Genomic DNA, 57671 nt, shown 5'->3' with positions numbered 1-57671 from the left:
GGTGTAATAGTAGGTGTTGCCATTGGTTATTTATTAGATAAATATTTTGGCACATCGCCTTATCTAACTATAATTTTCTTTTTTCTTGGTCTTATAGCCGGATTTAAAAATATGTACACTGATGCAAAGAAGTATATTGAAAGTGAAAAGAAGGAATACAAAGAATAAGAAGTTAAAATTGTTGTAAATTAAAGCGCGTTCTAATTTATCATTCTGCCGCTGGCAAAGAATTTATCTTTTTTAATATCGTTTGTTCATTGTGGCGGATAGCTTATGAATTACCTACCTTTATCCATTTCTTGTATCGGCTATTGTTTAATTAAATATTCGACATCTTCAACAATTTTATCAACCGGTAAATAAATTCCTAAATATTCCTCAACCATATTTCCATTTTTATCTATGATGATTGTCTTAACCGGTGTATGAGTTATCATCTTCATTTTACCTTGTCCACCATGCATGTGCATATGTTCATGCATCGCATGTTCATCAGTAGGTTTTTCAACTTCTTTTACTTCTATTCCGTAAGCGTCCCAAGCTTTCTTTAGGTCTTCAGGTTTACCGGTCAAGAAAGTAAATTCATCCAATGCCCTTGTCTTTTTATATTCTTTTAATGTTTTAGGGTCGTCTCTTTTTGGGTCTACTGTAATAAATACAATTTGATACTTATCTCTCAAACCTTTTTCATTTAACTTTTCTGCAACCTGTTTTAATGCTGCGTTTACTGTTGGGCAAACATATTTACAGTTAGAAAAGCCAAAGTATAAAATAACAACCTTTCCTTTAAAATCAGATAGTTTTGTAGGTTTACCTTCTTCGTTAACAAGATTTTCAACTTCAATCAACTTCTTTGGATAGTTTTTTGTACTGCCTTGTAGTGTATAAGCAAAAGAAGAAGCGCTAAACATGATAGCCAAGATGAATAATAAAATCTTTTTCATAAAAACACCTCCAAAATTTTATTGATTTAAATCATAAAAAATTATATGTAATTTTTGTGTTAATTTCAAGCCTAATTTTAACATGCATAAAGGTTCAGCAATATCAATAAGTGCTATAAAATTTTAATCAAGTCTAGAGACTATTTGAGTTCCCTTTTGCATAGACAAATATTAAATATTCACGATAGCTACACTCTTGGTTTACATAAACTTGGTTAATCTCTTTTCTTTGTGAGAGTGTAAATTTATTATAAGTTTACCTTTCCTTGTTATCCTGAGGCTGTAAAGCAAAAGGATCTCCTTTTTGATTTTTTGACCTGAAAAGAGAAATATGAAATTCTTTGCCGGCTTCGAAATGACAGTGCGGGTTTTTTGGAACAGTTTCATTCTTAGCTTGGCTTTTGGACAAGGGAGGTTTATAAAAATCTTTGTCCATAACTCTTTATAACTCACTTTTAAACCCCACAGCCTTGGAGTAAGCCGGATTCTGTTTTAGTGGTCATTTATCTAAGCTCCCAACCCGAAGGCATCGGCCGGGCAAGCCTAATAGCGCCTTCCTACTTGGGATTGCTCCGGGAGAGGGTTGCCAACCTGCAATGTCACCACTGCAGGTAGTGGGCTCTTACCCCACTTTTTCACCCTTGCCTCCATGACCACACCTAAAAAGGTGTGCGGATCGGCGGTTTGTTTTCTGTGGCCCTATCTGTAAGGTTACCCCTACCTGCCTTTCGGCAGCTCCCTGCCCTGCGGAGTCCGGACTTTCCTCAGTAGCTTAAAAGCTACCGCGAACCACCTCAAGGCTGTGGGATAGATAATATATTTCGCTTACTAAAATTTGACAAGGTAAAAATCTCTGTCTAAATTTATGCTATAATTACATTCATATTGGAGGAAAGCTATGGAATTTTTAAAAAGAAATGAAGCACCTTTATCAGAAAGCGATTGGGAAAGGATTGATAAAGTAGTGGTTGAAACAGCAAGAAGAATCTTAGTAGGAAGAAGATTTATAGAAATATCAGGACCATATTATCCGTCTGTTCAATTTGTTCCATATGACTATATAGAAGATGGAAATACCGGAGCTTGTGGTCTTTTTGGTGAAGTAGATTGTGGTGTTGTAAAAGTCAAAGAAAGAAAAATACTTCCTCTGCCAATTATTTACAAAGATTTTAAAATTCATTGGAGAGACATAGAATCATCTAAAAAGTTTAACATTCCTATTGATTTTAGCGTTGCTGCTGCAGCTGCATCTCAGGTAGCTATTGCAGAAGATAGATTAATCTTCCATGGAGATATTGAAACAGGTTTTCCGGGATTATTAAATGTTGAAGGTAAAAATTCAATATCAATCTCTGACTGGAATCAAACAGGAGAAGCTTTTAAAGATATACTAAACGGTATCGTTAAATTAAATGAAAATGGATTTTATAATAACTTTGCTTTGGTTCTAAATCCTCAAGATTATGCAATGCTACATAGATTATATGGAAATAGCGGCATTCTTGAAATAGACCAGATTAAAAAACTGTTTGACGTTGGAGTGTTTACAACGCCAGTTATACCACAATTTACAGCCGTTGTTGTATCAACCGGAATTGAAAATTTAGACCTGTTTATATCTCAGGACATGATAACATCATATTTAAACTATGATAATATGGATCATTATTTCCGTGTTTTTGAAATTTTAGCACTTAGAATTAAAAGACCGCAGTGTATATGTACGATCGAATAATTTTTAATATAGGAGGAATTTATGAAGAAGCTTTTATCATTGGCTGTAGCAGGGTTTTTAATGCTAACTTTTACGTTAGCAAAAGCAGCGGACATTGTGTTTATTGACACACCAACAATCGTTAATGATTCAAAAGCCGGTAAAGATGCACAGAAGCTTTTAGAAGAAGCCGGAAAGAAAGCACAGGCTGAAATTGAAGCCAAACAAAAAACATTAAAACAAGACCAAAAGTCTCAAGAAGAGTTCCAGGCTTTTGCTATACAAAAGCAACAAGAGGTTTTAAAAAGAAGAGATGAGCTTTTAGGTCAATTTATGAACCTTGTTCAAAAGAATTTAGATGCTTTTGCAAAGGCTAAAAATTATTCATTAATCTTAGACAAACAAGCTGTACTCTATGGAAAGCCAGAGTTAGATAAAACAGATGAATTTTTGAAATTCTTTGATTCAAACTATGAAAAATCTCCAGAAAAAATAAAATAATTTAACACAACCCTGCAAGAATCCCCGCTTCTATATGAAGGTGGGGATAAATTGCAGAGTACTAAGATCACTTTAAAACTTTAACTAAGTCTATAAATTAAATGATATTTTGATCACCATTTTAAAGCCGGGCAAAGAATCCCTGCCTTTGTCCCTCTACGGTGTCATTCTAAGTGAAGCGTGTACAAGCTAAAAGAAACATGGGAAAATATTATATAAGAATTTAAAATCATGAAAATCGGAGGATAAAGATGAGAAAGAAAGTAGGAACATCTACCTACATTCAGAGAATTAATACACTTGAAAGAAAGCTTTTAAAACAAGTAAAAGAATTAGATGATGTTATGCAAAAACATCCAGAAATAATCTTTAGATTACAAGTTGTAGAATTTGCTTTAAAACACTGTAGTAAAACTTGCAGTTGAAGCTTTTGGTGTATCAAAATCTACCATATATAAATAACAATTCTGTTCTTTAAAAAATCGTTATGTATCAAAAAAAAGATGCTGTAATATATGTTATGGTATAACACAGAAAGACCTCATCATAGTTTAAACAAAAAATCACCTTTACAATACTTTTGTGATATTATGAATTCGAACGAATCGGATTTTTCCCAAACTGGTATGATTTATACAGAAATGACGATATGATGTTTATAAGCAGCTTCAGAATACAACTCCTTCTGATATGTATCATAACAATAAAAAATATTATGTAATATTTTAGATAGAGAAAAATTTATTTAGGAGGAATCGAATATGTCAGTACAAACAGTAAATTTTATTGTAACAGAAGCGGCTGCTAGAGAAATAAAAAGAATAGCAGACGAAAATCAAATTGAAAACCCAATTTTAAGGGTTAGGGTAGTTCCTGGCGGATGTTCTGGATTCCAGTACGCTATGGGATTTGATGATGAAATTGCAGAAAATGACAAAGTAGTTGAAACTGAAAATGGCGTAAAAATCGCTATCGATGAATTCTCAGCTCCTTATATTAACGGAGCAGTTTTAGATTACGTTATGGACTTTATGGGTGGTGGATTTACAATTAAAAATCCAAATGCAGTAGGCTCTTGTGGTTGCGGAAACTCATTCTCTTGCGGTTAATTTTTAACTGATATATCCTGCACCGCTTTAGGCGGTGCTTTATTTCGTAACCTCTTGTAATAACTCAAAGGTTGGGCAAAAAATTCAAAAAATCTAGGATTCTACGTGCAGATTTAGAACAATAACATCAGATTATTTTATGTCAACTTGGCTAAGTCAAAGTTTTTCAACTTGCTGCATCGTTAATATAGCATAGGTTCCTGTTGCATATGCTACAAGGTCATCGTTTGAATACAGCTGCACCGTTGCAAAGGCTACACTTTTACCTAATTTTAAGACTCTTCCTATCGCTTTTAATTTTCCTTCCTTTGCCGGTTTTAGATAGTTAATTTTTATCTCAATTGTTACAGAAGTTTTATTCTCCGGTAAATTTGAAATTACTGCATACCATCCTGTGTTATCTGCTAAACTGGATATAACTCCACCATGAACGTATCCAAGATGTTGTAAGTGATAATCTTTAATATCTATGCTTAATACTGCTTTTTCTTGGTCTAAATCTTCAATAACAGCCCCTATATGTTCTAAAAAAGGAAGTTTAACTTCTTTCATTAGACAACCCTACTTATTTATTTTTTAACTTTAAAAAAATCAGTGCTGTCATGATGGCATCATTTAAAGCATCATGTTTTCCAAAGGTAGGTATGTCTAAATCTTTGAGGATAGAATCAAATCTTAAATCAACAAATCCCTGTGGAATTAATCCGATTTTGTAATCATAATAAAGTGCCGATACTTCTATCTGTTTGTTTGGCAATGTTGTTCCGGAGAGTTTTTTAAAATATTTGTTTATCATTGCAACGTCAAACTCTAAGTAATAACCTACAAGTGGTCTGCTTACTATAAAATGTACAAATCTATCAACTGCTTCTTCTATTGGTATACCGGATTCAAGGTCTTTTTTTCTAAGTCCGTGAATTTTTATAGCGTCTTCGTTAATTTCTCTATCTGGTTTAACAATTACGTTAAACCTTTCATTTAAAAGTATTTTATTATCCTTTATCTTTACTGCTGCGATTGACAAAATATCATCAACTTTTGGATTTAAACCTGTAGTTTCTGTATCAAAAGCTACATACTCATTTTCCGGTGGTTCTTCAAACAGAAAGCTGTATTTTGGATTTTTTAATCGTTTTTTCTTATAATAAAAGCTTAATCTTTCTAATATGCTATTCACGATATATAGTTTAGTTTAAAATGATTGATGATTAAATCTTTAAATTTATTTACGATTTTAAAGGCGTCTTTTAGAAGGTCTTTCTCAAAGTTTGAAAGTAAGTTAATGTTGATATAATCATCTGGTTGTTTGCCCATCTCCATCTTTCTCAGTCTCTCTCTAAGTCTTAAAGTAAGGAAAAATTCTAATGCTTCTATAAGCTCTGATGCAAACTCTCTGTTAAAAATACCTACTTCTGACAGTCTTTTTATTCTTTCAAATGTATTAGTCTCTCTTATTTTGTTTTCAACTGCTAACGACCTTATGCCATGAACGATTGGGAAGATACCACCTTTTTTTATGTCTAATTCTCCTTTATGTTCACCCTTTTCTGTTTCAAAAGTGCCAAAAAATGTCAGTGGTGTTTTAAACTGAATGGTAGGAAGTGCAAAATATGATAAAAACGTTTTATTGTCTGAAATTTTTGAAAACATAAAGTCTATAAGCTCATTGCAAAGGTCTTCTCTTCCGATGATATATTTAGCATCTATAAGAATGGCCAAGTTTAGCATATTTTCCGGTGTGATATGATTTGCATAATCAATAACAGAGTTTTTAAACTCACTTATAGATTTTCTCCAATATGGATTTGTAATCATTACATTTCCTTTACACTCTGGATAGCCAAGCTCTTTTAGTGCTTCTATAAAGTTTTGTGAAATAGCTTCTAAATTTGGATTTTGATAGCCATCTTCAAGGATTAAACCGTTGTCTTGGTCTGTCTTTAAAATCTGCTCTTTTCTTCCTTCGCTTCCCATAACAATGAGGCTTGAATGGTTTAAAAGCTCTGCCGGTGCTGTAAGTAAAAATGCCTTTTTAAATATCCTTGTGTTTATCTCCGAAACGATTTTCATAATGTGTCTTGTTCTTATTCCTTCTTTGTGAAGAATCTTTACAGTTCTTGCAATGGAATCTGAAAGGATTTTCAAATCTTTGATTGATTTTGCTCTTTCAACTCTCAAAGCTAAAAACTGTGGCTGGTTAGAGTATAAAGACAGTAAGTCAATTTCGTTTAAAATGCCTATGATCTTGCCGTTTTCTTCGACAACAACTCTTTTAATATTATGCTTAATCATCAAAAATATTGCATCAAATAAAAATGAATCTGCATTTATTGTAATGAGTCCTTTTGTAGCTATTTTTTCAACGTTTTCAAAAGTGCTTATATTTTGAAGTATAACTTTTTTTCTTATATCTGAGTCTGTAATGATTCCATACTCACCATTTCCAAAATCAACTATGACCGAATAGGCTCCTTTTTCTGTCATTTCTTTGACTGCGTCATAGATGGTTGTATCTTTTGATACTATAACCGGCTGTTGGAGTTCTACCTCTTTTACTTTCAAAAAGAAGTACGGATTTTCTGAAGCTATTGAAGAAAGCTTTTCTTTTGTAGATTTTTTAAAGTACTCTCCAAATCTTTCATTTTCATTAATAAGTTTTAGGATTATCTTTTTATCTATTTTGTATAAAATACTCTCTTCAAAGGCTTCGAAAATGTTTTCAGACCCGTTAATCACTCTGCTGATATCAAAAAAACTTCCTTGACCAAAGTAACCTACCTCATTGCCAAGACTATCTTTTTCAACGACTACGCCTTTTAAAACAACATAAAGATAATTATCAACATCTTCTATTTTTTGACCTTTATTGTAATATTCAATGACTAAGTTATTTACAATCTCTGACAGTTCTTGATTGGTTAAAAGCTCAAATGGATAGATTTGTTTTAGATAAAGCTCTATATCAACGATGCTCATTATTTTACTCCTTTATGTAAGAGGTGGGCAGATAAGCCCACCATAAAAATTAATTAATGATGTATAGCACCTTCTGCACCTATACCTGTTTGGGTTCTAATATATTGCGGCTCAAATCCTTCTCTGTCTTCTTTTGCTCTTTGGCTGTTATCAAGTTTAGAGATAAGTATTGTTAATACAAAAGTAGTTAGCATTGAGAAGATAGCCGGGTTTTTGAGTTTTATGATTGGCTCTGGATTTTTAAGTACGTCAACCCAAACTGTTGGAGAGATAACGATTAAGACAAGAGCTACAACTAAGCCTGCAAGTCCGCCCCAGAATGCACCTGTTGTTGTTAAATTTCTCCAATAAATAGATAAGATAAGAATTGGGAAGTTAACAGATGCGGCAATTGCAAAAGCTAAACCAACCATAAACGCAACGTTTTGTTTTTCAAAAACAATTCCAAGGATGATTGCAAAGATACCAATGATAATTGTAGCTATTTTGGAAACTTTAACTTCTTTTTGTTCATCTTTTTCTTTTGCAAAAACGTTAGCATAAAGGTCGTGGGATACAGTAGAAGCTCCTGCAAGTGTTAAACCGGATACTACTGCAAGGATTGTAGCAAAAGCAACCGCAGAGATAAATCCCATAAACGCAGGTCCACCAACAGCTTCGGCTAAGTGAATAGCTGTCATATTTTCTCCGCCAACAAGAGCCTTTTTATCACCGATTAAGTTTTTAGCAGGATCGTTAGCATCAACTATTTTAGTAATTCCATCAATAACGATTTGTTTAGCATTTTGGAAGTATTCTGGATGTTGAACGAATAAAGCAATAGCACCAAATCCAATGATGAACGTTAAGATGTAGAAGTATCCAATAAAGCCTGTTGCAAAGAATACTGATTTTCTTGCCTCTTTCGCGTTAGGAACTGTAAAGAATCTCATTAAGATGTGTGGCAATCCAGCTGTTCCAAACATTAAAGCAAGTCCAAGAGAGATAGCGTTTAATGGGTCAGAAACAAGACCACCCGGAGCCATTATCTTTTCACCTTTTGAGTGAACCGACACTGCTGTTTGGAAGAGATTTTCAAAACTAAATCCAAAATGGACCAACACCATAAACGCCATAAATGAAGCGCCACCAAGGAGTAAAATAGCTTTTATAATCTGAATCCAAGTTGTTGCAAGCATTCCACCAAACGCAACGTAGATTATCATCAATGAACCAACAACTATAACAGCCGTTGAGTAAGGTAAACCAAATAACAACTGTATAAGCTTACCAGCACCAACCATTTGAGCAATAAGATAGAATGTTACAACAGACAGAGAACCAATTGCAGCAAGAATTCTTATTCTTCTTTGTTCAAGTCTAAAAGATGTTACGTCTGCAAAGGTATACTTTCCAAGATTTCTAAGCGGCTCAGAAAGCAAAAACATAACGATAGGCCAACCAACTAAGAAACCAATAGAGTAAAGCAATCCATCATATCCGGATGTATAAACAAGTCCGGCAATTCCAAGGAAAGATGCAGCAGACATGTAATCACCGGCTATTGCAAGACCATTTTGAAATCCTGTAATTCCACCGCCTGCTGTGTAGAAATCCTTAGCTGTTTTTGTTCTTTTTGCAGCCCAGTATGTAATTCCAAGGGTTGCAGCAACAAAGATTATAAACATCGTTATTGCAAGTGGGTTTACAGCTTGCTTTTGAACCGGTCCTTCTAATCCGCCGGCTGCAAAGGCAAATCCTACAACAGCCACACTTAATAGATAAAACATCAAACTCCTTTTAGTCATAGCTTACACCTCCCTTGCATACTTTTGCTTTATTTTTTCTGTTAATTCATCAAAATCTTTGTTAGCTATATAAACATAGATTCCTGTTAAAAGAAATGAGATTACGATTACACCAATTCCTATTGGAATGCCGATAGTTGTTGCACCTTCTCCAAGTTTTTGAGCTAAAAACTCTTTGTTAAATGCAACCAACAATATAAAACCAAAGTAAACTACAAGCTCAACCAATGTTAGGATAATCATTATCCTTGTTCTTTCCTTTACAAGCTTTTGAAAATCTGGGTCATTTTTGATTTTTTCAATCAATCCTTTGTTCATAGCCTTACCTCCCTTTTTTAAATTATTAGAAATTATAGTTTGCAATAAGTCTGTATTCTGTAAAGTTTTGACCCGGTACAAAGTTCCATGTGTAAATTCCTCTTGCCTTTAACTCAAGGTTTTTAATTAATCTACATTTCCATGTTAAGTCCCAGTTTGTTTCTGAAGCATCGTGGGTTCTGTTGGAATACACAGCTTTACTTCCTACATTAAAATATGAGTATGCAAGGTGTAAGTTTAATCCTTTGATTATGTCAAAAGATGTTCCAACTTTCCATGCAGATGTATCAGCTACATAACTAAGTCTTGTAACAGTACCTTGTACAAATCCCGGTGTTCCGCCCCATGGAGTGATTAATCCACCGTTTAAAAGCTTTCCTTCATCTTTTCCGGTTTGAGAGTATGCAGCATAAAGATTAAAGTTTTCAACTACAGGCATTGGAATATTAAAGTTTACCTTAGCACCGAATAAATTTGCCCCTACTTCTTTTCCAAATACATTTTTAATGTTGTTTCCAACGTTTGTTTCGTTAATATACTGAGCTGACAATGTAGTTTTTACATCAGATAGTTTTAACGTATAATCACCTTGTAAGTATAAAATGTTAAGCATATCCCATGCGTAGTAATCCCAAGCTTGAAGCTTTAAGTTTGGTAGTCCTTCATAGATTGCAGCAATCACAGAAACACCAGCGTTTGCTTTTCCAATAGCTTGTTTACCCATGTTTAAGAAATTTCCTGTGTCATATTTAGCTAAGCCCTGATTTAATGCAGTATATCCACCACAACCATAACCTGATTGTAAACCCAAATAAGAGCAAGCAGAGTAAGCGTTTGCAAATGTTCCGTATGCCATATTCCAAAAGTGTCCTGCTATAATGGTTGTTTTTGGTATATCTTTATTTGTGATTAATGCACCTTCAAAAAGGTTTGGAAGCATTCTTGCATCGTCCATGCCAGCCATTGGAGTGTTAATCTCTTGTCTTCCAATCTTAACAGCCGTGTTTTGATATTTGTAATCTAAATACAACTGACCGATATAAGTGACGCTTTTTCTATCTTTCCCAAATAAAGAAGGGTCCATATGAGGGTTTCCGTTATACGGTGGATTATTTCGCCAACTTTCACGATTTGCGTTGATTCCGTTTGTAGTGTAAGCCATGATTCCAAATTTTAAGCCATTTACTGCTGCAGTCTCAAAGCCAAACTTTCCACCAATTGCAAAGGCTGACCTATCACCTTTACTGTTTGCAACATCATAATCTCTGTCAATGTAGAAAGCTCTAAACTGCCCCATGACCTTTGATTCTTTGAATGCAGATTCAAGGTCATTAGCTGCCATAGATTGGCTTACTGTAGCTGATAACAACGCTGCTACTAAAAGTGTTTTTTTCATGTTAACCTCCTTTTATAAATTTTATTTAAAACATTGTTTTAATACATCGGATGAGAAATTTAATAAAAACATGAGATTCTTCGCTTCGCTCAGAATGACAATTTTACTTTCGGAAGGGTAATTCATGAATCGCCCCTACTCTTACCTTGTCATCCTGAGGACGTAAGTCCGAAGGATCTCATTTTTAAATTCTATAAAAACCGCTAATTTCTCACTCAAAGGTATAAAATTTATTTAAAACATTGTTTTATTATCATCTTTATAACATTGTTATATTTTGCTTTAAAAATCAATAAAAAACCCTCCTTTCAAAAGAAGGAGGGCGTATGAAAAATCTTATTCTTCTAATGTTGAAGTATCGCCAATTTCTAAGCCAAGTTCTCTTGCTTTTAACAATCTTCTCATTATTTTTCCGCTTCTTGTTTTTGGCAATTTATCAACAAACTCAATCTCGTCCGGAACAGCTATTGGTCCAAGAACATCTCTTACAGTATCCTTGATTCTTTCTTTTAACTCTTCTGAAGGCTCATATCCTTCTTTTAAGATTACAAACGCTTTAATAGATTCACCTTTGATTTCGTTAGGCTTTCCAATTACTGCTGCTTCTGCTACTGCATTGTTTTCTACAATAGCTGATTCAACTTCTGCAGTACCGATTCTGTGTCCTGCTACGCTTAAAACATCATCAGCTCTACCAACAACCATCACATAACCTTCCTCGTCTATTGCGGCTAAGTCTCCGGCTGAATAGTAGCCAGGGATTTCATTCCAGTATTTTTCATATCTTTCTGGCTCTCCCCAGCAAGTTCTAAGCATAGAAGGCCATGGGTTTTTGATTACCAAATGACCAACTTGGTTTGGTGGCATTGGATTTCCTTGTTTATCTACTACTGCAACTTCAATTCCAAACATTGGTTTACCAGCTTTACCCGGTTTTGCAGGATAGCTTGGGACTGTTGTAATCATATGAGCTCCTGTTTCAGTTTGCCACCATGTATCAACGATTACTGCTTTTCCTCTTCCTATATTTTTGTAGTACCATAGCCATGCCTCTGGGTTGATTGGCTCACCAACAGAACCTAAAACCTTTAATGTTGATAAATCATACTTAGCCGGTATTTCATCTCCAAATCTCATTAACATTCTTATGGCAGTTGGTGCTGTGTAGAACACGTTAACGCCGTACTTTTCTACATACTCCCACCAAATACCCGGATGTGGATATACTGGCACACCTTCCATCATGATTGAAGTAACACCGTTAGCCAAAGGTCCATAAACAATATAACTATGACCAGTAATCCAACCTACGTCTGCTGTACACCAATAAATATCATTCTCTTTTAAGTCAAAAACATATTTTGAAGTCATGTACGTATTAACCATGTATCCGCCGGTAGTATGAAGAACGCCTTTTGGCTTTCCTGTTGTTCCTGATGTATAAAGTATGAATAATGGGTCTTCTGCGTCTTGAATCTCCGGCGGACAATCTTTAGATGAATTTTTGATAAGCTTGTAAAAATCTACTACGTTATACTCTTCGTACTCGTCAGAAAGCTCGTTATCTCTATCCCAAAGTATTATTTTTTCTACAAAATCTAAATCTCTAATTGCTTCTTTTACTGTTGGGAATAATGGTATTTTTTTACCTCTTCTTTTTGTATAAGTTGCAGTAATTACAGCCTTAGCCTTAGCATCATCTATTCTGATTTTTAAAGCTCCTTCGCTAAATCCTGCAAAAACTACGCTATGTATAGCCCCGATTCTTGCACAAGCAAGCATTGCTATTGCAGCTTCAACAGTGTTAGGCATGTAGATAGAAACCCTATCACCCTTTTTAATTCCAAGAGATTTTAAACCATTTGCAAGCCTGCTAACTAAATCTAAAAGCTCACCGTAAGTCACCTTTCTCTCATTTCCTTCCTCATCTACCGAGATAAAAGCCACCTTATTTCTTTTGCCATTTTTTACATGTCTGTCTATACAGTTATAAGTGATGTTTGTTTTAGCATTTATAAACCATTTTGCATAAGGATAGTTCCATTCTAAAACTTTGTCCCACTTTTGAAACCATTCTAATTCGTTAGCAATCTCTTCATAGAAAGCCTCTCTATTCTCAATAGACTTCTTGTAAAGAGATTCATAATCTTTAACCCAGGCATTTTCTACTATCTCCTTTGGAGGATAGTATTTTTCATCAACCTTCAAAAGTAAATCTGCCTTTTCCATTTTTTAAACCTCCTATAACAGAGTTATATTTATTAAAATCAAACAGTATTTTACTGAAAATAAATTGTATGTCAAATTTTTCCTTAATTTTCAAACACTGTTTTATTAAATGCAATAAGATAATTTATTTCAGATTAAAAAGATATTGAATTTAAAATATTTTTTAATATAACAATGTTTGATTGCATATTTTTTATGCAACAATTTGTCATGAAATAAATGTTAAGAAATTTTAAAAAATAACGTAAGATTTTGATAAATAAATATTTTTTAAAAGTTATATACTTGGGGGTGAGAAATTAGTAGTGATTTTTACAGAATTAAAAAGAAGATCCTTCGGACTACGTCATCAGGATGACACGGAACGAGTCAATGTTATCATTCTGAGCGAAGCGAATAATCTCTTACTTTTCTTTTCAAATCAAAAAATCAAAAAATGAGATCCTTCACTGCGCTGCTGGATGACAAAAAAATTTGATTGATAAACATTAAAGGAAAGATAACATTATTTGTCATTCTGCTTCCGGCGAAGAATTTTCTCCATTTTACTTCTAACTTATTCACTCATTTTCTCTCCTTTTAAGAGGAAACATTTTAGCCTTCGGCTTTAGGATAACTCAACAAAGACAAGCTAAATTTATATTATATACATCATACAACTAACAGAAATTTTTAAAATACTCTCTATACAAGCACTTAACGAAAGTGTTCCAAAAATTCACATCGTCATTCTGAGCGAAGCGAAGAATCTCCTGTTTTTTTCTTTTCAAAAAATATTAAAAAAATATTAAAAAATAAGATCCTTCGGACTTACATCCTCAGGATGACAAAAAGGTAAATTTACAAAAATTTTAGAACACCCTATATAAGCACTTAACATCAAATATAAAAATCCCCCAAGGCTTAAACCTTGGAGGTAAGGTGTTGGAGGTTTAACCTGAAAACTTGTTAGAACAAAAATCCTAACTCAGCAGCAGATACTTTTGTATCTTTTGAATTTCCAGAGCTATCTTTAAATATTTTCTCATCTGAGTTTACATAAGAAACTTCAGCTCTAATGTATGTGTTTTTTGTTGGTCTAAATGTTGGAGTTGCTGCAATAGTCCAGGCTTTAGATACACTATTATAAATACCACTTTCTTTTCCCTTAGAACCATCATTCACATATTCAATTCTAACAGGTAAAGATAAATTACCAAATTTTGGAACAACATAGCCAGCTACACCGTAGCCTTTACTATCATTTCCAGAAACTTTTGCTGTACTATCTAACCATTGATAGTCAAAGTTAATTCCTACGTCTAAATTATCATTAATAGATTTTGAAAGGACAATATCTACCAAGTTTTTGTATGCTGTGTAATCATAATAAGATATTGCATAATTAACACCATAAAGCGTACCGAGAGAACCTACCGCATAAGCTCCAGAAGTTGGAAGTGAAGTGTTTCCATCTGAATATCCTTTATCTTTGCTTGCTTCTGCGTAGAATTTAATATCTCCTACTGCATAAGTGATTCTTGCACCAGGATAAATAAATGGCTGTGCAGACCATACAGCTCCGTATGTGATGTTTGGATTTGTAAATGACGTTGCAAGTTCGTATCCAATGTTTGTTGTAAGTAGTCCTGCATCAAGTGTTAGACTGCTAATTGGTTTATAGCTTAATACTGCATAGATAGGTCCAAAGCTTTTGTTTATGATAGCTTTATTATCAACCAATCCACCGTCATAAACTGTTGGAAGTAATACTGTTCCAAATCCTACATTAAAGCCAATTCCTCCATCCTTTGCATCAGAGCTAAGCCCAAGAATAAAGTTAGACACTTTAAAGCTGTCATGATTGCTATTGCTTGGACCAGTGTTGTTTGATGTAAAATAGCCTGTTGTCAATGCTCCATCAATTTTAATATCACTGTTTGCTACAGTGATCTGTCCAGCATTTGCAACTGCAACGCTGAAGATTGCTCCTGATAGTACTGCTAATTTTTTCATGACAAATACCTCCTTTAAATTAAAATTTTTATTAGATTTCAAAGCCTCTTTCTCCATGAACTGATTCATCAAGTCCAACAACTTCTATTTCTTCGTCAACCCTTGCTCCACCGGTTAAAATAGATGTGATGAAGTATAAAATAGCTGTCATGATAGCTGTATAGACTATGGTAGCTAAAACTGCTTCAAATTGGACTATTACCTGTCCCGGATTACCATACAGTAGACCTTTTCCGACAGAGTTTACGTTTGGATTTGCAAAAATACCCGTTGCAATCGCACCCCATATACCATTTAATCCATGCACTCCAAAAGCATCTAAGGAATCATCGTATTTTAACTTAGATTTTAACCAGTAAACGCCAATAAAACCGATTACACCAGATACTAAACCTATTACTATGCTGCCTATTATATCTACAAAACCTGCTGCAGGTGTAATTGCTACAAGACCTGATACTACTCCAGAAGCTGCACCAAGTAAAGTTGGTTTTTTAGTTACCATCCACTCAACTAACATCCATGTAATTGCTCCAAGAGCTGCTGCTGTGTTTGTTACTAAAAGAGCTGAAGCTGCAATTCCATCTGCTCCAAGTTCACTACCTGCATTAAAACCAAACCATCCAAACCATAATAAAGCTGCACCGGCAACTGTTAGCACGATTGAAGATGGCAAGATAGCTTTTTTGCCATAATCATTTCTTTTACCCAGTAGTATTGCAAGAACAAGCCCAGCAACCCCTGCGTTTATATGAACAACAGTTCCACCGGCAAAGTCTAAAGCTCCTAATTTTGATAAAAATCCTCCACCCCATACCCAGTGAGCTATAGGAGAGTATACAAAAGTTGCCCATAAAATAGCAAATATTAACCAAGCTTGAAACTTCATTCTTTCAATAACAGCACCGCTTATTAATGCCACAGTAATTGCAGCAAACGTTAACTGAAATGCAACAAACAACAACGTTGGAATATTTCCGGTTGCCCAAATATCATTTACAGATATTCCGGAGAGAAATATATTCTCTAAACTTCCAATTACTCCTCCAACATCAGTTCCAAAAGCCAACGAGTATCCCCATACTATCCAAACCACAGAAACAACACAGTAAGCTAAAAAGCTCATTCCAATCGTATTTAAGATATTTTTAGACCTTGTCATGCCACCATAAAATAAAGCAAGTCCTGCCGGTGTCATCAACATAACCAATGCAGTTGCAACCAAAACCCAAGCAGTATTTCCTACATCTAATTTCTTAGCCTCTTCCGCATAAGATAACAACGGAACCAAACTTGCCGTTAAAAACAACAGCTTTTTCATAACTATACCTCCTTTAAATTTTTTATAAAGCTTCTGTTCCTCTTTCACCAGTTCTAATTCTTACCGCGTCTTCAACAGGGGAGATAAAAATCTTTCCATCCCCAACCCTCCCCGTTCTTGCAGAAGTAATTATTGCTTCTATTACTTTTTCAACGATTGCATCATCTACGACCACTTCAATCTTAATCTTAGGCACGAAATCAATAACATACTCAGCACCACGATAAACTTCTGTATGACCTTTTTGTCTTCCAAAGCCTTTAACTTCTGTGATTGTAATACCAAAGTTTCCATGCGTTGACAAAGCATCTTTCACTTCATCAAGCTTAAACGGCTTAATGATGGCTTCAACTTTTTTCATAACCATTTCCTCCTTTCAAATGTTGTTAAAATCATTTAAAGCAAGTGTTATGCCAATTTAAAAAATATTAGTAATTCAATTACTTAAAAATTTTTGAATATTTAAATTGAGAATTTTTAAACAAAAAATAGACAGAGCAGAATTGTTGATTGCATATTTTTTATGCAAGATAAAAATTAATTCTTTCCAAAATTAACAAATGTCAAATACTTAATAAAATGGCACGAGTATTGCTAAATATTTAATAGAAACTTTCCATTAAAGGAGAAAACAAAGGAGAAAACAATGGTTAGAAAAACCAAGTATTTATTAGAATCAAACAGACACAGGTTATGTACAGCTTTAAAAACCTACATTGATAAAATTCCTGCAGATAATTTCGACGAAGATTTATTTTATAAAGTATTTTCTGAAGAATTTTTCATAGAGTTTCCATATATTGAGCTTGTTTACGTTTTAGATAAAGATGGAGTTCAGATTTCTGACAATGTTGTTAACCCTATCTTTTCTTCAAAAATCCCAAAAAAAGTTAAAGGATATGACAGGTCTAACAGACCATACTATAAAAAAGTGATAGCAAAAAAGATTACACAATTACACAGCCATATACATCTATCGTAACCTCAGACCTAACTGCAACCATATCAATTCCTGTATTGAATGAAAGCAATGAAATAATCTATATTTACTGTTTTGATATAGATTTAAAAGGCTTTATGTTTAATCAAGATATTGATGCTAATAAAGAAAGGTTTGATTTTTTAGTGAAAATATTCTATTCAATATTTAGCATTATCTTGGCTCTACTAAGCTTAAAATTAATCATATGGGCTGTCAGTTCTTTAACAGAGTTAAGTCTTGATATAAAACATATTTTTGAAGGCGTAATTTTAATAACTCTTTCCATTGCAATATTTGACCTTGCAAGAACTATTTTTGAAGAAGAAGTATTGATTTATAAAGACCCAAGAAAGCACTCTGAAACAAGAAAAACGATGACAAGATTTTTAGTATCTATCATAATAGCCGTCTCTATTGAAGCATTGATACTTGTGTTTAAATTCGCAATGACAGAGCCAAATAAACTTTTATACTCCTTAGGCTTGTTCATAAGCGTTGGAGTTTTAATAATATCCTTAGGTATTTATGTATTCTTAGGCTCAAAAGCTGAAATTAACATAAAAAGATTTGAAAGAGAACAAAAATGAATAATAAAAATATAGGATTTATGAATTTCAAACTGAGGGTGTTCTAAAATTCCTGCAAGTTTTATAATGTATGTGTAAAACGAGTTTATTTTTGTTCGTCATTTTGAGGACTTTAGCCCGAAAGATCTCCTCTTTTAAGGTCTTTTTACAGTGAAGAAGACATAAAGGTGGAGATTCTTCGCTTATGCTCAGAATGATACTTTAGAGGTATAGAGTATACGTCAAGTGAGAAATTCAATAAAAGTAGAAGATTCTTCGTCGACTGCAGAATGACAATGTTGATTTTTCTAAGCAGTCTCTTAAGTGATTAGGCTTTGCTTATGGATGTTAACTTGGAAACTCAGTGTAAAGCTCAATTTCTCACAAATGGAACTCTGTATCTCATATCCAGAATGTTTATAATTATAAATATGTTTTTATATCTTTTTTGAGTTGTAATATTATAATCTTCCCAGTAGCTAAAAGATAAACTCCAGCATCCCCTATTCCAATCAAAAGCTAAGCTTTTATTTTGTATGTATCCATACTTTAAGTTATTTAAAATACTTGCTCTAAAAGAATAATTTTTATAATTAACAAAAATACTGTTAGAAATCTGCTTTTGCGAGTCTTCTGTGCTTGTTCCTCTGTCATAAGTGTATGCAACGGAATAGATTATGTTGTCTCTAATCGGGGTAGAAAAGCTTGAAATAGTTCTTATAAGATTTTTCTTTTCTGTATCATAGTAAAGAACACTATCGGCAGAGTATTTGCCAATGTTTAAATAAATACTGTTTTTAAGTGGTTTAATATGAGAGTTATACATATTTTCACCAATATAATAATGATTTAAAAAAGTATATCCTTGAGATATCTCCCATCTTAGGAAGTTATTGTTCTTAAAATTAAGTATGTTAAATATGGAGAAATCTACATCCTCTTTTTCATTGATTCTATCAGACCTATCGTAGTATGGCAAGGAAGACTGATTTATTTTTGATATATATTCAAAAGAGATTTTTGGAATGATTATATGATTAAAATCTTTATAAGGTCTGAAAAATGTTGTTTGAGTAGTATTTTTAAACGGTAAAAGAAATCTTGAGTCAAAAGTATTATTTCCTTTTGTGTTTAAGTATAAAGTTAATCTTGGAGTTGCCTCAAAAGTGTTAAGAATTTTTCCAAAGTAGTTATAGTTAATAACTCTAAGAATGTTATCACTTCTAAGCCCGGTAGTTCCTTCTTCTCTAAAAAAGTAGTTATTATCTGATAGATAATCAAAATAAAATGGAAGGTCAAAAAATTTAGATTCTTTCCAGTAAAATCTTAACTGAGGAAGCCTTTGCAAAGTAGCTTTGTTATTCGGCGTTGTTAAGTCGTAAAGATAGTTGAAATTTAACTCTAATAGATACTTATCTGTATTAGTCCTTCCAAAAATATAAGACCTTGTGAAAGCTGTATACTTTAATCTCGAATAGTTATAAAAATCCTCAAAAAAGTATCTATCACTTGGAATATCTACTTTTGTGAAAAATTGCCAATTATAAAACGGAGAATAGTTAGTTTCAAGAGAAAATCTGTATCTAAAAGTTTTTGGGCTTTCAGGTCTGTTTTGCCACCAATCTTTTTTTCCAGACTCTCTAAATAAATCTATATTTGTTTTAAAATTAATACCTTTTTCAAAAACTCTTCTATATTCTAAACTTGTTCCAAAGCCTTGTTTATTTCTATAATCTGTTGTAAAAGTAATGTCTGAAGAGTCATTTATAACATAAAAGAAAGGTTGTCTGTAAACAAATGGGTTATAAGTATCCTGACCAATCATAGGATCTAAAAACCCGGTTTTTCTATCTGTTGTTGGGTATGAAAAATATGGAGTGTAAAAAATAGGAAGCCTGCAAAATCTAAAAGACATATTGTATGCTTTAAGTTGGTCGTTTTCTTTCAAACTTCCGGATTTGGCTTTAAAATTCCAATCGTATTGGTCAAAAGGACAGCCAGAAAATTCACCATCTTTAAAATAGTAAACATCTTTTTCTTTTTTTAGATAATAGCCTCTTACATAATATTGATTATCAACTTTTCCCTGATAGTCAAAAACCTCTCCTGAATCGTTTTCAAAATCATACCAACCATGAGACCCGATTCCTTCAAAGGTGTTTGTTTTTATGTAAAATTTTACCGGAACAGTTGCAATCTTTTTCTCAGAGTCATAGATTACCTTTTCTGATTTTAATACTTTATCGCCAGAAGTAATAACAACATTCCCTTCAGCTATTAAAATATTATCTTTTTCTCTTTCAAGTTTATCGGATTCTATGATAACTTTTTCTTGACCAAAGGATAGTGTTATTAAAAGTAATATAGTAATAATTAGGACTCTTTCCAACAATAACCTCAGAAAATTGTAAAATATTAACTATATTATACAAGAGGTAAAAGATGACAAACAAACCAAGAGAATGGCTTAGAGAAAAAAGTATAGCTAAAAAGGTTCTTACAGAATCTAATTTGATTTTAGAAGTGGTTGATGCAAGAATTCCTTTTGAAACAAGAAATAGTGTAATTGAGAGTTTAGCAAAAGAAAGAAATAAAAGTTTGATTGTGGTTTTAAACAAATCAGACCTTGTTCCAAAGGAGTTTATTAAAGAAGCTAAGGAAAAAATTGAAAAAGAGTTTCCTATAGTAATTTTTTCCGCACATAAAAATATTGGTGTTAAAGAACTGTTTGATAAAATTAAAGAGTTTGCCAACGAGAAAAAAATTGTAAAAATTGGTGTTTTGGGTTATCCAAATGTTGGAAAATCTTCTGTAATCAATACATTAAAAAGAAAAAAGGTAGCAACAACTTCACCAAAGCCAGGGATGACCGTTGGAGAAAAGCTTGTAAAACTTGACGAGAATATATTTTTGATAGATACTCCCGGCATAATAACCTTAGAGTTTCCTGAAGATTTAGCATTAAAAGGTTCATGGATTCCGGATAAATTAGAACAACCGGCAGATGTTGCTTTAAAATTGATAGAAAAAATATTGGCTAACAAAAAAGATGCACTTGAAGAGGCATATAAATTAAAATTACCAGATGAACCGATGGCAGCTTTTGAAGAAATAGGCAGAAAGTTAAATTACAAAATTTCCGGTGGCGAGATTGATTACGATAGAGTTGCTAAAAAGATTTTATGGGATTGGCTGAAAGGAAATATAAAAGCTTATTGGATGTAAAATGACAGGTAAAAATTTTTACTGAGGCTGCTTGCAAAAACCTAAATCGTCATTCTGGGCGAAGCGAAGAATCTTCTTCTCCTCCTTTATGTGTTCCCTATTTGTCATTCTAAAACTAAGTGAAGAATATCCTTTTTTAAAACATAGAATTGCAGGCAAAGTTCATCTCATTTTTAGCTCTAATAAAATTTTTGAAACGCACTTAGATTTACTCATTTCCAACTTCTACATCTTTAAGCCAATCCCTATTTTCTAAATACCAATCAACAGTCTTTTTAATACCCTCTTCAAAGCTTACCTTTGGCTCCCAGCCAAGAAGATTTTTAGCCTTTGTAATATCAGCCCAAGTTTCTTTTAAATCTGCTTTATGAAAAGGTCTATAATCAATAACAGCCTTTTTACCAAGGTATGCTTCAATGGTTTCAATAACCCTTTTTAAACTTATAGGATTTTTACCACCACCAAGATTTATAATCTCATAACCAAGCTCTTTAGTTGCTAAAATAGTGCCACTGGCAATATCATCAACGTATGTAAAATCTCTTGATTGAGAACCATCACCATATAAAATGATTGGTTTTCCTTCATCAATCCATTTTATAAATCTAAAAATACTCATATCAGGTCTACCGGCTGGACCATAAACTGTAAAATACCTTACAACTGATACATCAATTCCATAAAGATAGTGATAAGTGTAAGCCATCACTTCTGCAGCTTTTTTTGATGCAGCATACGGAGATATCGGTGTATTTACAGGCAGGTCTTCTTTGAATGGCATTGGCTGTCCGGCATACAATGAAGATGTAGAAGCAAGGACAAACTTTTTAACACCGTATTTTTTCATCAAATCAAGTAAATTCAATGTGCCATTTGCGTTTGTTGTCATATAAACATAAGGATTTATCATGCTGTATCTTACGCCAGCCCTTGCTGCTAAGTTAATCACTACATCAAATTTATAATCATTAAAAAGAATCTCTAAAGCTTGAAGATTTTCAATATCAACTGGATAAAATTTAAAATTCTCAAACTTTTCAAGGTCTTTTTTTCTGTATTCTTTTAATCTTACATCGTAGTAGTTGTTTAAATTGTCTACACCAATAACTTTATGCCCTTCTTTTAATAAAAATTCAGCAGTTTTCCAACCAATAAAACCTGCTGCACCTGTAAGCAATACTGTCTTCATTTGCTACTCCATATTTTTTAGTGTAAGATATTATTTTACCATCTAACTGAGGTTGGCTTATGGACAAATTAAAACATACACTTTTTGGCTTAGAATTTAAAAATCCTGTATGGACAGCTTCAGGAACTTTTAGCTATGGTCTTGAAGTCGCAAAAATATATGATTTATCATTACTTGGTGCTATAGTTGTTAAAGGATTATCATTAAAGCCAAGAAAAGGAAATATGCCAGAAAGAATTGTAGAAACGCCAGCCGGAATGTTAAACTCAATTGGTCTTCAAAATCCTGGAGTTGATTATTTTATAAATGAAACACTTCCTAAATTAAAAGAATACGATACTAAAATATTTGCTAATGTTTTTGGAGAAGATGAAGATGAATATCTTGCAGTAGCAGAAAGGCTTGATAGAGCAGATGGAGTTCATGGACTTGAGTTAAACGTATCATGTCCGAACGTAAAAAAAGGTGGAATCGCATTTGGAACAGACCCGGAGGTTTTATACAATCTTGTTTATAAAATGAAGAAAATTACAAAAAAGCCACTTCTTGTTAAATTAAGCCCAAACGTTAGCAACATTCTTGATACTGCCGATGCTTGCGTATCTGCAGGAGCTGATGGTTTGGTGCTTATAAATACACTTCTTGGTGTTGCTATAGATGTAGAAAGAGAAAAACCAATTTTGTCAACCATTACAGGAGGACTTTCTGGTCCTGCTATCCTTCCAATAGCTGTTAGGATGATATGGCAGGTTTATCAAAAATACGGTAGTAGAATACCTATTATCGGTGTAGGTGGAATATCAAACTACAAAGATGCACTGCAACATATATTGGCTGGAGCGTCTGCTATACAAGTAGGAACAGCAAATTTCTATGACCCTCTCTCGCCGTTAAAAATAATTGAAGATTTAAAAAATCATTTAGACAAAAAAGGTTATACACATTATACTCAATTAATAGGAAAAGCTCATCAAATGATAATAAAGGAGGTGTAAAAAGATGGTAGTTGTTTTAACAAAGTTTCCAATCAAAAAAGAGTTTAAAGAAGATTTTGAAAAAAGGTCTAAGGAAAGATTTGGAGAGCATGGAATTTCTCAAATGGAAGGATTCTTTGGTATGAAAATTTTATCCGGTAAAAGCTTTCCTTCAATGCCGGAAAACAACAATGTGTTAATTATTACATACTGGAAAGATATGGAGAGTTTTTTAAATTATACAAACAGTGAAGCTTTTAAGAAAGCTCATGAAAATCCGCCACCAAAAGAATGGTTTGCCGGACCACCCACCGTTGAGATTTATGAAGTAATAAAAGAAATATAAAAAGAATACGTTAATTTTATTTTATTTTAACTTTAAATTAAATGCTTGAAATTGCTTGATAAATATTTTATTATTGATTTAAATCATATTTTAGTAGGAGGTTAACAATGGGAGAAAACACAACTATCAGATGGTTGCTCTTCTTCTTCTTCCCAGCCCTGTTTGTCTATGGTTTATTGCATGTTTATTCATCTAAGCCAGCACAAGCTAAAAAGACAGCTGAGCTAACAGAAATGGAAGAAGCAGGAAGAAAGGTTTACAACAAGTTCTGTGTAGGATGTCACGGTGAGAACGGTGATGGAAACAGTATGGCAGCGCCTTTCTTTAAGGACAAGCCACCAAACTTCCACACTGGTGTATTTAGATGGAAATCTACTCCAGAAGGAACACTCCCAACAGATGAAGACTTGTTACACGTATTAGATTGGGGTATTCCTCAAACACCTATGCCTTCTTTCCATTTGGTACCAGAAGTTCAAAAAAGAGCAGTTATTGCTTACATCAAAACTTTCTCTGACAGATGGAAAAAAGAACAACCTGGAGAATCTGTTTACAGTCAAATCAAAAAAATTCCTGAATTCTTCGGAACAAAGGAATCTATTGAAAAAGGTAAAGAGTTATATGCTGCAAACTGTACACCTTGCCATGGTGAGAGCGGAAGAGGAGATGGTCCGTTAGCTTCAACTTTACCGGTTCCACCAACTAACTTAACTTATCCGGTTAGAGCAGCAGGTCCATCACCAAAAGACACGTTCAGGGTTTTAACTGTCGGTCTTGAAGGTTCTCCAATGCCAAAATTCGATCATTTATCAGAAGAAGACAGATGGCATCTTGTTTCTTACATTGCATATTTAATGAACCAAGGAAAATAATACAAGGAGGTGTAAACAATGGCTACCGCAACAGCAACAAACGAAGTACAATTAACCAACCTTGTTAACTATACCCTTGTTAAACTTCACGTTGCAATGGGTCTAATTTTCTTCATTATCGTTGGATTAATGGGATTTCTCTATTCTCTACAACTCGACGGTATCTATCCATTCCCAGGAATAGAGTTTTTGTCTCCTGGTAGAATAAGAATGATTCACACAGCAGGTGCTGCTTATGGATTCTTAGTAAACATGTTTACCGGTCTTCTTTACTGGGCGGTTCCAAGATTTACAGGTTATAAAGTTTTTGACGAGAAATATTTAGGTACATTTATGTTTGTTGGTCTTCAGGCGGCTGTATTAATTACAGTTGTTGCTATTCTTTTCTTAGGTCAAGCTGACAACGTTGAATGGGGTGAGACACCTTGGTGGATTGACCCTATAATTGTTGCTTGGTTATTGTTACATGCAATCCAATTTGGTACTCCAATTTTAAAAGCATCTCAAAAGGCTCCTCTCTACGTTACAGGATGGTACATTTCAGCAATGTTAGTTTGGACACCTCTTGTAGTATTCATGGGTAACTTTATACCAAGATTCTGGTCTGCAGGGTCTGGAGCTGGAGCAGTTCAATCAACATTTATTCACGACTTGGTTGGATTGTACGTTACACCTGTAGCGTGGGGATTAATGTATTACTTTGTGCCAGTTATTATGAAAAAACCAATGTGGTCTCATGGATTGTCATTACTTGGCTTCTGGGGGTTAGCATTCTTCTATCCATTGAACGGTGTTCATCACTTTATGTGGTCTCCAATTCCAATGTTTGCTCAGTATTCAGCAGTGTTTGCAACAGTTGCTATTGAGTTTGCAGTTACAACGGTTTTAATCAACTTCATGATGACATTAAGAGGTTCTGCTGAGGTATTAAAGTACAATGTGCCTTTAAGATACATGTATACTGGAGCAATTTTCTACTGGATTACATGCTTCCAATGTGCATTCCATGTTACATTAACATTCCAAAAAGTTATTCACTTTACAGACTGGGTAACAGGACACGCACATCTAATAATGTTTGGTACATTTGGAATGTGGGTTCTTGGAATGGCTGAGTATGTATGGCCAAGACTCTTTGGAAAAGAAACTATGTATTCTAAGGGAATGTCAGAAGGAGCATACTGGTTATTAACAATTGGTGTAATTGCAATGTTTGTTGACTTAACAGCTGCAGGATTAGTAGAAGGATTCGACTGGATTGGATTAAACCCATGGATTGACTCTGTTAACTTTGCAAAACCATTCTGGTACTTCAGATCTGTTGCTGGAATTATGATGTTAACAGGATTATTAATGTATGCTATGAACTTCTATAAAACTGCTACAGCTGGTAAAGGTCTTGAAGCTCAGCTAAAGCAAGCAGTATAAGGAGGGAATGAAAAATGGGTAAAATGGAACGTTTTCCTTTTGTGGTATTGGTAGCGGGATTAGGATTCTTTCTTTTTGCAGACTTTGTATCTTGGGCGTTGCCGATGTTTGTACTTAAAGACATTCCTATGAAGAAAGTTAGCGACCTTGCTGCAGAGGCAAAAGCAAAAAATACCTCTGCTTGGGCTGATTTTCAAAGATTGGCTCAGTACTATCCAGAACAATTTAAAAAATATTATGGTGAAGTAAATGAGGAATCGTTTGCGAAGGCTTTGAAAATTGGTCACCATTGGTATGTTGCTGAAGGTTGCTGGAACTGTCACTCTCAAATGGTAAGACCAGTTTCTAACGAGACATTAAGATTTGGTATTCCAGGAGTTTCTAACACTGTTTCTTATCCTTCTGAATATCAAAATGAATTACAAGCTCCTGTATTGTGGGGTACAAAAAGAATTGGCCCAGACTTAATCAGGGAGGCAGCAGTTCATAACGTAGACTGGCAAGTTGCACACCTCTATAATCCTGCTTCTACTTCACCAGGATCAAACATGCCAGGATATCCATGGTATTTTGAAAAGGATAAAAACGGAAATATAGTTCCTAATGATAGAGGAATTGGACTCTTAACCTACATAATGTGGCTTGGTTCTTGGGAAGTTAAGCCAACAAAAGAATGGGCTTTAAAATAACTAACGATTTGGAGGGTTTAACAGCCCTCCATTTTTAACAAATGTGAGGTGAAAAGATGAAGATAACCCAACGAACAGTTTCACTTATGATAATGTTTATTTTTCTGTTTGTAGTTGGGTCTATAATCGCAGTAAGAACCGTTGCTTATTTAGAAGCAGGCTTTGAATTAAAAGGATTCTTGGTTGAAGTTATATCTTATATTATTGCTTTAACTGGGTGGTTGATTCTATTTATTTATTCTTATCTGAAAGGTGACTTTAAAGACATAGAAGGTCCGAAATATGACCTTTTAGAAAGAGAGGAAAAAATCATTGAATCAGAAAAAAAAGCTGGGAGGTATTAAAACATGGCTGGACAATTGGAGAATACAAGAGCAATTGATAAAATTACTTATGTAACAGATGCTGTCCCAACATGGTGGATGATGTTCTGGATTGGATTTATTCTTTTCACAGTATCTTACATAGTTTTTGATTGGATACCTGATTTCTTAGGTTGGTTATCTGTAGTAGGACAAGGTACAGAAGCAGCTGATAAGTACATTTGGCTAAGAGAGATGATGAGAAATTAAAAAGATTTAAATCCAAATTCTAGTTTTTTTGTTAAGGGGCCACAAAGGCCCCTTTTTTATTTTTATCTCATATCTAATTTTATAAGTCCAGAAATTCCGGATGTAATTAAAGAGTTAAAAGAGACGGAACCAGTAACGTTAATTTTTTACAAACCGTCTCATATACATCTTATGCGAGAAATTCGATAAAAGAAAGTGGGAGATTCTTCACCAGCTACAAAATGACAGATTTAGATTATTTCTTGCCACTCTAAAGACCTTAGGCAGAAGAATCTCCTCTTTAAAATCTTATAAAAACTCCACTAATTTCCAAATTTCTCATTTTTCTTACTTTACTTTTCACCCGTCTTTATTCACCTTCAATAAATGGTTTTAAATATTTTGCTCTATGTGGATGTCTGAGTTTTCTTAATGCTTTTGCTTCTATTTGTCTAATTCTTTCTCTTGTTACCCCAAATCTTTTTCCAACTTGTTCTAACGTATGTTCTGTATCATCTTCTAAACCAAATCTATACCTTAAAACTTGCTCTTCCCTTTCTGATAAAGTTGATAAGACCTCATCTAACTGTAATCTTAGGGCTTGTTTTAACATGTGTTGCTCTGGAGAAAGAACAGATTTGTCTTCTATAAAGTCTCCAAGATGAGATTCTTCATCTGAACCGATTGGAGTCTCAAGAGATATTGGATCTTGAGATGTCCTAAGTATTTTTCTTACTTTATCAGCTGGCATTCCGGCTCTTTTGGCAATCTCTTCCGGAGTTGGTTCCCTACCAAGTTCTTGTACAAGCGTTCTTGATATTCTTAAAAGTTTATTGATAGTTTCTATCATGTGAACAGGAATTCTTATTGTTCTTGCTTGGTCTGCTATAGCTCTTGTTATTGCTTGCCTAATCCACCATGTAGCATAGGTTGAAAATTTAAATCCTTTCTTGTAATCATATTTATCAACAGCTTTCATAAGCCCTATATTTCCTTCTTGGATTAAGTCTAAGAATTGTAGCCCTCTGTTTGTGTATTTTTTGGCTATTGATACAACAAGTCTAAGATTTGCCTTCACCAATATTTGTTTTACATGATTGATTTCATTCCTGCCTGACTGGATTAAGTCTAAAACATGGTCAAATTCTGATGGGATTGTCCCGATTTTTTGTTTTATTTCTTCTATCTCGTCTCTTAATTTTAATGTTTCTGTTCTTAGAATTTCATACCTTCCATAAGAAAAGCCATGATCTTCAAGCTTTTTAAGAATCTCTGGATTTTTTTCATAATCTGGCGAAAGCATTAAATCTATATCAGGATGTATTTTAGAGATGATTTTTATTCTTTTTTCATAATCTTTTTCATTCTTCCTTAGTTTTGTATAAAGCTCTTTTAATTCATCTGCTATTTTATCTAATTTTGTGAATTTGATATTTAAGCTTTTGATAAATCTATTTAACTTTGCATGTTGCCATATAAACTCTTTTTTGTCCTCCAAGCTTCCTGTTTCTAAATATTTTTTTTCTTTCTCTAAAAGATCTCTGTATAGTTTAGCAAGTTCAAGACCTTTTTTGACAAACTCTGCTGTAATTTTATCGTAATTACCATTATTTTCTAAGCTAAACTCTTCAGATTCTGAAGCTTCTTCTTCATCCTCGACTTCTGGTTCATCTAAATTTAAGATATCATGAACCCTTGCTTTTCCATCTATTACTTTTGCCCATTCATCCAAAAGTCTTTCTGTTAAGAAAGATGTTCTTAAAAGCCCTCTAAATACTTTTTTTCTACCTCTTTCTATCTCCATTGAGTATTTGATCTCTTCATCTCTTTTTAAAAGTGGAATTTTACCCATTTCTCTAAGATAAAGCTTAACAGGATCATCGGCTTTATTCCAAACATCATCGTCGTTTAAGTCAATTCCTAAGTACTCTGAAATATCTTCATCCTCTGGTTTGATTTTTTCATCATCTCTAACGTCAATGTTTAACTCATTCAAATACTCAATAAGGCTTTCTATATTCTCATCAGATGAGAAGAACTCTTCATCAACATACCTGCTTATTTCTGCATAGGTTACATACCCTTTCTCTCTGGCAAGGTTAATAAGAGTTCTTACGTCATCCCTGTCGTGTAAGTTAATCATTTTTGCATCAACCTCCTAAAGTTTATTTATTGAGTATTGGTTCAAACATACGATGTTTTTTTTCATACTCTCTTACAAACTCGTTTAGAATGTGTTGAAAAGATGCATAAGATGGTTGTATTTTAGTGTCTTGGATTATGTCTGATATTAATAGCTCATATTCAGCGTCGTTCTTGATTAAATCTATAATATATTGTATTTTTTCTGGAAGAAAAGATATTTTATCAAAAATTTCATCTTTTAATACTTCTGGATTCTGGTAAATATACTTAATAAAAACTCTTTCTTTATAGGTTAATCTTAAATTTAACTTATCAGCTTCTTCTATCTCAGATTGATCTTCTCTTTCAGGCTGCTTTTTTATTTTATCAATATCTGACTCTATTACTGATGACGTTTTATCAAGCATTTGAGATAGATAGCTTACATAACTTGCCTTTAATCCAGGGTCTTTAACATTTGCTAAAATCTTTAAAATATAGCTATAGATCGCTCCATACCTCATCAGCTGTCGTTTATCTTCTAAGTTATTTATTTCTTTAAGTTTTCGTGTCAAAAAGAATATAATATCTTCGGCATTGTTTATAATTTCTTTTACAGCATTTAAACCTTTTTTTGATAGTTCATCCGGGTCTTTTGCTTCAGTATAATAAGCGTATCTAACAGTAATTCCTTCAGATAATAAAATTTTTGCTGCTCTTGTCGCTGCCTTTTTTCCAGCTTCATCAGAGTCAAACATAACAATAGCTTCATTTACATATTTTTTAAGAAGATTGGCATGCTCTTTTGTAAGAGCTGTTCCGAGCGTCGCAACAACATTCTTAATGCCAATTTGATATAAAGATATTAAATCTATATAGCCTTCGACAATTACAACTTGACTTTTTTCTTTTATGATTTGACTATTTTCAAAAAGTCCATATAAAACTTTACTTTTTTTATAAACTTGGGTTTCCGGTGAGTTTAGATACTTTGGATGTCTGTTTTCATCTATAGCCCTTCCGCCAAATCCTACAATATTGCCTTTATGGTCTTTGATAGGAAAAATTATTCTTCCGCTAAACTTATCATAAATTTTGTCATCATATGTAGATATCAAGCCTATTTTGTTTAAATCTTCAATAGATATATTATTTTCTTGGATAAATTTATTAAATCTTTCTGGGTTTTCTGGAGAGTATCCTATCTCAAAGTCTATAATCGTTTGAGGTAGTATCCCTCTTTTTCTTAAGTATTCTCTGGCTACTTGACTTTCTTTAAGCTGGTTTTTATAAAAATCTGTAATCTGCCTTGTGAGAGAGTATAAACCTTTTAAATGTTTTTCTTTATCACTACCTATGTACTTAACTGTTATTCCATACTTTTGGGCTATTTTTACGACTGCTTCAGAGAAGGATACTTTTTCATATTCCATTACAAATTTGATAGCATTTCCACTAATTCCACAGCCAAAGCATTTAAAAATATTTTTTGTTGGAGATACTGTAAAAGATGGAGTTCTTTCGCTATGGAAAGGACATAAAGCTACATAAACTGAACCTACTTTTTTCAAAGATAGATAATCTGATATTACATCGTAAACATTAGCAACTCTTTGGACTTCATCAATTGTTTCAGGAGATATAGCCAATAAAACTCACCTTTTAAAAAGTAATTTGCACAAGGTATTAATATATTGTTTAAAAAAAATTTTTCAATAGGCTCTTCCAATTTTTACAGAACGACAAAATTTCGTCTCTTTTTCATTAATATCTAAATTCAAATCAGGAAAGGTTAGTTTTTTAATTAGGGCAGCTTAAAGACTGCCCAAAAAGTTGATGATATATCGTTTTTTTACGTCAGGCGAGAAATTCATAAAAACAGGAGGTTCTTCGCCGCTGTAGAATGACAATACTTTACTCCTACCTTTTGTGATGACAATTCATGAATTGCCTTTACTTTCAATTCTCTGCCGTCCTGATGACTTTAGTCCGAAGGATCTCCTATATTTATGTTTTTAAGATCCTTAATTTCTTGCCAAAAGTATGCATCTTTTTTGTTGACTTTTCACAGCCAATAATAACTTTCTAATTATCTCACTTACTTTAAAGCGTTTAAAACTTTTTCATCAAGCTCTAAAGCCTTTTGTATGTTGCCGGTGTGTTCAAATGGAATAGTTCCTTTAACTGTTGCACCTGGGAACAAGTTGTCAACAACAGATTCAACATTTACTTCTACCACAGAAACAGGAAAAGAAATAGTTTCTATTTCATCTTTAACAATCTTAGCCGTACCGTAAATAGTTGCTGCTATAGATGGACCAAATACAGATATTGCCACATTTGGGTTTTCTTTAATATTGTTTATTGATGCAGAATTTTTACTTAAAGCTACTTTTATCGTTTTTTCATCTGTAGCTATTAGCCATGAAACGAATGCCAAATGTGGTTTATTATCTTTCACTGTTGCAAATACTGCCGGCGTAAAATCTTTGAGTAAATCTAATATGTCTTTGTTAAGCATAGTAATACCTCCGTATTTTAGTGATGTAATAAATTTACCGGCAGATTTTTAAAATAACAATGCTAAAAATCAGATTATACTTGTGCCAGCTGCATTTTTTCTATGTTTACACCTTCAGGGTTAACTGGAACTACACCTCTTTCAGCTATTCTCTCATCAATTCTCTTTGGTTTGAGAGTTTTAATGATGTATTCCATAGCTTTAAAAGTTTTTTCCTTGCCACCACAGGTGTAAACGTCTATTGCAGCATAACCATGCTCTGGCCAAGTATGAATAGAGATGTGGGATTCTTCTAAGAGTATGACTCCTGTTGCACCGTGAGGATTAAACTGATGGAAATGAGATGATAATTTACTTAAGTTTGCGTACTTAACTGCACCTTCAAGAAGAGCTTTTACATCTTCAACATGGTCAATTTTTTCAAAATCTACACCGTATAGGTCCGCTAAGATATGCAGTCCGAGGGTTTTTTCCATTTTCTTTCCTCCTTAATAATTTTTTTGAAGTACATTTTCGTCGGGCTATTACTGCCCATGATAAGAAACCTCCTTTACTCAGGATAAATTTGAAAATAATATTATAATTCAAATTTTAAAAATTTAAAATACTTTTGCACAAAAAATATGCAACTTAAAACTTCTTTAACTTTATGATATAATTTTTTCTTAAAAATCATTGAGAGGAGTGAATAGATGAACGTAGTAGTGGAAGCAAAAGAATTATTAAGAACTTTAACAATCGAGGATGAAGGACAGAAAGTAAAAGAATTGGCAGAAGAAGTAATCAAGGAAATATCTAAAGTAGCAGAAGTAAAAGGATTTAGAAAAGGTCATGTTCCAAAGGCTATAATAAAGGCAAAATATAAAGATGCTATAAAGGAAGAAGTGGCTAAAGCATACATCGATAAATATCTTCCCGAAATTCTTGAAAAAGAAAGTCTAAAACCAGTTACACCTGAAATATTATTCGGCGATGTAAAGCTTGAAAATGATGAAAAATTATCGATGAAAGTTAGCTTTGAGGTTGCTCCAGAGTTTGAACTGAAACCTTACGAAGACATAGAAGTTGAAGTTGTCAAACTTGAAGTTAAAGATGAAGATATAGAAAATGCTATCAAAAACATCTTAGAAAACAATGCTACATATGAAGATGCGGATAAAGAAATAGAAGATGGTGATAAAGTTAAGGTCAAGTATCACATAATTTCTGATAAAGGCGAAGAAGAAGAGGATGAATTTGAAACCATAATTGGTTCAGGCGCTTTGAGAAAAGAGGCTGAGGATGCTATAAAAGGAAAAAAAGTTGGTGATAAGGTAGAGCTTGAAAATGTACCTTTATATAATGAAAAAGGTGAAGAGATAGGTAAGGCAAAAATAAAGTTAGAAATTTTAGAAGTAAAAAGAAAAGTTGTTCCAGAATTCAATGATGAGTTTGTAAAATCTATGGGTCTTGGTGAAAACGTAGAAGAAGCTAAGAATAAAATTAGAGAAAATATAGAAAATCAATTAAAAGCGCTTAGAAAACAAGAAATTGAACAAAAGATTTTAGATAAATTAGCTCAAGAATATGATTTTCCAGTTCCAGCTTCTCTATTAAGGTTGGAAATCGAAAATTTAACTCAAAGATACATAGATCAGCTTAATAGTTATGGAATTGAACCAAACAAAGAAATTCTTGACGCAGCAAGTGGAAACTTGACTATAACAGCTATAAATAATGTCAGAGTCATGCTTATTCTTTCAAAAATCGCTGAAAAAGAGGGTATCGCTGTATCTGACGAAGAGTTAGATGCACAAATTTCTAAATTGGCACAGTCTTACAACGTTTCATTTGCTGATATGAGAGAGTATTTGATCCAAAAAGGCATGCTAGAAGGAATTAAATCAGATATTGCAAGACAAAAAGCACTTGACGTATTGGTAGAAAAGGCAAATATTAAAGAGATATCTGAAGAAGAGTTAGAAGCTAGAGAAAAACAAGAAAATAAAGAGGAGCAAAATGGATAAGATTTTAAATCAATTAATACCAATAGTTATAGAACAAACACCAAGAGGTGAAAGAGCATACGATATATACTCAAGATTATTAAAAGATAGAATAATTCTTCTTGGAACACCTATCGATGACCATGTTGCTAACTTGGTTGTTGCACAGCTTTTATTTTTAGAATCTGAGGATCCGGATAAGGATATTTATATGTACATTAACTCTCCCGGTGGTGTGGTTACTGCCGGACTTGCCATTTACGATACTATGAACTACATAAAACCAGATGTAGTTACAATCTGTATGGGACAAGCAGCATCCATGGCAGCTTTTTTGCTCTCTGCCGGAACCAAAGGAAAAAGATACTCTCTGCCAAATGCAAGAATAATGATTCATCAACCAATTGGTGGATTCCAAGGACAGGCTACAGATATAGAGATTCATGCAAGAGAAATTCTGAGACTTAAAAGAATATTGAATGAATATCTAGCAAAGCACACAGGACAGCCAATTGAAAAGATAGAAGCAGACACAGAAAGAGATTACTTTATGTCTGCTGAAGAAGCTAAGGAATATGGTCTTATAGATAAAGTTATTTATAAAAGAGGTGAAAAATAAGAAAAATGGCAAAAGAAAAAAAATGTTCTTTCTGTGGAAAACCAGAAAGTAAAGCAGATGTATTAGTAGAAGGTCCTAATGATATACTCATTTGTGATAGTTGTGTAGATAAACTTGCATCTATAGTTAGAGAAGAGCTTGAAAACAAAAAGTTTGAAAATTTATCAGAACTTCCAACGCCTGCAGAAATAAAAGCTAAACTTGATGAGTACGTTATAGGTCAAGAAAAGGCAAAAAAGATTCTATCTGTAGCGGTATACAATCATTACAAAAGAATATATCAAAAAGAGTTATTTAAAGATAAAGACGTTGAGATTGAGAAAAGTAATGTTTTACTTATTGGTCCAACAGGTTCTGGTAAGACTCTTTTAGCAAGAACTTTGGCAAGAATCTTAAACGTACCTTTTGCCATTGCAGATGCTACAAACATCACTGAGGCAGGATATGTTGGTGAAGACGTGGAAAGCATTCTTGCAAGATTGCTTCAAAATGCTGATTACGATGTAGAAGCAGCAGAAAAAGGAATTGTTTATATAGATGAAGTAGATAAAATAGCAAAAAAATCCGGAGATAATCCATCCATTACAAGAGATGTGTCTGGTGAAGGTGTTCAGCAAGCTTTATTGAAAATATTAGAAGGAACAATTGCAAACGTGCCACCACAAGGCGGAAGAAAACACCCGCACCAGGAGTTTATTCAAATTGATACAACAAACATTCTTTTTATTCTCGGCGGTGCTTTTGTTGGACTTGAAGATATAATCAAACAAAGAATTGGGAAGAAATCTATAGGTTTTGATGCAGACATAAAATCAAAATCAGAAGAGAAAGATTTATTATCCTTAGTCCAGCCAGAAGACCTTATAAAGTTTGGATTGATACCAGAATTTCTTGGTAGAATGCCAGTTATAGCAACCTTAGAAGAGCTTGACGAAGATGCACTTGTGAGAGTCTTAACGGAGCCAAAGAATGCTTTGGTGAAACAATATAAAAGCTTGCTTGCAATGGATGGAATAGAGTTAGAGTTTACAGAGGATGCTTTGAGGGAGATAGCAAGAGAAGCTATCAAAAGGAAAACAGGGGCAAGGGGTTTGAGAGCTATTATAGAGGACTTAATGCTGGATGTTATGTATGAAGCACCAAGTCAAAAGACACTTAAGAAAGTAATTATCGATAAAGATGTGGTTCTTAAACAAAAACCACCAATCTATGTTTACGAAAAAGCAAGCTAAGAATGGGTAGTTTAAAAAGTGTAAAGTTTGTAAAAAGTGCAGTTAAACCGGAAGACTTTCCGCCACCAAACAAGCCAGAGATAGCTATCGTTGGTAGGTCTAACGTGGGAAAGTCTTCTCTAATAAATGCGATCTTTAAAAGAAGTATCGCAAAGGTAAGTGCAACACCTGGGAAAACAAGACTTATTAACTTTTTTCTCTTAAATGATGATATTTACTTTGTAGACCTGCCGGGTTATGGATTTGCGGCTGTGTCACATAAAGAAAGGCTAAGTTGGAAAAAGATGATAGAAGATTATCTTTTAAATAGAGAAAATCTAAATTTGATCATAATGCTTGTAGATACAAGATATCCACCTACCAATCTTGATGTTTTGATGAAAGAATGGCTTGAATCTTTTGAAAAGCCTTACGTAGTTGTTGGCACAAAAATAGATAAGTTAAATCAAAGCGAAAGAGCAAAAGCTGAAAAAATTATAAGAGAGACTTTAGATTTAAGCAAGGAAGTTCCAGTTTATTTAGTTTCTGCAAAAGAGGGAACAAATATAGACAAGCTTACAAATGACATTTTATCAATGGTTAGGCTTGAGAGTTGATGGCTAAGAATGTTCTGGAATTTTTCAAGTGGTATCTATAAAAATGCCGAGCCTGCTTACAAAAATCCACATAATCATTAACCAACAAAGAGTTTCCGTCTTTTTAACTATACGTTGGACGAAAAATTGGGTAAAAGGCAGGAAGATTCTTCGTACGGTTGCAGAATGACAAATAGGGTTATCCTTCTTTTAATGTTTATCAGTCAATCTAACGGTCCTGCAATGATTTATATCTCTGATTTGCTAAAATATTAAAATCACTTTTTAGTAAGGGAGTTTTAAACGATAGAGTTTTTAATCATTCTTATTTTGCTTATTCTATACTTAGAATTTAGACCTTTTAAAGTATTAAAATTAGATAAAGCAGAAGAAGAGAGTATACCTTCTCATAATCTATATACATACAACGTTATAGTCCATGTTCATACGCAGTTTTCATTTGATTCACTCGGTAAGCCATCAGACATAAAAAAAGCTATGGAAATTAACAATATTGATTATGTTTTCATCACAGACCATGATAATCTTGATTATAAATATTTTGAAGATGATAAAGTATTTGCAGGTATAGAAAAAAACACACCGGATGGCAGATTACTGCTTCTTGGAAATCAGCTACCTGTAATATCTCACCCACATAACTTTGATTTTGACCATTACAGATGGAAGGGAAAGTTTAGAAAAGGCTATCTGTATGAATTTATTGACATAAAAGATATTATCGTATGGAACAAATTTTTTACAGGCATCTGTCTTATAAAAAACCTGTTGATTCTTCCAATTTCAAGAAATTTGATTCACAAATGGAACTGTCTTATTCCTATTGATAAATGGAGAGAGCTTTATTTTACAAGAGCAAAAGGATTAAACATTATTGGTGGTTTAGATTTACACGTAAAGGTTGTTTACCAAGAAAAAACCCACGGGGTATTAATTCCTTCTTACAAATCAGGCTTTAAATGGCTTATCAATAAAGTCTACTCAAAGGAACCTTTAAATTCAAAAGAAGATGTTTTAAAGTCTCTTTCAGATGGCAATCTTTATTTAAGCATAAATCAAAACTTTATTGATATATTTGCTATAGACAAGAAAGGTATTAAAATTCTCGGCGAAAGAGTTTGTAAAGATGGTAAAATTTATTTTTCCTTTGATAAAAGCAAGAGGGTTAAAATCTTATTTAAAGATGGTAAAAAAGTTTTCATAACAGATAAAAAACATTTTTCTTATAAACTTAAAGAAGAAGGCATTTATCATTTAGAAGTTTATGAGTATGATTTTAGAATTTTTAATCTTTACTTTGGATTTAGACCTGTTGTAATAACTAATTTTTTTGAGGTTGCTGGTGAGGAATGATTGGGAAGTTAGCATTAGATGGAATGTTAAATTATTTTATTTGATAAATTCAAGAAGAAATAGCTTTCTTGATAAGTTTTACAAGTATTTCTTTTACATGGGAAAATCTTACTCAATTCCTGTCTATATTTTGATCTTTTATATCTTTTTAAAGGATTTTAACTTTCTAAAACATTTGATGGCAAGTTTACTAATAACAGGAATAATTATGCCGGCTTTAAAGTATACATTTAGACATAAACGACCTTCAGCTTTACTTGAAAATGTAAACCTTCTTGAACCTGTATCTTTAAAGAGCTTTCCGTCTGCCGATAGTGGCTACGTTTTTACAATTTTTACTGTCTCTTTATTTTATGGAAATATCTATCTATCTTTAATTCTTTTGATTATAGCTTTAATAATTGGTTATGGAAGGGTCTATATGGGAGCACACTTTCCACTGGATGTATTAGTTGGTTATTTTTTTGGTTTCTTGGCAGGAATTCTTGGAAATTATTTAGTTAAATTTATACCTTAGATGAAAAATTAGGAAATGCCCGGCTGTATTAGTTATTAAAAGTGCAGATACCGCTATTTCATTAAAACCAAGCCAGCCAAACCATAACAAACCTGCTCCGGCAACCGTTAAAACTACAGAAGATGACAAGATTGCTTTTTTACCAAAATCATTTCTTTTGCCCAATAATAGTGCAAGTGCAAGACCTGATATTCCAGAAGCAGTTTCTACAACCGTTCCACCTGCAAAGTCTAACAATCCAAGCTTTGATAAAAATCCACCACCCCAAACCCAGTGAGCAACAGGTGAATATACGAAAGTTATCCAAAGAATTACAGATATTAACCAAGCCTCGAATTTCATTCTTTCAATAACTGCACCACTGACTAATGCTACTGCAATTGCAGCAAACGTTAAATGAAATGCTACAAATAATAAAGTTGGAATATTGCTCACTGACCATATATCATTTACAGAAATGCCATTTAAAAACGCATTTTCCAAGCTGCCTATTATTCCTCCAATATATTTTCCGAAAGCCAGTGAGTATCCCCATAGCACCCACACTACAGAGGAATCAAGCTTGTTGTTAAAATCAATATTTTTTCATCTTTAACCACCTCTTGAAAATTCTCAAATCAGTAGAATACGCAACTTTGATGTCAAAATTAAAAATATAAGTTTTTCAATATCTTAAATAATTATCAAATATTTTAAATTGAATAAAAATTCAGCAAATTTATAAAACTTTTGCACGTTTTTGTGCAAATCACACTTTACTTCTTACATTATCATATTTTAATAAGAGTGTCCCAAAATTTTTGTAAATTTACCTTTCCTTGTCATCCTAAGGGTGTAAGGCCGAAGGATTTCCTCCCTTTAAAATAGGGGAATCTTCACTTTGCTCAGAATGACAGTGTGGATTTTCGGAACAGTCTCATAGAAAAACACAAAAGAGTATCAAATCAGAGACTAGTTCTTAGATTTACGTTCTCAAGATAACAAATAGGTTAACATTAAATCAGAAAACATGTTTAGAACATTTCTACTCGTACTTATTCCGCTTCTGAATAAAACTTACAAATTCATTTGCATCTAGAACTATTCTTTACCCTTCTTATTTAAATCCTTTAACACAAAGCTAACGGGTTGCTGTGGTGAGCAACAACTTTTAATATTAATATTCATTCTGTTTATAATTTCATTGTAAGCTTCTATAAAGTTTAGAACCTTACCGCCAAAGCCTTTTGAAAATTTTTCTGCATCATCTTTATTTATAAATGGAATAACACTTGGACTGCAACATGGAACTGCAGAACTTCCTACTACATAATAAGCATCAAGGGCGTTAATAGGCTTTTCTGTGATGAAATCGTAAGTTAATGCTGATACATTCTTTTCTGCGTAATTCTGATGAAGCATCAATCCGCAGTGTTCACAGCAAGCTTCTACAATCTTACTTCCTTCAACTATTATTTTATAAGGATGAGACCTTGTAATAGGCTTTTCACAGATTGGACAGGATTTAATAGGGATAGTTTCTTTATTTTCAACTGTATTTAAAGTTACAGAACCATGCTTTCTCTTAACTTCTCCTTCTCTTTCAAGCTCTCTTATGTCACGGTAAATAGTCATCGCAGAAACGCCAAATATATGACTAAGCTCCTTAACTGTTACTTCCTTTTTTTCTCTAAGTATTCTTAATATCTCTGCCTTTCTTTCTTTATCTGTTAGCATCCTATATAGCTCCTTTTGTTGATGGAACTTCTAATCTTCTTGGGTCTAATGATACTGCTTCTTTTAATGCAATTGCAAAAGATTTTGTTAAACATTCAGCTATATGATGAAGATTATGACCTGCCAAAGCTTTTAAGTGCATGGTTATTCCAGCTGAAAGTGTAAAACCTTTAAAGAATTCTCCCATTAGTTCAAAATCAAAATTGGTTATCTTGCCTCTTAGTCCAAAATCATCATAAAAAAGTAATGGTCTGCCAGAAAGGTCAATGCTACACATTGCCAATGCTTCATCCATTGGAATTATACTATATCCAAATCTTTTTATGCCCCTTTTATCTCCAAGTGCTTCTTTTACAGCAAGACCTAAAACAATACCAACGTCTTCTACTAAGTGATGATGGCTAACATGAACATCTCCTGTTGCCATGATTTCAAGGTCTATCATGGAATGAAATGAAAAGCTTTCAAGCATATGAGATAAAAATCCAACTTGCGTATCTACTTTATGTTTACCTGTGCCATCTAAATTTATTGATAACTCTATCTGCGTTTCTTTTGTTTCTCTTTTGATTAAAGCTTTTCTGCTCATTTCTTACCACCTTTCCAAAATTCTTTAAACGGACTTTTTCTTTGGTCTTCTCCTTCAACCTTTATAGGAATACAAATCTCGTTTAATCTTGATGCTATACCTTTTCCAAATTTACTTTCAATACTATCTACGATTTCTATCTCATCTTCTTCATCTAAGGATATGTTAGATGTTATTATAACAGGAAGTTTATCATTATATCTACTGATAATTATATAATGCAAAATATCCTTCGCCCAGTCAGTAAGCCTTTCACTTGCCAAATCATCTAAAACCAAAATTGGAGCTTTTATCACACTATCTAAAAGATATCTTGTACTACTACTTCCTTCAAACGTAGATTTTAAATCGTATAATAGTATTCTTGTATCATAAAACAAACCTGTAATGCCTCTTTTAAAATAAAACTCTTTTAAAATACTAACTGCCAAATGTGTTTTTCCTACGCCATGCTTTCCATAGAAGAAAATTCCTTTTCCTTCTAAATAATCATCACTATAAATATATTCTTTAATCTTTGTTAAAATAACATGATGTGAAGGATGATTTGGGATGAAATTATCAAGGTTTGCATGGTAATATTTTTTTGGAATATTAAGAGCTTTATTTAATTTTTCTGTATTTTTAAAAAGCTGACATTCGCACCTAACAACTTCATTATCTTTAAAAATCCAGCCGATATCATTACATATCGGACATTTTATCTCTTCTTTAACTTTTTCCATGAAGACCTCGCTAAGATTTTAAAATAATAGAAAATTAAGTCAGAGATATTATATAATAAAGATATATAAGTTCAATATGACATTAAAACCATGTTATTAGAATTTTTAAAATGCGATCTGTCGGGCTAAAGCTTTCAAGGTAATGCATTTATATAAGTTTAGAAGTAAATGTGTTAAATTTCATGCTCAAAATACAGTAATGTTTAGAAACCGAGGGGCAAGGTGCTAAAAAAACTTATTTTTGGTGTTTTAGCAGTTATAAACATAGCTTTTGCAGAAGAAATAACCATTATTGGTGATAGTTTAACCGTTGGTGCCGAAAAGTATATTAGATACTATATTCCAAATGCTGTAATAGATGCAAAAGTAGGAAGGAAATTTCAAGAAGCAATGGATAGAATATTAGATTTAGAAAGCAAAGGATTGCTAAAGGATATAGTAGTGATAGCATTAGGGACAAACGGATATTTTTCAGTAGAAGATGGGTTAAAAGTTATAGATTATCTACAAAGTAGAAATAAAAAAGTAGTTTTTGTAAATACAAAAGTTCCTCGTTGGTGGGAATCAGATGTTAATAATACTTACGAAGAGCTAAAAAGATTAAGACCCAATATTATAATAATCGATTGGAAAACATTAAGCAACGTAATATGTTCAAGAGATGATATCCCAGAATGTTTTAGAAAAGACGGTTACCATCTAACAGACATGGGTAGTTATCTATTTTCATTGTTAATATACAAGTATACACATGAACACGCTAACTAAGATTGACGGTTTAGATGGTTTTAGAGGAATTTTAGTCCTTTCTGTAATTGTATTTCATGCTTTTTTAGTTTTTTCACCCGAGAATTTATCCAAGTTTAACGGTGGATTTTTAGCTGTAGAGTCTTTTTTTGTATTGTCAGGCTTTTTGATCACAAAGTCATTGATAGTAAAGAATAAAAAATTAAACAATTTCTCTGAAGTTTATTTAGACTTTTTAAAATCAAGATTTTTAAGATTATTTCCAGCTTTTATACTTCTTTCTATTATTGAAATATCTTTTATTCATCTATTTTTTCCAGAAAAACTAAAAAATCTCCTAAATGAATTACTTTTTGGCTCTTTAAATGTTTATAACTGGTGGCTAATAATAAGAGAAGTTCCATATTTTGAGAGATTTCAAGAAACTTTATTTAATCTTCATTTTTGGTCGTTATCAATAGAATGGCAGTATTATTTAATTTGGAGCGCTGTATTTTTAATTCTGCTTAGGTTTAGCAAGACAGTCGCATTAATATTTACAATTATGTTTGCTTCATTTTCAGTATTAGAAATGTACGTGTTTTATAAAATGTATGAAAACATAGATAGAGTCTATTTTGGAACAGATACTAGATTCTATTCTTTTATGATTGGCTCACTTTTAGCCTTAGCTGAAAATAAGATTGAAAAAAGAAATTGGATATTTTTAACTATAGGAATTATTTCTTTAATTCTTTTATTGGCATCCTTTTTATTACTTAACAATTACGAAAGTTATATGTATCCGTTTGGATTTTTAGTAGTTTCAATTATTTCAGCTTTGCTTATATTGTCGGTGTTAAAATCGGAATTTTTTGATAAATTACTATCTTTTTATCCACTTTCCTATATAGGTGTAAGAAGCTATTCATTATATCTTTGGCATTTTCCAATATTTTCTTTTTTAAGTTTGTTTTATGGGAAAAATATTCAAGAAGCTGTAATTTTAGGTTTTATTTTAAGCTTTTTAATCTCAAACATTAGTTATCTTCTTATTGAAGAACCTTTTAGAAGGTTAAATTTCCTGAGTTTGTATGATTTGAAAGTTGTTTTAAATCTCTCTATCAGCTCTGTTTTATTAGGTTTGGTTTTCGGTTATTTATCCTTTTCTACAGACACAAATCTTGCTAAAGAGAAAAATGTAGAAAAAGCTGCATTTTTGTCTATAAGTAATGATAAAGTTGTATCTGAAGAGATAAATGTCAGCAGTTTAGATAAAAAATCTCAAAAAGATAATACTAAGGAAAACGAAGAAAATCCTTTGGAAGAGATAAAAAATATTGAAGTTGGAAATTCAAATGGTGAAGTAATCTTAATAGGAGATTCTGTTTTACTTGGTGCATCAAAGTATGTTCAAGATTTTTTAAAAAATGCATACATAGATGCTAAAGTAGGAAGACAGTTTAAAGAAATTTATTCTTTATTAGAAAGCGGAAAGTTAGATAAGTATAACAAAATTGTCATTGCTCTTGGCAATAATGGTTATGTTAGTAAAAAAGATTTAGAGGATGTTATAGAAAGACTTAAAGATAAAGAAATATACTTAATTACTGTAAAAGTTCCAAGACCATGGCAAAATCAGGTTAACAATACATTTAAGGAAATTGCATCAGAATATAAGAATGTTAAAATCATAGATTGGTACGGTTATAGCAGAGGAAAAGAAGAGTTATTTGTAAATGACAAGGTCCATCTAAATAACAAAGGCGCTAAATACTTTGCAAGCTTAATTGCTAAAAATTTAGGAGTTGAATACAAGAACTATGAACCACAACAAGAGATAGACGACATGCAGAATTACTATAAAGTTGAAGCAAAAATCAGTAAAAAGGAATTTTTGGATTATGAAAAATCAAACATTTCTGAAAAGCGTTCGAATAAAGATAAAGAGATAAAAGGTGAAAATATGGAAAATGTTATTCTTAAAGAGCAAAACAATTCAAATGATGAAATTGAAAATATAATTCTATCTGCTCCAGGTCAATAAAAATAATTGAATAAAAAGCTGTCAAGTATTTGATGACAAAAAAGTAAACTTATAAAAACTTTATTCATTCTCGGTAGCAGTTTGGACTAACTATTCTAACTCACTTTCTGATTTATTAAAAATGCTATCTAAAATTAAATACGATGCCTTTTCTTTACTTTCTGTCTTAACCTCTATTTTTCTGCCGTCTTTAAAGATTATATAGCCTTCATATATATCTTTGCTAAACACTTTAACAGGATTGGCAATGATTACATCAAGATTTTTTCTTTTTAATTTTTCTATTGCATTTTCAAAAATATTTTCACTCTCTGCAGCAAATCCTATTAAAATTTGATTTTCTCTTTTGTTTTCTCCTAAGAATTTAAGGATATCCGGATTTGGCTGTAATTCTACTGTAGGATTTTCTTTTGTTTTTTTAAGTTTATTTTCACTGTAAGCTTTTGGTCTAAAGTCTGCAACCGCTGCATTCATTATGATTATATCAAAGTCTTGGTAAATATTTTTTATAGCTTCAAACATATCAGTTGCAGATACTACATTTATTTTCTTGATTTGTGAAGGCAGTTTCAAGCATGTTGGTGCAGAGATTAAAGTGACTTGACTTCCAAATGCGTAAGCTTCCTTCGCAAGGCTATATCCCATTTGTCCTGAAGATGCGTTTGATATGTATCTAATAGGGTCAAAAAATTCTCTTGTAGCTCCTGCTGTAATTAATACTTTTTTACCTTTTAAGAATTTTGGATATAATGCATATTTTACTGCAAGCTCTATATCTTCTAAATCAGCAAGCTTTCCGCTTCCTTCTTCTCCACAGGCTAACAATCCTTCGCATGGATTTACAAAAATATCTCCTTTTTCTTTTAGAATATTTATATTCTTTTGGGTTATAGGATTTTCTAACATTTTCGTGTTCATTGCCGGTGCTATTACTAATGGTTTATCATAAGCTAAAGCTGTGGAGGTTAAAAAGTTGTCTGCTATGCCGCTGGCAAGCTTTGCTATAGTGTTTGCTGTTGCCGGTGCTATTAAAAAAACATCCGCCCATCTTGCCACATAAATATGCTCTAATCCTGTTTTACCATCTTTCCAAGAAGAATAAACTTCACCGTTTGTTAATGCTTGAAATGTAAGCCTTCCAACAAAATCTTCTGCTTCTGGTGTAATACAGACTCTAACTTCCATTCCTTTTTTCTGAAAATGTCTCACTATCTCGTAAGCTTTATAGCTTGCTATTGAACCACATACTCCAACTAATAATCTTTTCCCTTCAAGCATGATTTTTCTCTTTCAAAATTTTTATTCTTTCTTTTATAAATTCCTTAGGTAAAACGCCTGTTGGAAAGCTGTTTATAAAGTAAACTCTGCAGTTGTAAGTGAACCCTTCCGGTTTTTCCATCGTGTAAATATCGTATCCATTGTATAAAATAGTTGGCGAGCCTTGGAAATTTAACTCCTTTGCTTTTTCAGGACTTTCTACATTAATTATTTTAATCTCTTCTGAAATAAACCCTTCGTCTTTTAAAGACATTAGATTTTTAAGAGTTTCATCTGCATTGGGACAGCCTTCAAAATATTGAAATTCTATCATTTTATCTCCTATTACTCAAAAATCTGTCTAAAAAATCATACAGATACGTCTTTAAATTGGGAATATAAATCTCAGCATCTTTGATTATCTCATCAGGATTTAATTTTTCTTCTAAAACCTCGTCTTTATATTCTTGCATCCATTGTTTTATCATATTTTGTGAAACTTCTATATGAAACTGTAGTCCTACTGCATTTTTATAAATAAATCCTTGGTTTGTGTATAGATCGTTGCTAAAAATCAGCTGTGCATCCTTGGGTAAATCAAAGGTATCTCCATGCCATTGAAAAGCTTTAAAAAATTCCGGAAACCCTTCAAAAATTTTATTGTCAGAAACTTTTTTAATGTCATAAAAGCCTATCTCTTTTCCATTTTCTCCTTTATAAACTTTTGAACCTAAAACCTTTGCAAGCATCTGACACCCAAGACAAATTCCAAGTAAAGGTATCTCTTTCTTTAAAGCTTGTTCCATTATTTTAAACTCATAACTTAAAAATGGATACTTACTTTCTTCATAAGCACCCATGTAACCGCCAAGAACGACAATAAACTGATACTCATCTAATTCTCTTTTTAAAAGTTGACCTTCCGATGTATCTACATAATCAATCTCAAAATTTTTTTCTTTTAAATAATTTTCAATCAGCCCTAAATGTTCTATCTTTACATGTCTAATTGCTAATGCTCTCATTGTTTCTCCTCTTTATATTTCAACCCTAACAACAACACCATGAACTTTTTGAGCCGGTAGTTTATAAAATTCTGCAAAGTTAGAGAATAATCTTTTTATTAAACCAAAGATTTTCCAAATAATATTATCAGAGTAAACATTGTCTACACCATAGAAAACAACCCTTTCATTTATATCTAAATTTCTAAGCTCTTTTTCAACGTTTACAATCTCTTGGTATCCATATTCTATAACTGCGTATTTAATGCCCGGACACAGATCTTCTGCAAAATAGCTTCTAATACCAAAAGGTTGGTCTAATTTTTTAAGGGAAAGGAAAATATTTTCTTCATAAACTATGCCATGCTTAATCATTGTTTCAACAATATAAGGTGGAATTCTCTCAGTGCTTTTAATAAGAAATACTGCTGAACCTTTTATATGACATTTTTTAGGATAGATTTTATTGAAATTCTCAATAAAGCTTTCTTTTGGCATAAATTTACCGACTTTACCAATTCTACTTTGACCTATTACATAAAGCGAAATGATAAATATAGGCGGAATCGCAAATAAAATAGGCCAATAAGCACCGTGAGGAATCTTTAATGTATTTGATGCTAAGAATGTTAAATCTATAAATAACAGCAATATACTTCCTAAGAAATAGCCGTATTTTTTCAAATTAAAATAGATATAGATTAAAAATAAGCTTGTGATTACCATATCAATATTTACAGCTAAACCATAAGCTGATGCCATCTTTTCTGATTCCCTAAAAATGAAAAACATAATAAGGACGCCGATAAATAAGAAAAGATTAACTATTGGTATATATATTTGCGTACTTATTTCTGTTGAGGTATGTCTAACAAGAAGTAATGGAACCAACCTTGCGTTGATTGATTGAAAAATTAGAGAGAATACACCGCTTATAAGTGCTTGAGATGCAATAATGCCGGCAATTGTTATTAAAATTAAGAAAAGAATGTATAAATCATTTCCAAGCAACAAATTAGCTCCGTGGAAAAATGGATTATCTTCTTCTATGTTTCCTAAAAGTATAGAGGCTTGACCTAAGTAGTTCATAACTACTGCAAAAAATACAAAGACCCAAGCTGTTCTTATTGCATTTTTACCGATATGTCCCATATCTGCATACATTGCCTCTCCACCTGTTGCAACAAGAATAATTTCAGACAAAGCCAAAAAGGCAACAAATGGATGGTTAGAAATAAAATTTATAGCTTCTAATGGATTAAAAGCTTTTAAGACTATTGGATTATGTAAGATGTAATAAATTCCTATTGACGCAATGGTTATAAAATATAAAGTCATTATTGGTCCAAAAGCTATACCAATTTTTCCTGTTCCATATTTTTGAGCAAGAAACAACATTGTTGTTATGAAAATAGCTATACCTAAAATAGCTTCCTGGCTTAAACCTTCCAAACCATGAATTAACCTTAAACCTTCTGTTGAGCTTAAAATAGTTATGGCGGGCGTAATAATTCCATCTCCAAGTAAAAACCCAATACCAACTATGGTTAGAGCACGATGGATTAGTCTTATCTTAGGATTTTTAGTCAAGGACTGGGCAATTTCTCCTAAAACTATAATACTACCCTCACCTCTTAAACTAAGATTCATCGCAAACCAAGCGTACTGGACTGTTGGAATCAATATTAACGTCCATATCATTAACGATGCTATACCAAGAATTTCATCCGGTTTTGGCTTTGTTATTAAAACTATGACAGCAAAGGTATAAAGTGGGCTTGTTCCAATATCACCAAAAACTGTCCCTATGGCTCGAATAACATTACTTAAGCTTACTTTATCACTATGTGCTGACACTTTTAATCCTCCTACATTATTTTAAATTTATTATACAACCATTTTCACTTGTGTTATAATTTTTCGATTATGAAAAAAATAACATTCATCTTATTATTTTTGATATCTTCGTTCCTAATCTCAAATGCTGAAGTGATCACAACGTTAAAAACAGATGATAAAGTTGTTGCTCTTACATTTGATGCTTGTGAGACCAAAACACCATCATATTTAGACTATAAAATAATTGATTTTTTAGTTTCTCAAAAAATTCCTTTCACGCTGTTTGTAAGTGGGAAGTTTATTGAAAGAAATTTTCAGGATTTAAAAAATCTTTATAATACCGGTTTGGTCTCGATTCAAAATCATTCTTACAGTCATAACAATCATATGGACCTTTTAAGCGAAGAAGAGATTAAAGAAGATGTACTGAAAAATGAAGATTTAATCATTAGGTTAACTGGAGTTAAACCAAAGTATTTTAGGTTTCCTGCCGGTAATTATGATGAAAAAGCTCTACGATTAGTAGAAAGTTTAGGGTATAAAGTTGTTCATTGGACTTTTCCAAGTGGCGACCCGGATAAAAAAATAACAAAGGAAATGTTGATAGCCCATGTGATAAGAAATACAAAACCTGGTTCTATTTTAATATTCCATGCAAATGGTAGAGGCTACAAAACAGGCGAAGCATTGCCTGAGATCGTTAGAATTTTAAAGCAGAAAGGTTATAGATTCGTTAGATTAGAAGATTATTTATTATAATACTTCGGGTGAGAAATTACCTCCATAGCTTACTTTTTCTAAAAAAGCTATAACAAATAGCATATGTATATAGATAAGCAACAAAAATCTAAACCATTTACTCGTTTTATGTCTTATTCTTAACGACTTTACTTCATGATAGCTTGCTGGATGAAACCACCATAACCAAAAGTCCATAGTAAACACTTTCATCTTCTATCTCTTTCTTCAAATGCTCGCTGTATATTTTCCTCTTTCTTTTTACCCAATATCTTTTTCCTGAAACTCTTTTTATCTTTTCAGTTTTTGCTCTGCTTAATCTTGCTACTTCAATTATAGTACTATCTACTATAAGCTTTCCTTTTTTCCAAGAACAATTTTAAGCATCATAATAATCGTGATTCTTCTTAGCCAATATTCTCTAAGGATTTTGTAAACTCTTTCTGATTTTGATTTTCTAAACAGATGCCAAGATTGAATAGAAGGACAAATTAGAAATCTGGCAAGTGTAAGAATAGAGGGTGTCCCAAAATTTCGTAAATTTACCTTTCCTTACTATTCTGAGATCGAAGACCAAAGGTTCTCTTTTTTGATTTTTTGACTTGAAAAGAAAGAAAGAGATTCTTCGCTTCACTTAGAATGACAATCTTGATTTTTAGAACAGTCAATTAGATTAAAACCACGAAAGTAATATTGCTCATAGTCTGTGTATAAATGTATATTGTAAACTATTATAGTGTAAAAATTTCATAATAGGAGGTAAGAAATGGAAAAATACGATGTGATTATTGTAGGCGGTGGTCCTGCTGGGCTTGGTTGTGCTTTAACGCTTGCTTCAGCAAAAGGGCATTTTGATTGGGGAGAAAATAGAAAGTATTTAGTAATTGACAATAATTCCTCAGACCTATTAAAAGCAAAGCTTAATAACGTCCCAGGAGTTAAGCCAGGGAGCTTGGGAAAAGACGTAATTAATCAATTAAAAGATCATGCTAAGGTGTATGGAAATGTTGAAATTATAGATGGAAGAGTAGTTAAAGTTGAGGGTGAATATAAAAACTTTAAAGTAATTACAGAAGATGGTAAAGAATTTTATTCTGATTTTGTAGTTTTTGCTACCGGTTTTCATGAGTTTAATATTGAATGTGAGGGCGTGGAAGTTATTGAAAATAAAAAATCTCCAAGACCGGGTAAAGTTCAATTAAAAGTAGACCAAGACTATAAAATAAAAGAGGGTATGTATGCTGCAGGTTTAATTGCCGGCGTTAGTACAATGTTTGCAGCTGCAGCCGGAAGCGGCGTACAAGTTGCTTGCAATATACAAGCTATAATGGCCGGTAAAAATGTTGTTGTTCATGATGTTCCAGATAATGGGTAGTTATAAAGTGAATTTTGACTAACATCCTGAGGACGTACGTCCGAAGGATCTCTTCTTTTAAAAAACCTTAAAAAAAGAGATTCTTTGCCGGCTTCAGAATGACAATCTTGATCTTTTTTTCATTTAATGTATGGTAAAATTATACTAAGATGTACAAACTGAGGCTTGGTGTGTATGAATTTTAAAAAGACTTTATTAAGCTTGTTTCTACTTAGCTTGTTATTTAATATTTTCCATGACTATATTATTCAAAACATAGAAAAACATGATGTGCAAGTTTTAGTTTTAGAGGAAAAACAAAGTAATCAAAAAGACCAAGTCTCGGACCTTATAAACAAAATTCATCAAGCATTACACATGCCCTACATTCAAATTGAGAATACTCATAATTATAACTATGAAATAACATCTAAATTTTCAACAGATTTAAAATCTGATTTATTCAAATATGAATTAATCTCAGAAATCTTTAAACCACCCATATTAACTTAAATCTCCTTTTAACCATCTACAAAATCCTAAAATAATAAGCAATTTATAAACTTTCGGAGGCAAACTATGAAAAGAATATTATTAGCATTATTCATATCTTTTAATTTAGTAGATGCAGAAACGTTTGAAGAGATATTAGAAAAAAGTATTAACAACGACCTTATAAAAAGTAAGTATTACGAAGTAATGTCCTATGAAGGAGATATAATCAAAGCAAAAGCACTGCCAAATCCGGAAGGGTACATCAGCTTTGAAAGGCTAATAGGAAATAATACATCGGGAAATTTCTCAGAATTTCATATACTTCAACCGCTGAGACTATATGGACAAAGAAGGTATCAAGCAAACCAAGCAGAAAAGGAGCTTCAGTATCAAAAACTAAACTTTGAAGCGTTCAAAAATACATATACAGGAAATCTATATACATTGTTCTACGAAGCATTGTACAACAAATACTTATATGAAATAGCTCAGGAAGAGATGAAGACATCAAAACAAATTTTAGATTTTATAAAAAAGACTTATCAACTCGGAGAGACTACAAAGCTTGACTTACTTAGAGGAGAAAAAGATTATAAATTTACGGAAGTAAAACTTAATTTGTCAAAAACTAAGTATGAAGAGTCGGTAAAAAGGTTGTCAGGGTTTGTAGGATTTGATATAAAAGACGTTGAAGGGGATATAAATCAGATAAGACAGATAAAAGATAAAGATTTAACAACATTGCCACAAATTACAGCCATAAACAGCAAGATAGAGTCCTTAGAAAATTCATACAAATTTCAAAAAGCTTTATCAAAACCACAAATTAGTGTAGGTTTTATAACAAAAGAGCAGACAACCGGCAAATATTCTGCAGGTTTGATGCTAACTTTTAGCATACCTGTATTTTACAAAAACTTAGGAGAGATTGTTAACATACAAAACCAAAAGGCAAGCTTTGAAAAATTACAAAATTATCAGCTTGAGAATATAAAGCAAACCACAGCAGCCATAAAAGAAAGCTACAACATTTTAAAATCTCAGCTTGAAGAGATGGATAACAAAGTCTTACCGGATATGAAAGCTCAACTAAGCCTTGCAGAAAAAAGCTATAAGCTAAGAGAGCTGACACTTTTTGAGTATCTCACAATAAAATCTCAGTATTATGAATTACTTAGATATAGAGCCGATTTGTTAATGCAAATTCATAAGCTTTATGGTGAATACATAGCAATAGTAGGTGAGTAAGTGGTTGATAAGTTAAAAATCTACTTCTCACGTTTAATTTAAAAAGGAGGTAAAAACATATGTTAGTTAGAAAAGCTTCAGTAATGATTTTACTTTTATCAATATTTACTCTATCAAACGCTCAGGAGATTATACTTAAACCGGAGATTGAAAAAAAGATAAATCTAAAAACTGAAAAAGTGAAAGTAGGTGAGGTGGCAGAGTATCAAACATTTCCAGCAGTGGTAAACGAAGACCCAACATTAAGCTATGCTGTTTCATCGCCTGTGGAAGGAATAGCTGAAAGGGTTTATGTTAAGCTTGGAGACCATGTAAAAAAAGGTCAGATATTACTCACTGTTTATTCTCCAGCGATTGCAAGCTTGCAAGCAAATATCGAAATGGCAAAGGTTAAATTACAAACAGCCAAGCAGGTATTAGAAAGAGAAGAAAATCTTTATAAAGAAGAAGTTATACCCTTTGCAAGATATCAAACAGCAAAAATTGAATATGAGAGAAGTCTTGGAGAGTATCAAGCATTGAAAAAAGCTTTAAGCTCCTATGGAGAAGTCAAAGGAAGCTCTATTATTTTAAGAAGTAAAGTTAATGGATTTGTTGCTGATATAAAAGTAATAAACGGCAATCCTGTAAATGTTGGTGAAGAACTTATGAAAATACATTCTCATGAGAGACTTTGGGTAATTGCTCAGGTGCCTTTTGAAATTACAAAAGATTTAAAAATCGGTCAAAAAGTTATTGTTATATCTCCGCTCAATAAAGAAATCATCGGAACGTTAAGTCTTATAAGTCATGAGATTGACCCAAAAACAAGAAGAAATGATATAAGAATAGTTGTTAATAATGTAGAAGATTCTCTTAAACCTAATCTTTTTGTAAATGTAAAATTGCCGCTTAAATCAACCAATGGTGTATTAGTTCCTTTAAAAGCTGTTTTTCAAGAAAAAGGCAAATACTACTGCTTTGTAAAATCAGGCAATAAAGCCATTTTAAGAGAGGTTAAGATAACTGAAAAGGTGGGAAATTTTTATAAAGTTGTTTCAGGATTAAAAGAAGGTGAAGAGGTTATCACCGATGGTCTAATCTTTCTTAAAACTCAGGTTTTTGGGGGTGCCGGAGAATGATTGACTTTATTCTAAGATACAAATTTATAATTATTTTCATTCTTTTCTTGATTGTTGGCATTGGTATCTACTCATTTAAAAGCTTGCCAATAGATACTTTTCCAGACCCAACACCCGTTCAGGTAAACATTTACACAGAAGCTCCCGGCTTGTCGGCTGAGGAGGTAGAAAGTCTTATTACAAAAAAAGTGGAAACATCCATGTCCGGAATTAAAGATGTTACAACCGTTAGAAGCGTATCTTTACCCGGTTTATCTTACGTGTCAATTTTTTTTAAAGACGGAACGGATATATACTTTGCAAGAAGGCTTGTAATGGAAAAATTATCAGCAGTAAAAGGAATGCTGCCACCACAGTATAATCCAGTGATGGGACCAAACAGCTCAGGACTTGGAAACGTTCTTTTTTATGTTTTAACATCTAAAACAACTCCTTTGGCAGATTTAAGAGCTATCCAAGAATGGAAAATTAGACCTTTGATAATGTCAGTTGATGGAGTAGAAGAGATAAGCCAGTGGGGACCAGAAAAAGCTTTTTTAGTAAAGCCAGACTTAGAGAAATTACTTGCCCTTGGATTATCTCTTGATGACATAGCTAATGCGGTAGAAAAAGGCGGTGGAATTGCAGGCGGTGGATTTTCTAAAACTCCGGAAGGAGATTTAATCGTCAGGTCGGTTGGATACTACACAACCATTGAAGATATCGGAAATATATCCATTCAATCCTTAGATGGAGCTGTCATAAAACTAAAAGACATAGCCAAGATAGAAGAAGGGGAAGTTCCAAACAGAAGAGGAGCTTTTACACTAAATGGTGAAGAAGTGCAAGGAAATATTATCTTAAAAAGAGTAAACACAAATACCCAAGAATTGGTAGCTAAATTAAAAGAAAGAATTGAAGAAGTCAAAAAAATACTGCCGAAGGATGTGGATTTAAAAGTGATCTATGACCAGTCTTATCTCACCCAAAAGGCTATCTTTACAATAGAAAAAGCTTTATTAGAAGGGATAATTTTAATCTCTATTGCTATGCTTTTCTATCTTGGCAATATCAGAGCTGCTTTTTTAGTTGTTCTATCCATTCCACTTACTCTTTTAATGGCTTTCATATTCATGAAAAACTTTGACATAAGCGGTAATTTAATGTCTTTAGCAGGTCTTGCTATTGGAATAGGGCTTTTTGCAGATGCTACAGTTGTAGTTGTAGAAAATATTTACAGACATTTACACGAAACCGGTCTATCTCAATCAGGAGAATCTAAAGACAGCATAGTTTCAAAGTCAGTAAAAGAAGTTTTTAAACCGGTTTTATTTGCGATTTTAATAATAACCATCGTCTTTTTACCTATCTTTAGTTTTGAATCTGTGGAAGGTAAGTATTATAAGCCGTTAGCTTTGACAATAATTTTTGCTTTAATCTCATCTCTTTTAATTGCGTTTATGTTTATGCCTGTAATGTCTTATTTCATTTTAAAGCCATCTAAGGAAGAAGAGACAAAAATCATGAGATATATAAACGATCTATATCACAAGATTTTATACAAACTATTAAGATATCCAAAGGCGGTTATTTCTATCGTTTTGACGGCATTTATTTTTTCCTTGTTTTTACTTTCAAGAATAGGGTCAGAGTTTGCACCTACCCTTGATGAAGGAGCAGTTTTAGTAAAAAGCTTTTTAAATCCAAACGTGTCTTTACAAGAATCAAAAAGGGTTGCAAGTTTTGTAGAAGAAACAGCAAAATCCTTTCCGGAAGTTGAAGATGCTTTTTCGAACATAGGAAGAGCAGAAAAAGGTGAGCCAGAAGATGTTAGCTACATAGAGACGTTCATCACTTTAAAGCCGTACGACCAATGGAAGAATTTTAAAACCAGACAAGAGTTTGAAAATGCACTTCGGGAAAAGCTTAAAGATTTCCCGGGGGTATCATTTAGCTTTACACAACCTATCCAAATGAGAATTGATGAACTTTTATCCGGAGTAAAATCTACCGTGGCTATAAAAGTGTTTGGAGATGATTTAAACAAAGTAAATGAAATAGCTTTCAAAATTGAAGATATAGTCAGAAATACAAAAGGTTCTGTTGATGTAGAAACAGAAAGCCAATCAGGAAAACTTCAACTAAAGATAACCCCAAAGATAGACCAGCTAAATAGATACAATCTAAAAACAGAAGATATTTTAGCCCTTGTTGGAAAATACTTTACAGGATACGAAGCAAATCAAGTAAAAAGAGAGCTGATAACATTCCCTGTAATCGTCAGACTTCCGGAGGATTATATAAACGATATAGAAAAGATAAAAAACATTCCTATCCAAACAAAGGATGGCTACTTGCTTACATTGTCGCAGGTTGCAGATTTAGAGATAACACCCGGATTTTTCAAGATAAGACATGAAAATGGAATTAGATACGCCTTAGTTCAATCTAATCTTGAGGGAAGAGATTTAGGCGGGTTTGTACAAGAGTTAAAAAATAAGATAAACACACAGATTAAACTTCCGGAAGGTTATTTCATACAATTCTCAGGACAGTTTGAAAACCAAGAAAGAGCAATGAAAAGACTGTCTATCATTGTTCCAATTGCAATTTTCTTAATCTTTGTCCTACTGTATATAAATTACAACTCATTAAAAGATGCTTTGATAGTTATGTTAAATGTTCCTTTTGCTACCATTGGCGGAATTGTATCGCTTTACATATCAGGCTATAACCTATCAGTTCCTGCTGCAATTGGATTTATTGCTGTATTTGGCATTGCTACATTAAACGGCGTTGTGCTAATATCTTATATAAGACAACTTCTACAGGAAGGATTAGATATAGATAAAGCCATAGAAAAAGCAACCCGCTTAAGACTAAGACCAATATTGATTACAGCTACCGCAGCATCCTTAGGACTTATACCGATATTACTAACATCAGATATTGGCTCAGAAACTCAAAAACCTATTGCCACAGTCGTCATAGGTGGAATATTCACATCTACCATGCTAACACTGTTAATTTTGCCCATAGTTTATAAGACGTTTTACAGAGTCGGACTGAAAAATGCTTGAAAATCTTTTACAAATATTTGTGTTTTTTATACTTGGTTATACGGCAAGAAAGTTGAAAATAATTCCGCAAGAATACTCAAAAGCATACATAGACTACATAATGAATTTTGGCTTTCCAGCCTTGGTTATTTACAATATCTACAGATTAAGATTTAGCTTAGACGTTTTGGGTATTATAATCCTTGGCTGGATAGCCATCTTTTTGACTATCTTTGTCTCTTATCTAATCTCAAAAAGCTTAAAATTAGACAAAAAAAGAACGGTTGCATTCATAATGATGTCTACATTTTCTAATACCGGATTTCTTGGATATCCATTTATTCACTCTTTGTATGGAGAAGAAGGTTTGAGATATGCAGTAATTTTTGATAACCTTGCAATGTTTTTACCTATCTTTTTACTTGCACCATTTATAATAAACTATGCAAAGGAAGGAAGCACTAAAATCAACATCAAAAAACTATTACTTTTCCCGCCGTTTATTGCGTTAGCTATAGGTATATCTTTAAAACCCTTTGATGTTCCGGAAATTTTTCTAAATCTTCTAAAAACACTTGGTATGACTGTTATTCCTATTATCTTATTTTCTGTGGGCTTAAATCTAAGATTTTCACACATAGGCAAAGATTTAAAGCTTTTAACGGTTAATATGCTGGTAAAACTATTTGTATCGCCTTTAATTTTGTTACTTATCTTGTTGATTTTAAAAATAGATTTAACTTTACCTTATAAAGTAGCAATTTTGCAACTTGCTATGCCACCCATGGTTTTAGCTTCCATTTATTTAATAGATGCTGACCTTGAAAAAGATTTTGCAGTCTCTTCTGTAGCAATTGGCATTATTTTAAGCTTTCTAACAGTGCCAATATGGTATTTTTTATTGAATAGTTTGGGTCATCAGAATTGACAAAGAAAGTAAAAAAGTAGAGGCAATTCACGAATTGCTATTACAGAAGTTAAGAGTAAAATGTCGTCATTCTGCAGTCGTGCGAAGAATCTCAACCTCAAAGATGTCATTCTGAGCTAAGCGAAGAGTCCTTTTTTTCTTCAATTTTTAAAAGAGGAAATCCTTCACTTCGCTGCTGGATGACAAGGAAGGTAAAAATGTCATTCTGTAGCCGTTGGAAGAATCTCCGGTTTTTTACCTCCCACATTCTCTGAAAAAGGAGGGCTTTAAGCTTTACGATTTCACTATAAAGAGTAAAAGACAATCCGCATCCAACAACCGGTGAAAAAGCTAATATTTTCTAAAACTTCTCGCCTATAGCTTTGAATAAATTTATTTGCACGCTTAACCTTTTTTTCTAAACTTTTCTAACATTTTTTCAACAATTTCTTCAACAGGAACATTGTAATTTTTTTCTCTGATTAATCTTTTTAATTCCTCAATTCTTTCTCTTCTCATCTCTTGCTCCTTAATAATCTCCTCTAACAATTTATTCAACTCCTTGTCGTTTAAATCCTTCAAGGTTAATTTACCCCTTTGTAAGTTTTTTAGATTCTAGCTACAAATTTTAAAATTTAAATTTAACATAATAAATATTCGGTAAATAATTAAAAAAACTTTATTATACTTTGGGTGAGAAATTCAAATATAAATAAAACATCTAAAAAAACTCCTTGGTGGCAGTTAAAATTGTAATAGCAAAAATTCCACCAAGGAGGTAAAAATGCAAAACTCTAATCTTTATTTT

At 32.7% G+C, this 57671-nt stretch carries 56 protein-coding genes, 1 other RNA gene and 1 pseudogene (1 of these 58 running past the window's edge); 30 read left to right on the top strand and 28 right to left on the bottom strand.

Annotation, left to right across the window (positions count from 1 at the left end; translation table 11 throughout):
- Positions 1–168, top strand: partial view of an AtpZ/AtpI family protein gene (locus Q0929_RS01125; RefSeq protein WP_299237751.1) — the 3' portion only. The gene continues 48 nt to the left of window position 1, outside the view; only the last 168 of its 216 coding nucleotides appear in the window; the start codon falls outside the window, past its left edge; its stop codon occupies positions 166–168.
- 140 nt (positions 169–308) lie between these two features.
- Here the strand turns inward: Q0929_RS01125 and Q0929_RS01120 are convergent, their stop codons facing one another.
- Both Q0929_RS01120 and rnpB read right to left on the bottom strand, forming a co-directional pair.
- Positions 309–944 carry an SCO family protein gene (locus Q0929_RS01120; RefSeq protein ID WP_299237750.1) on the bottom strand — a complete coding sequence of 212 codons (636 nt, stop codon included), beginning with the start codon at positions 942–944 and terminating at the stop codon, positions 309–311.
- A gap of 460 nt (positions 945–1404) precedes the next feature.
- Positions 1405–1748: RNase P RNA component class A (rnpB, locus tag Q0929_RS01115), an RNA gene on the bottom strand.
- A gap of 94 nt (positions 1749–1842) precedes the next feature.
- Between rnpB and Q0929_RS01110 the strand changes: the two genes are divergently transcribed.
- The 4 genes from Q0929_RS01110 (at position 1843) to Q0929_RS01095 (ending at position 4268) form a co-directional block, all read left to right on the top strand.
- Positions 1843–2679, top strand: a complete 837-nt coding sequence (locus Q0929_RS01110) for a family 1 encapsulin nanocompartment shell protein (RefSeq protein ID WP_299237749.1) — start codon at positions 1843–1845, stop codon at positions 2677–2679.
- 21 nt (positions 2680–2700) lie between these two features.
- Positions 2701–3159 (top strand): OmpH family outer membrane protein, encoded by a 459-nt coding sequence (locus Q0929_RS01105; RefSeq protein WP_299237748.1) that lies wholly within the window; start codon positions 2701–2703, stop codon positions 3157–3159.
- A gap of 251 nt (positions 3160–3410) precedes the next feature.
- Positions 3411–3584, top strand: coding sequence for a hypothetical protein (locus tag Q0929_RS01100; RefSeq protein ID WP_299237747.1), 174 nt, complete (start codon positions 3411–3413; stop codon positions 3582–3584).
- Positions 3585–3920: 336 nt separating this feature from the next.
- Complete coding sequence (locus tag Q0929_RS01095; protein ID WP_299237746.1) at positions 3921–4268, top strand: iron-sulfur cluster assembly accessory protein; 348 nt, start codon at positions 3921–3923, stop codon at positions 4266–4268.
- A gap of 156 nt (positions 4269–4424) precedes the next feature.
- Here Q0929_RS01095 and Q0929_RS01090 read toward each other — a convergent pair whose 3' ends face one another.
- The 10 genes from Q0929_RS01090 to Q0929_RS01045 all read right to left on the bottom strand — a co-directional run bounded on the left by Q0929_RS01090 (position 4425) and on the right by Q0929_RS01045 (position 16651).
- Positions 4425–4820, bottom strand: a complete 396-nt coding sequence (locus Q0929_RS01090) for a PaaI family thioesterase (RefSeq protein ID WP_299237745.1) — start codon at positions 4818–4820, stop codon at positions 4425–4427.
- Positions 4821–4833: 13 nt separating this feature from the next.
- The gene (locus Q0929_RS01085) at positions 4834–5445 is read right to left on the bottom strand and encodes a 3'-5' exonuclease (protein ID WP_299230039.1); all 612 of its coding nucleotides are present in this window, start codon (positions 5443–5445) and stop codon (positions 4834–4836) included.
- Complete coding sequence (locus Q0929_RS01080) at positions 5442–7244, bottom strand: putative nucleotidyltransferase substrate binding domain-containing protein (RefSeq protein ID WP_299237744.1); 1803 nt, start codon at positions 7242–7244, stop codon at positions 5442–5444. Before Q0929_RS01080 ends, Q0929_RS01085 begins: the two co-directional genes overlap by 4 nt.
- Before the next feature lie 53 nt (positions 7245–7297).
- Complete coding sequence (locus tag Q0929_RS01075) at positions 7298–9031, bottom strand: cation acetate symporter (protein WP_299237743.1); 1734 nt, start codon at positions 9029–9031, stop codon at positions 7298–7300.
- Positions 9032–9034: 3 nt separating this feature from the next.
- Positions 9035–9349 (bottom strand): DUF485 domain-containing protein, encoded by a 315-nt coding sequence (locus Q0929_RS01070; RefSeq protein ID WP_299237742.1) that lies wholly within the window; start codon positions 9347–9349, stop codon positions 9035–9037.
- A 25-nt stretch (positions 9350–9374) separates the two neighbouring features.
- Entirely contained in the window at positions 9375–10745 is a 1371-nt protein-coding gene (locus Q0929_RS01065) for an OprD family outer membrane porin (RefSeq protein ID WP_299237741.1), read from the bottom strand.
- Between the two features lie 336 nt (positions 10746–11081).
- Positions 11082–12974, bottom strand: a complete 1893-nt coding sequence (gene acs, locus Q0929_RS01060) for an acetate--CoA ligase (RefSeq protein ID WP_299237740.1) — start codon at positions 12972–12974, stop codon at positions 11082–11084.
- A gap of 948 nt (positions 12975–13922) precedes the next feature.
- The gene (locus tag Q0929_RS01055; protein ID WP_299237739.1) at positions 13923–14969 is read right to left on the bottom strand and encodes an outer membrane beta-barrel protein; all 1047 of its coding nucleotides are present in this window, start codon (positions 14967–14969) and stop codon (positions 13923–13925) included.
- A 31-nt stretch (positions 14970–15000) separates the two neighbouring features.
- Positions 15001–16290, bottom strand: a complete 1290-nt coding sequence (locus Q0929_RS01050; protein ID WP_299237738.1) for an ammonium transporter — start codon at positions 16288–16290, stop codon at positions 15001–15003.
- Positions 16291–16312: 22 nt separating this feature from the next.
- Entirely contained in the window at positions 16313–16651 is a 339-nt protein-coding gene (locus Q0929_RS01045) for a P-II family nitrogen regulator (RefSeq protein ID WP_299237737.1), read from the bottom strand.
- Between the two features lie 285 nt (positions 16652–16936).
- On the opposite strand from Q0929_RS01045, the gene Q0929_RS01040 reads away from it, so the two are divergent.
- Both Q0929_RS01040 and Q0929_RS01035 read left to right on the top strand, forming a co-directional pair.
- Positions 16937–17272 (top strand): hypothetical protein, encoded by a 336-nt coding sequence (locus tag Q0929_RS01040; protein WP_299237736.1) that lies wholly within the window; start codon positions 16937–16939, stop codon positions 17270–17272.
- A 95-nt stretch (positions 17273–17367) separates the two neighbouring features.
- Positions 17368–17859: a hypothetical protein gene (locus Q0929_RS01035; RefSeq protein ID WP_299237734.1), complete on the top strand. Its 492-nt coding sequence runs from the start codon at positions 17368–17370 to the stop codon at positions 17857–17859.
- 352 nt (positions 17860–18211) lie between these two features.
- Here Q0929_RS01035 and lptD read toward each other — a convergent pair whose 3' ends face one another.
- A complete protein-coding gene (lptD, locus tag Q0929_RS01030) occupies positions 18212–20227 on the bottom strand; it encodes an LPS assembly protein LptD (RefSeq protein ID WP_299237733.1) in 2016 nt (671 codons plus the stop codon).
- Between the two features lie 53 nt (positions 20228–20280).
- Here lptD and Q0929_RS01025 point away from each other — a divergent pair, with 53 nt between their 5' ends.
- Positions 20281–21063: a GTPase gene (locus Q0929_RS01025; protein WP_299237732.1), complete on the top strand. Its 783-nt coding sequence runs from the start codon at positions 20281–20283 to the stop codon at positions 21061–21063.
- A 208-nt stretch (positions 21064–21271) separates the two neighbouring features.
- On the opposite strand, the gene Q0929_RS01020 is transcribed toward Q0929_RS01025, so the two are convergent.
- Positions 21272–22252: an SDR family NAD(P)-dependent oxidoreductase gene (locus Q0929_RS01020; protein ID WP_299237731.1), complete on the bottom strand. Its 981-nt coding sequence runs from the start codon at positions 22250–22252 to the stop codon at positions 21272–21274.
- A 59-nt stretch (positions 22253–22311) separates the two neighbouring features.
- On the opposite strand from Q0929_RS01020, the gene Q0929_RS01015 reads away from it, so the two are divergent.
- The 7 genes from Q0929_RS01015 (at position 22312) to Q0929_RS00985 (ending at position 27133) form a co-directional block, all read left to right on the top strand.
- Positions 22312–23247: a dihydroorotate dehydrogenase gene (locus Q0929_RS01015; protein ID WP_299237730.1), complete on the top strand. Its 936-nt coding sequence runs from the start codon at positions 22312–22314 to the stop codon at positions 23245–23247.
- 4 nt (positions 23248–23251) lie between these two features.
- Positions 23252–23572 carry an antibiotic biosynthesis monooxygenase gene (locus Q0929_RS01010; RefSeq protein ID WP_299237729.1) on the top strand — a complete coding sequence of 107 codons (321 nt, stop codon included), beginning with the start codon at positions 23252–23254 and terminating at the stop codon, positions 23570–23572.
- A 107-nt stretch (positions 23573–23679) separates the two neighbouring features.
- Positions 23680–24444 carry a c-type cytochrome gene (locus Q0929_RS01005; protein WP_299237728.1) on the top strand — a complete coding sequence of 255 codons (765 nt, stop codon included), beginning with the start codon at positions 23680–23682 and terminating at the stop codon, positions 24442–24444.
- An 18-nt stretch (positions 24445–24462) separates the two neighbouring features.
- Positions 24463–25872 (top strand): cbb3-type cytochrome c oxidase subunit I, encoded by a 1410-nt coding sequence (locus tag Q0929_RS01000; RefSeq protein ID WP_299237727.1) that lies wholly within the window; start codon positions 24463–24465, stop codon positions 25870–25872.
- Positions 25873–25886: 14 nt separating this feature from the next.
- Entirely contained in the window at positions 25887–26561 is a 675-nt protein-coding gene (locus tag Q0929_RS00995) for a cbb3-type cytochrome c oxidase subunit II (protein ID WP_299237726.1), read from the top strand.
- Positions 26562–26617: 56 nt separating this feature from the next.
- Complete coding sequence (locus tag Q0929_RS00990) at positions 26618–26905, top strand: hypothetical protein (RefSeq protein WP_299237725.1); 288 nt, start codon at positions 26618–26620, stop codon at positions 26903–26905.
- A 3-nt stretch (positions 26906–26908) separates the two neighbouring features.
- Entirely contained in the window at positions 26909–27133 is a 225-nt protein-coding gene (locus Q0929_RS00985; protein ID WP_299237724.1) for a cytochrome C oxidase subunit III, read from the top strand.
- Positions 27134–27482: 349 nt separating this feature from the next.
- On the opposite strand, the gene rpoD is transcribed toward Q0929_RS00985, so the two are convergent.
- From rpoD to speD, 4 genes are all read right to left on the bottom strand, one after another.
- Positions 27483–29255: an RNA polymerase sigma factor RpoD gene (gene rpoD, locus Q0929_RS00980; RefSeq protein WP_299237723.1), complete on the bottom strand. Its 1773-nt coding sequence runs from the start codon at positions 29253–29255 to the stop codon at positions 27483–27485.
- Positions 29256–29277: 22 nt separating this feature from the next.
- Positions 29278–30885 (bottom strand): DNA primase, encoded by a 1608-nt coding sequence (gene dnaG / locus Q0929_RS00975; protein WP_299237722.1) that lies wholly within the window; start codon positions 30883–30885, stop codon positions 29278–29280.
- A 449-nt stretch (positions 30886–31334) separates the two neighbouring features.
- Entirely contained in the window at positions 31335–31757 is a 423-nt protein-coding gene (locus Q0929_RS00970; RefSeq protein ID WP_299237721.1) for a pyridoxamine 5'-phosphate oxidase family protein, read from the bottom strand.
- 74 nt (positions 31758–31831) lie between these two features.
- Positions 31832–32233, bottom strand: coding sequence for an adenosylmethionine decarboxylase (gene speD / locus Q0929_RS00965; RefSeq protein ID WP_299237720.1), 402 nt, complete (start codon positions 32231–32233; stop codon positions 31832–31834).
- A gap of 216 nt (positions 32234–32449) precedes the next feature.
- Between speD and tig the strand changes: the two genes are divergently transcribed.
- The 6 genes from tig to Q0929_RS00935 all read left to right on the top strand — a co-directional run bounded on the left by tig (position 32450) and on the right by Q0929_RS00935 (position 38059).
- Positions 32450–33763: a trigger factor gene (gene tig, locus Q0929_RS00960; protein WP_299237719.1), complete on the top strand. Its 1314-nt coding sequence runs from the start codon at positions 32450–32452 to the stop codon at positions 33761–33763.
- Positions 33756–34361, top strand: a complete 606-nt coding sequence (gene clpP, locus Q0929_RS00955) for an ATP-dependent Clp endopeptidase proteolytic subunit ClpP (RefSeq protein WP_299237718.1) — start codon at positions 33756–33758, stop codon at positions 34359–34361. Before tig ends, clpP begins: the two co-directional genes overlap by 8 nt.
- A gap of 5 nt (positions 34362–34366) precedes the next feature.
- The gene (gene clpX, locus Q0929_RS00950; RefSeq protein ID WP_299237717.1) at positions 34367–35593 is read left to right on the top strand and encodes an ATP-dependent Clp protease ATP-binding subunit ClpX; all 1227 of its coding nucleotides are present in this window, start codon (positions 34367–34369) and stop codon (positions 35591–35593) included.
- Between the two features lie 2 nt (positions 35594–35595).
- Positions 35596–36189 carry a ribosome biogenesis GTP-binding protein YihA/YsxC gene (gene yihA / locus Q0929_RS00945; protein WP_299237716.1) on the top strand — a complete coding sequence of 198 codons (594 nt, stop codon included), beginning with the start codon at positions 35596–35598 and terminating at the stop codon, positions 36187–36189.
- A gap of 309 nt (positions 36190–36498) precedes the next feature.
- The gene (locus tag Q0929_RS00940) at positions 36499–37542 is read left to right on the top strand and encodes a PHP domain-containing protein (RefSeq protein ID WP_299237715.1); all 1044 of its coding nucleotides are present in this window, start codon (positions 36499–36501) and stop codon (positions 37540–37542) included.
- Entirely contained in the window at positions 37532–38059 is a 528-nt protein-coding gene (locus Q0929_RS00935; protein ID WP_299237714.1) for a phosphatase PAP2 family protein, read from the top strand. The genes Q0929_RS00940 and Q0929_RS00935 overlap by 11 nt, the downstream gene beginning before the upstream one ends.
- Before the next feature lie 21 nt (positions 38060–38080).
- On the opposite strand, the pseudogene Q0929_RS00930 reads toward Q0929_RS00935, so the two are convergent.
- From Q0929_RS00930 to Q0929_RS00915, 4 genes and pseudogenes are all read right to left on the bottom strand, one after another.
- Positions 38081–38614 (bottom strand): annotated as a pseudogene (locus Q0929_RS00930) (ammonia channel protein); the annotation flags it as partial.
- A gap of 525 nt (positions 38615–39139) precedes the next feature.
- Positions 39140–39775 carry a DeoR family transcriptional regulator gene (locus Q0929_RS00925; RefSeq protein WP_299237713.1) on the bottom strand — a complete coding sequence of 212 codons (636 nt, stop codon included), beginning with the start codon at positions 39773–39775 and terminating at the stop codon, positions 39140–39142.
- A 1-nt stretch (position 39776) separates the two neighbouring features.
- Positions 39777–40364, bottom strand: coding sequence for an imidazoleglycerol-phosphate dehydratase HisB (gene hisB / locus Q0929_RS00920; protein WP_299225692.1), 588 nt, complete (start codon positions 40362–40364; stop codon positions 39777–39779).
- Positions 40361–41089: an ATP-binding protein gene (locus Q0929_RS00915; RefSeq protein ID WP_299237712.1), complete on the bottom strand. Its 729-nt coding sequence runs from the start codon at positions 41087–41089 to the stop codon at positions 40361–40363. The genes hisB and Q0929_RS00915 overlap by 4 nt, the downstream gene beginning before the upstream one ends.
- A 222-nt stretch (positions 41090–41311) precedes the next feature.
- On the opposite strand from Q0929_RS00915, the gene Q0929_RS00910 reads away from it, so the two are divergent.
- Both Q0929_RS00910 and Q0929_RS00905 read left to right on the top strand, forming a co-directional pair.
- Positions 41312–41857, top strand: a complete 546-nt coding sequence (locus Q0929_RS00910; protein ID WP_299237711.1) for an acyltransferase — start codon at positions 41312–41314, stop codon at positions 41855–41857.
- Positions 41841–43862: an acyltransferase family protein gene (locus Q0929_RS00905; protein WP_299237710.1), complete on the top strand. Its 2022-nt coding sequence runs from the start codon at positions 41841–41843 to the stop codon at positions 43860–43862. Before Q0929_RS00910 ends, Q0929_RS00905 begins: the two co-directional genes overlap by 17 nt.
- A 90-nt stretch (positions 43863–43952) precedes the next feature.
- Here Q0929_RS00905 and coaBC read toward each other — a convergent pair whose 3' ends face one another.
- Genes coaBC through Q0929_RS00885 form a run of 4 tightly spaced genes read right to left on the bottom strand, consistent with a single transcriptional unit; the run spans position 43953 to position 47980 of the window.
- Positions 43953–45140, bottom strand: a complete 1188-nt coding sequence (coaBC, locus tag Q0929_RS00900; protein WP_299237708.1) for a bifunctional phosphopantothenoylcysteine decarboxylase/phosphopantothenate--cysteine ligase CoaBC — start codon at positions 45138–45140, stop codon at positions 43953–43955.
- Positions 45133–45453, bottom strand: coding sequence for an alkylmercury lyase (locus Q0929_RS00895; RefSeq protein ID WP_299237707.1), 321 nt, complete (start codon positions 45451–45453; stop codon positions 45133–45135). Before Q0929_RS00895 ends, coaBC begins: the two co-directional genes overlap by 8 nt.
- A 1-nt stretch (position 45454) precedes the next feature.
- A complete protein-coding gene (locus Q0929_RS00890; protein ID WP_299237706.1) occupies positions 45455–46144 on the bottom strand; it encodes a type 1 glutamine amidotransferase in 690 nt (229 codons plus the stop codon).
- A gap of 12 nt (positions 46145–46156) precedes the next feature.
- Entirely contained in the window at positions 46157–47980 is a 1824-nt protein-coding gene (locus Q0929_RS00885) for a KUP/HAK/KT family potassium transporter (protein ID WP_299237705.1), read from the bottom strand.
- A gap of 69 nt (positions 47981–48049) precedes the next feature.
- Here Q0929_RS00885 and Q0929_RS00880 point away from each other — a divergent pair, with 69 nt between their 5' ends.
- Positions 48050–48721, top strand: coding sequence for a polysaccharide deacetylase family protein (locus Q0929_RS00880; RefSeq protein WP_299237704.1), 672 nt, complete (start codon positions 48050–48052; stop codon positions 48719–48721).
- Here the strand turns inward: Q0929_RS00880 and Q0929_RS00875 are convergent.
- On the bottom strand, positions 48716–48913 hold the full coding sequence (locus Q0929_RS00875; protein ID WP_299237703.1) for a hypothetical protein: 198 nt from the start codon (positions 48911–48913) through the stop codon (positions 48716–48718). The genes Q0929_RS00880 and Q0929_RS00875 overlap by 6 nt on opposite strands.
- Before the next feature lie 553 nt (positions 48914–49466).
- On the opposite strand from Q0929_RS00875, the gene Q0929_RS00870 reads away from it, so the two are divergent.
- The 6 genes from Q0929_RS00870 to Q0929_RS00845 all read left to right on the top strand — a co-directional run bounded on the left by Q0929_RS00870 (position 49467) and on the right by Q0929_RS00845 (position 56884).
- Positions 49467–50075: an NAD(P)/FAD-dependent oxidoreductase gene (locus Q0929_RS00870; RefSeq protein WP_299237702.1), complete on the top strand. Its 609-nt coding sequence runs from the start codon at positions 49467–49469 to the stop codon at positions 50073–50075.
- A gap of 174 nt (positions 50076–50249) precedes the next feature.
- The gene (locus Q0929_RS00865) at positions 50250–50567 is read left to right on the top strand and encodes a hypothetical protein (RefSeq protein ID WP_299237701.1); all 318 of its coding nucleotides are present in this window, start codon (positions 50250–50252) and stop codon (positions 50565–50567) included.
- A gap of 66 nt (positions 50568–50633) precedes the next feature.
- Complete coding sequence (locus Q0929_RS00860; protein WP_299237700.1) at positions 50634–51797, top strand: TolC family protein; 1164 nt, start codon at positions 50634–50636, stop codon at positions 51795–51797.
- Between the two features lie 59 nt (positions 51798–51856).
- Positions 51857–52918 (top strand): efflux RND transporter periplasmic adaptor subunit, encoded by a 1062-nt coding sequence (locus Q0929_RS00855; RefSeq protein ID WP_299237699.1) that lies wholly within the window; start codon positions 51857–51859, stop codon positions 52916–52918.
- Positions 52915–55977, top strand: coding sequence for a CusA/CzcA family heavy metal efflux RND transporter (locus Q0929_RS00850; RefSeq protein WP_299237698.1), 3063 nt, complete (start codon positions 52915–52917; stop codon positions 55975–55977). Before Q0929_RS00855 ends, Q0929_RS00850 begins: the two co-directional genes overlap by 4 nt.
- Positions 55970–56884 carry an AEC family transporter gene (locus tag Q0929_RS00845; RefSeq protein WP_299237697.1) on the top strand — a complete coding sequence of 305 codons (915 nt, stop codon included), beginning with the start codon at positions 55970–55972 and terminating at the stop codon, positions 56882–56884. Before Q0929_RS00850 ends, Q0929_RS00845 begins: the two co-directional genes overlap by 8 nt.
- 384 nt (positions 56885–57268) lie before the next feature.
- Here Q0929_RS00845 and Q0929_RS00840 read toward each other — a convergent pair whose 3' ends face one another.
- Positions 57269–57421, bottom strand: a complete 153-nt coding sequence (locus Q0929_RS00840; protein WP_299227079.1) for a flagellar biosynthesis anti-sigma factor FlgM — start codon at positions 57419–57421, stop codon at positions 57269–57271.
- Positions 57422–57671 lie beyond the last annotated feature (250 nt).

The sequence above is a fragment of the Sulfurihydrogenibium sp. genome, assembly GCF_028276765.1.
Lineage (GTDB): Bacteria > Aquificota > Aquificia > Aquificales > Hydrogenothermaceae > Sulfurihydrogenibium.
Note: the sequence above shows the minus strand (reverse complement) of the source record. Positions and strands in the feature narration are given on the sequence as shown.

Coding starts and splice junctions, on each gene's coding strand:
- Q0929_RS01120 (WP_299237750.1), bottom strand. CDS start 944: ATGAAAAAGATTTTATTATTCATCTTGGCTATCATGTTTAGCGCTTCT.
- Q0929_RS01110 (WP_299237749.1), top strand. CDS start 1,843: ATGGAATTTTTAAAAAGAAATGAAGCACCTTTATCAGAAAGCGATTGG.
- Q0929_RS01105 (WP_299237748.1), top strand. CDS start 2,701: ATGAAGAAGCTTTTATCATTGGCTGTAGCAGGGTTTTTAATGCTAACT.
- Q0929_RS01100 (WP_299237747.1), top strand. CDS start 3,411: ATGAGAAAGAAAGTAGGAACATCTACCTACATTCAGAGAATTAATACA.
- Q0929_RS01095 (WP_299237746.1), top strand. CDS start 3,921: ATGTCAGTACAAACAGTAAATTTTATTGTAACAGAAGCGGCTGCTAGA.
- Q0929_RS01090 (WP_299237745.1), bottom strand. CDS start 4,820: ATGAAAGAAGTTAAACTTCCTTTTTTAGAACATATAGGGGCTGTTATT.
- Q0929_RS01080 (WP_299237744.1), bottom strand. CDS start 7,244: ATGAGCATCGTTGATATAGAGCTTTATCTAAAACAAATCTATCCATTT.
- Q0929_RS01075 (WP_299237743.1), bottom strand. CDS start 9,031: ATGACTAAAAGGAGTTTGATGTTTTATCTATTAAGTGTGGCTGTTGTA.
- Q0929_RS01070 (WP_299237742.1), bottom strand. CDS start 9,349: ATGAACAAAGGATTGATTGAAAAAATCAAAAATGACCCAGATTTTCAA.
- Q0929_RS01065 (WP_299237741.1), bottom strand. CDS start 10,745: ATGAAAAAAACACTTTTAGTAGCAGCGTTGTTATCAGCTACAGTAAGC.
- acs (WP_299237740.1), bottom strand. CDS start 12,974: ATGGAAAAGGCAGATTTACTTTTGAAGGTTGATGAAAAATACTATCCT.
- Q0929_RS01055 (WP_299237739.1), bottom strand. CDS start 14,969: ATGAAAAAATTAGCAGTACTATCAGGAGCAATCTTCAGCGTTGCAGTT.
- Q0929_RS01050 (WP_299237738.1), bottom strand. CDS start 16,290: ATGAAAAAGCTGTTGTTTTTAACGGCAAGTTTGGTTCCGTTGTTATCT.
- Q0929_RS01045 (WP_299237737.1), bottom strand. CDS start 16,651: ATGAAAAAAGTTGAAGCCATCATTAAGCCGTTTAAGCTTGATGAAGTG.
- Q0929_RS01040 (WP_299237736.1), top strand. CDS start 16,937: ATGGTTAGAAAAACCAAGTATTTATTAGAATCAAACAGACACAGGTTA.
- Q0929_RS01035 (WP_299237734.1), top strand. CDS start 17,368: ATGTTTAATCAAGATATTGATGCTAATAAAGAAAGGTTTGATTTTTTA.
- Q0929_RS01025 (WP_299237732.1), top strand. CDS start 20,281: ATGACAAACAAACCAAGAGAATGGCTTAGAGAAAAAAGTATAGCTAAA.
- Q0929_RS01020 (WP_299237731.1), bottom strand. CDS start 22,252: ATGAAGACAGTATTGCTTACAGGTGCAGCAGGTTTTATTGGTTGGAAA.
- Q0929_RS01015 (WP_299237730.1), top strand. CDS start 22,312: ATGGACAAATTAAAACATACACTTTTTGGCTTAGAATTTAAAAATCCT.
- Q0929_RS01010 (WP_299237729.1), top strand. CDS start 23,252: ATGGTAGTTGTTTTAACAAAGTTTCCAATCAAAAAAGAGTTTAAAGAA.
- Q0929_RS01005 (WP_299237728.1), top strand. CDS start 23,680: ATGGGAGAAAACACAACTATCAGATGGTTGCTCTTCTTCTTCTTCCCA.
- Q0929_RS01000 (WP_299237727.1), top strand. CDS start 24,463: ATGGCTACCGCAACAGCAACAAACGAAGTACAATTAACCAACCTTGTT.
- Q0929_RS00995 (WP_299237726.1), top strand. CDS start 25,887: ATGGGTAAAATGGAACGTTTTCCTTTTGTGGTATTGGTAGCGGGATTA.
- Q0929_RS00990 (WP_299237725.1), top strand. CDS start 26,618: ATGAAGATAACCCAACGAACAGTTTCACTTATGATAATGTTTATTTTT.
- Q0929_RS00985 (WP_299237724.1), top strand. CDS start 26,909: ATGGCTGGACAATTGGAGAATACAAGAGCAATTGATAAAATTACTTAT.
- rpoD (WP_299237723.1), bottom strand. CDS start 29,255: ATGATTAACTTACACGACAGGGATGACGTAAGAACTCTTATTAACCTT.
- Q0929_RS00970 (WP_299237721.1), bottom strand. CDS start 31,757: ATGCTTAACAAAGACATATTAGATTTACTCAAAGATTTTACGCCGGCA.
- speD (WP_299237720.1), bottom strand. CDS start 32,233: ATGGAAAAAACCCTCGGACTGCATATCTTAGCGGACCTATACGGTGTA.
- tig (WP_299237719.1), top strand. CDS start 32,450: ATGAACGTAGTAGTGGAAGCAAAAGAATTATTAAGAACTTTAACAATC.
- clpP (WP_299237718.1), top strand. CDS start 33,756: ATGGATAAGATTTTAAATCAATTAATACCAATAGTTATAGAACAAACA.
- clpX (WP_299237717.1), top strand. CDS start 34,367: ATGGCAAAAGAAAAAAAATGTTCTTTCTGTGGAAAACCAGAAAGTAAA.
- yihA (WP_299237716.1), top strand. CDS start 35,596: ATGGGTAGTTTAAAAAGTGTAAAGTTTGTAAAAAGTGCAGTTAAACCG.
- Q0929_RS00925 (WP_299237713.1), bottom strand. CDS start 39,775: ATGCTAACAGATAAAGAAAGAAAGGCAGAGATATTAAGAATACTTAGA.
- hisB (WP_299225692.1), bottom strand. CDS start 40,364: ATGAGCAGAAAAGCTTTAATCAAAAGAGAAACAAAAGAAACGCAGATA.
- Q0929_RS00915 (WP_299237712.1), bottom strand. CDS start 41,089: ATGGAAAAAGTTAAAGAAGAGATAAAATGTCCGATATGTAATGATATC.
- Q0929_RS00905 (WP_299237710.1), top strand. CDS start 41,841: ATGAACACGCTAACTAAGATTGACGGTTTAGATGGTTTTAGAGGAATT.
- coaBC (WP_299237708.1), bottom strand. CDS start 45,140: ATGCTTGAAGGGAAAAGATTATTAGTTGGAGTATGTGGTTCAATAGCA.
- Q0929_RS00895 (WP_299237707.1), bottom strand. CDS start 45,453: ATGATAGAATTTCAATATTTTGAAGGCTGTCCCAATGCAGATGAAACT.
- Q0929_RS00890 (WP_299237706.1), bottom strand. CDS start 46,144: ATGAGAGCATTAGCAATTAGACATGTAAAGATAGAACATTTAGGGCTG.
- Q0929_RS00880 (WP_299237704.1), top strand. CDS start 48,050: ATGAAAAAAATAACATTCATCTTATTATTTTTGATATCTTCGTTCCTA.
- Q0929_RS00875 (WP_299237703.1), bottom strand. CDS start 48,913: ATGAAAGTGTTTACTATGGACTTTTGGTTATGGTGGTTTCATCCAGCA.
- Q0929_RS00870 (WP_299237702.1), top strand. CDS start 49,467: ATGGAAAAATACGATGTGATTATTGTAGGCGGTGGTCCTGCTGGGCTT.
- Q0929_RS00865 (WP_299237701.1), top strand. CDS start 50,250: ATGAATTTTAAAAAGACTTTATTAAGCTTGTTTCTACTTAGCTTGTTA.
- Q0929_RS00860 (WP_299237700.1), top strand. CDS start 50,634: ATGAAAAGAATATTATTAGCATTATTCATATCTTTTAATTTAGTAGAT.
- Q0929_RS00855 (WP_299237699.1), top strand. CDS start 51,857: ATGTTAGTTAGAAAAGCTTCAGTAATGATTTTACTTTTATCAATATTT.
- Q0929_RS00850 (WP_299237698.1), top strand. CDS start 52,915: ATGATTGACTTTATTCTAAGATACAAATTTATAATTATTTTCATTCTT.
- Q0929_RS00845 (WP_299237697.1), top strand. CDS start 55,970: ATGCTTGAAAATCTTTTACAAATATTTGTGTTTTTTATACTTGGTTAT.